The organism is Phaeobacter sp. QD34_24 (genome assembly GCF_028890115.1).
Taxonomy (GTDB): domain Bacteria; phylum Pseudomonadota; class Alphaproteobacteria; order Rhodobacterales; family Rhodobacteraceae; genus Phycobacter.
Genome location: NZ_JARCJD010000004.1, coordinates 170,126 through 226,303 on the forward strand (window position 1 = coordinate 170,126; position 56,178 = coordinate 226,303).

Below are 56,178 nucleotides of genomic sequence, written 5' to 3' on the forward strand. Positions count from 1 at the left end.
TGCGCATGATTTTGAAAGTGCGATGCAAATGCGCTTGTAGCTGCCCTTTCCATGCTTTGGCGATCGCAGTCACTCCACCACGCCCACAACCGGCCCCATGGCAAAACCCGCATCCGAGCGTCCCAGCTCAGGCGCGTGCAGGCGGGAGATGTTGCCATCGAAATACAGCGCATTGGGCAGCTTCAGGTGGTCCCGGAACAGGCTGCCGAACTGGTGAAACGTCACCGCATTGCGCGAGATGACAAAGACCGCGCGCTGCCCGTCCGCCGAGGTGCCCACCCCGTTGCGCACGTAATAAGACGTGGAGCCAGGCAAAAAGCGCGGGTGCAGTTCCCCGTCGATCACCAGCATCGGCCCCGATTGGGTGGCATCGCGGCAGGTGGTGCCCAGGTCGCGGAACTTGAGCGTTTCGATCACATCGGCGCGGCTGTCGTTGATGCAGAAGACGCCATTCGGCAGCAGGCCGAAATTGCCAGGGCCTGCGTTGGGTATCAGCCGCATCTCCTGCTGGCCATCCTCCACGTAAAGCCCCACCGGAGAGCGGTCCGCGTGGTACATCCCGGCATTGGTGGCGAAGGCAAGGCTTTTGCCCGCCTTGGCCAGTTCCGCCTCGATGGGGGTGAAATGGCCGTAGGGTTTGCCGTTCTCGGCGCGCAGGAACAGGCGCAACTCTTCGCGGCCCGCGTCTACCTCGCAGATGGTGTAGCGGTTGCCGTCATAAGATGCGTTGCGACATTCGACAGCGGCGGCGCTGCTGGCCCAGAAGCCCGCCAAAAGGGCAGCGCAGATGGACGCCGCCCGAAAGATCACTCTTCGATGTCGCGGCGCACCGCGTCCTGGTTCAGCATCCGGCGGGTGTCATCCATCTGATCAAAGGTCTGATCCAGCTGGAAGCGCAGATCGGGGGTGAACTTGAGCCCCAGCTTCTTGCCCACCGCGCGGCGCAGCTCGCTCTTGTTGCGGGCGAGCAGCTTCAGCACATCCTCCTGCCCCTTGCCGCCCAGCGGCAGCACATAGGCGGTGGCGATCTTCAGATCCGGAGAGGTGCGCACCTCTCCGACCGTGATCGACATGCGGTTCAGCTCGGGGTCGTGGATGTCGCCGCGCGCCAGCACCTCGGACAGGGTGCGGCGGATCAGCTCGCCGACGCGCAGCTGACGTTGAGAGGGGCCGGGGCCATCATGGAATTTGTTCTTTGCCATGGGTTCGATCTATGCCGAAAGCAGCCCTTTGCCAAGACACGTCCAAAAGGGTAGGACAAAAGCCGCAAGAAACGAAGCGCCAGCTTGGGATAAAGGATCAGGCCAATGACTCATAAACCGGGTATCGTGATTACCGGAGCTTCCGGTCGCATGGGGCAGATGCTGATCAAGACCGTGCTGGACAGCGACAAGGCCACCCTGGTCGGCGCAGTCGAACGCAGCGGCCACGATTGGGTCGGTCGTGACGTGGGTGAGGCGATGGGCGGTGCGCCGGTTGGTGTCACCGTCACCGATGACGCGCTGGAGGCCTTTTCCAAGGCACAGGCGGTGATTGATTTCACCGCGCCCGAGGCGACGCTGGAATTTGCCGCGCTTGCAGCGCAGGCCCGCGCCGTTCATGTGATCGGCACCACCGGCATGACCGATGAGCAGATCGCCCGGCTCGAACCTGCCTCGCGCCATGCCGTGATCGTGCGGGCGGGCAACATGTCTCTGGGCGTGAACCTTCTGGTTCAACTGACCAAAAAGGTCGCCGCCGCGCTGGACGAGGATTTCGATATCGAGGTGATCGAGGCGCACCATCATCATAAAGTAGATGCCCCTTCGGGCACCGCGCTGATGCTGGGTGAAGCCGCCGCCGAGGGGCGCGGCGTGAAACTCGCGGATGTTTCGGACCGGGGGCGTGACGGCATCACCGGCGCACGCAAACGCGGCGATATAGGTTTCAGCGCCATTCGCGGCGGCGACATCGTGGGCGAACATGACGTGCTGTTCGCCGCTGCCGGAGAGCGCATCGTTCTGCGCCACATGGCCACCGACCGCGCGATCTTCGCCCGTGGCGCGCTGAAAGCGGCGCTGTGGGGGCAGGACAAATCCCCGGGCGAATACGACATGATCGATGTCTTGGGGCTGTAAGCCCCACGGCTCAAGGGGTCGGAGTTTCCGCGAAGCCTTCAAACCCTTCGGTTGTCTCGGCGATTGAGGCTTCGAAGTGTTCGATCATCGGCATGACGATCGGCTCCACGTCCTTTTCCCAGACGGGGCCGTCATAGAAGGCCGCCTTGATCCGCTCGCGCGCCTCCATTGATGGAAAGGCGCGCAGCCAATGCACCACGTCGGGATCCTCAAGATCGCGCATGGGCCCAAAAACCAGCATGCCAGCCGCGCGCAGGGCCGGGCGGTTCACGGTCTCGAAAAATCGGATAAACTCTTCGCGCTTGCCGGGTTTCAGGCGGTAGCGGCGGATTTCAAAGATCATTTGGGACCTCCGGGGCTGATGAACGTCGGGTTCAGCCATCAGAAATCGATGGCGATGCCCTTTTTCTCCCAGTCGCCATAGCGCGCGGGATCGGGGCCATCGCGGCCGCCCAACTCCTTGGGCAGCGGGGTCTCGGCCTCGGCGGCCTTGCGGCGTTCCTCGGCCTCGGCCAGGGCGCGCTGGGCGGCGGGGGGCAGGTCTTTGGGCGCAGGGGCCTTCGGTGTGGTCTCGTCGCTCATCGCGGGTTCCTTTATACTCAGCCCATGATATACGCCCCTGTCCGGCGGGAACAAGTCACCGCCGGTGGTCCCCAAGTCGCCAGAGAAAGCCAGAACCCCGATGTCCGACAAAACCCCCGATCCGCTTCAGGCCCGCAAATCCGCGATCTACCTTCTGGATCAGGTGCTGGGCGAGGGGCGGCTCTTGGCGGAATGCTATGCCGCGGGGGCGCTGGAGAGGCTTGCCCCCGAAGAGCGTGCACGGGCGCAGCGATTGGCGGTCGAGACCCTGCGCAGCTTGGAGCGGGCAGACCGGGTGTTGCAGAAACACCTGAAGAAGACGCCGCCGCTGACGGTGATGAATGCGCTGCGCCTTGGCACGGTCGAACTGTGTTCGGGTGGCGCGGCGCATGGGGTGGTGAACGCGATGGTGACGATCGTCTCGAAGCATCGCCGCCATGGGCAATTGAAGGGCATGGTCAACGCGGTCTTGCGCAGGGTGGCCGAGAAGGGACCGGCGGAATGGGCAAAGCTGCGCACGCCGCGCCTGCCGAACTGGCTGCGCAAACCGCTGGTGCAGGCCTGGGGCGCCGAGGCGATGTTGGGGATCGAGGCCGCGCATTTTGCAGGTGCGCCGCTGGATATCACCGGCAAACCCGGCGCGGATCTCTCGGCCCTGGGCGGTGAGATGCTGCCAACCGGATCGGTGCGGTTGACGGAGGCCGGTCAGGTCTCGGCCCTGCCGGGCTATGCGACCGGGGATTGGTGGGTGCAGGACGCGGCGGCAGCCCTGCCTGCGCGGATGATCAACGCGCAACAGGGCGAGCGGGTGCTTGATCTTTGTGCAGCGCCCGGTGGCAAGACCATGCAGATGGCGGCAGCGGGCGCGCAGGTCACCGCAGTGGATGCCTCGGCGGGGCGGATGGAGCGGCTGCAGGAGAACCTGTCGCGCACCGGCCTCAGCGCCGATCTGATCGTCGGCGATGCACTGGAACAGACCGGCCAGTTCGACGCGGTGCTGCTGGATGCGCCCTGCTCGGCCACCGGCACCATCCGTCGCCACCCGGATCTGCCCCATGCCAAGGACGGCAGTGAATTCGGCGCCTTGATAGAATTGCAGGCGCAGATGCTGGCCCATGCCTGGACCTTGGTCAAACCCGGCGGGCGCATGGTCTTTTGCACCTGTTCGCTGCTGCCGGACGAAGGCGAATGCCAGGTTGAGGAGGCGCTGGATATGTTCCCCGAGATGACAGCGGATCGCACCTGTTTCGAGGGGCTTGGTGTCGATCCTGCCTGGATCACCGAAGAGGGCGGCCTGCGCCTGCGTCCCGACTATTGGGCGGATCGCGGCGGCATGGATGGCTTCTATATGGCGCTTTTGCGCAAGGCCGCCTGATCAATTCTCGCCCATGGGGCGCAGCCGGGCTATTCTTCGGTGACTTGGACAATGGGCCGGGTTATGCTGCGACCAAAACGCCAATGGCGTGAGGCGGAAAGAGCATGTCCAGATACGACCGACTGGCGGGGCGCGGAACCCGCCTGATGAACCGGATATATGCCTGGCGGGCGCGCAAGCAGCCTGCGGCCACCGGATTTGTATCCCAGCCCGAACCCCGTACCATCGGCAGCTTTGCCCGCGGGCGGCAGCTGGTTGCAGGCAATCTCTTGCTGGCGGGCTACCTCGTCGAATCGACCACCACCGGCCTCTGGGAGGTTGCCGCCCCCGATGCCGCCTTTGATGCGGAGCGTCACGGGTTTGCCTGGCTCGACGATCTGGCCGCCGTGGGGGACATCAAGGCCCGCGTCAAGGCGCAGAACTGGGTCTGGGGCTGGATCAGGGCGCATGGGCGCGGCACCGGTCCCGGCTGGTCGCCGGATCTGACCGGGCGCCGGGTCATTCGCTGGATCAACCACGCGCTGTTTCTGCTCAGCGGCAAGGAGCGAGAGGAGACCGAAGCCTTCTACCGCTCCCTGTCGCAGCAGACCTGGTTCCTGGCGCATCGGTGGCAGGGGGCGACGCCCGGCCTGCCCCGGTTCGAGGCGCTGGCGGGGCTGATCTACGCGGGCCTGGCCCTGCAGGGAAAAGAGGAACTGGCCGATCCGGCGATTCGCGCCCTCAGCGAGGAATGCGCGCGCCAGATCGACGATCAGGGCGGGTTGCCGACCCGCAATCCCGAAGAACTTTTGGAGGTCTTCACCCTTCTGACCTGGACCGCCGCCGCCCTGCACGAGGCGGGCCGGACAGTTCCCGCGCCGCAGACCGCCGCGATCGAGCGTATCGCGCCCACCTTGCGCGCCCTGCGCCACAGCGATGGCGGGCTGGCGCGGTTTCATGGCGGCGGGCGTGGCCTTGAGGGCTGGCTGGATCATGCTTTGGCGGCCAGTCATGTGGCTGCACGTCCGCTCGACGGGCTGGCGATGGGCTATGCGCGGCTGTCGGCGCGCCGTACCTCGGTCGTGGTGGATGCCGCCCTGCCGCCGCAGGGACGGGCCTCGGGCAATGGTCATGCCTCGACCCTGGCGTTCGAGCTGACCTCGGGGCGGCGGCCACTGATCGTCAACTGCGGCTCGGGAGAGACATTTGGCCTGGAGTGGCGCCGTGCCGGGCGGGCAACGCCTTCGCATTCCACCCTCTGCCTTGAGGGCCATTCCAGTGCCCGCCTTGCGCCGCCGAACCGGAGCAGCGGTCAGGAAGAGCTGACAGGTGGGCCACGGGACGTGCAGGTGCAGCTGGAGCAGTTGAGCGATGGCAGCCGGTTTCAGGGCGGTCACGATGGATATGTCCGTGAATTCGGCCTGACCCATGCGCGCACGCTGGACCTGTCCTTTGATGGGCGCGCGCTGGCCGGAGAGGACATGCTGGTGGCGCTGGACGAGGCGGCTGAGAAGCGCTGCTCGGCGGCACTGGATGGCCATGCAGATGGGGGGATCGGCTTTGATATTCGCCTGCATTTGCACCCGGAAGTGGATGCGGCCCTTGACTTGGGCGGCTCGGCGGTATCCATGGCGCTCAAGAGCGGGGAAATCTGGGTTTTCCGTCATGACGGCACCTGCGAGTTGAAGCTGGAGCCGGGTGTCTACCTGGAGAAGACCCGCTTGAAGCCGCGTGCGTCAAAACAGATCGTTTTATCCGGCCGGGTGATCGACTATGCCACCCGCGTCCGGTGGACGCTGAGCAAGGCGCAGGAAACTGCCGATGCCGTGCGCGACCTGAACCGGGATGACCCCGAGAGTATTGACTGAGCCTGCAAAGGACCGCCCTGCCATGACCGACCTTCACCCCGTACGCCGTGCGCTGCTTTCCGTATCCGACAAGACCGGCCTCATTGAGCTGGGCAAGTCCCTCGCCCAGCGTGGCGTCGAGCTGCTCTCGACCGGCGGCACCGCCAAGGCGCTGCGCGATGCGGGGCTTGAGGTGAAAGACGTCTCGGATGTGACCGGTTTCCCGGAAATGATGGATGGCCGGGTGAAGACGCTGCACCCGATGGTGCATGGCGGGCTGCTGGCCCTGCGCGACAATGACGCCCATGTGGCGGCGATGAATGAGCACGGCATTGGTGCCATCGATCTTCTGGTGGTGAACCTCTACCCGTTCGAGGCAGCCCTGGCGCGCGGCGCCGATTATGACGAGATGATCGAGAATATCGACATCGGCGGCCCGGCGATGATCCGCGCGGCCTCCAAGAACCACCTGTTCGTCAACGTGGTCACCGATGTGGAAGACTACGACACCCTGCTGGCAGAACTGGATGCGAACGAGGGCCAGACCTCTTATGTGTTCCGTCAGCGCCTGGCCCAGACCGCCTATGCCCGCACCGCCGCCTATGATGCGGCCGTCTCCAACTGGATGGCGGGCGCTCTGGAACTGGAAGCGCCGCGCCGCCGTGCCTTTGCCGGAGAGCTGAAGCAGACCCTGCGCTATGGCGAGAACAGCCACCAGACCGCAGCCTTCTACACTGACGGTTCCAACCGTCCGGGTGTCGCCACCGCCGTGCAGTTGCAGGGCAAGGAGCTGTCCTACAACAATATCAACGACACGGATGCCGCCTATGAACTGGTGGCCGAGTTCGACCCGAGCGAAACCGCTGCCGTTGCCATCATCAAGCACGCCAACCCCTGCGGTGTGGCGCGGGGTGCCACCCTGGTCGAGGCCTATCAGAAGGCGTTCGACTGCGATCGCACCTCGGCCTTTGGCGGGATCGTGGCGCTGAACCAGCCGCTGGACGCCGAAACCGCCGCCAAGATCACCGAGATCTTCACCGAGGTGGTGATCGCGCCCGGTGCTTCGGAGGAGGCCAAGGAGATCTTTGCCGCCAAGAAGAACCTGCGCCTGCTGCTGACCGACGCGCTGCCCGATCCGCGCAAGGCGATCACCGCCTACAAACAGGTCGCAGGCGGCATGCTGGTGCAGGATAAGGATGTTGGCTACATCGGCATGGAGGACCTGAAGGTCGTCACCGAAAAGGCCCCGACGGATGAACAGATGCAGGATCTGCTGTTCGCCTGGAAGGTCGCCAAACACGTGAAATCCAACGCCATCGTCTATGTGAAAGGCGATGCCACCGTGGGCGTGGGCGCCGGCCAGATGAGCCGTCTGGACAGCGCCAATGTCGCTGCTGCCAAGGCGCAGCGCATGGCGGATGAGCTGGGCCTCGATGAAAGCCTCGCCAAGGGATCGGCGGTGGCCTCGGATGCCTTCTTCCCCTTCCCCGACGGTCTGCTTGAAGCGGCGGCTGCAGGTGCCACCTGCGTCATCCAGCCGGGTGGCTCGATGCGCGACGACGAGGTGATCAAGGCAGCCAACGAGGCCGGTCTGGCGATGGTCTTTACCGGCATGCGCCACTTCCGTCACTGATCTGCGAACGACCAGGGATATGGCAGCACGTATGATGTTCTGGGGCGCCTTCTGGGCCTTCTTGTTGGATCAGGTCAGCAAGTATCTGGTGATTCACGGAATGGATCTGTCGCAGCGCCAGGCCATCGACGTGCTGCCGCCCCTGCTGAACTTTCGCTATGGTGAGAATACCGGCATCAATTTCGGCCTGTTCGGCGGCGGGGACGAGGCGTCCCGCTGGATCCTGATCGCCCTGTCCTTGGTGATCTGCACCGCATTGGTCATCTGGATCAGCCGCTCCCACGCGCACGGGCGGATGATGGCCCTGGCCGCCGGTCTGGTGATCGGCGGTGCGCTGGGCAATGTGGCGGATCGGCTGCTATTCGGTTATGTGCTCGACTTTCTGAACATGTCCTGCTGCGGCATCAACAATCCATTCGTGTTCAATATCGCCGATGTCTTTATCTTTGCCGGTGCCGCCGGGTTGATCCTCTTTGACCGGAGCGGCAAAAACCCCGCGTGACCTCGGTTTCATTTTGCGGTAGAAGAGCCGGGAAACTGGCAGGAGTATCTGGGAATGCGGATCCCTTTGAGCATGATTGTTCTGGTGGGTGCAGTGGCCGTTGCGGGCTGCTCGCAAAAGGGGCTGCGTGATATTCGCAAGACCGGCACCGGCCCGGATGAATTCCTGGTGCTGCCAAGCAAGCCACTGTCCGAGCCAGGTGACTACTCAAGCCTGCCGACACCGACACCGGGTGGCACCAATATCACCGATGCAACGCCGCAGGCCGATGCTGTGGCCGCGCTGGGGGGCAAGGAGTCCGCGCTGGTGCCGTCTCAGGGTGTGCCAAGTGCGGATCTGGCGCTGGTCTCTGCCTCCAGCCGCTACGGCGTGTCGCCCGGCGTGCGACAGGAGCTGGCCGAGGAAGATGCCAAGTTCCTCAAGCGCAAGCGGATCACCGGGCGCATCAGGCTATTCCCCGTTGACCGTTACGAGCAGATCTATGCCAAGCAGACGCTCGATCCCTTCGACGTGAATGACCAGTTCCGCCGAGCAGGTGTTGCCACCCCTTCGGCCCCGCCCCCGAGCGGCGAGTAACACCGGAATCGTTGGCCTATCATAAAATCGCCAGTGAACCGCTGCTCTATCACATCTGTGATGGCCAGCCTTGCGCCTTTGCCACTTCGGCTTAGGTTGCGGTTAACCATGATCGCTCCAATATGATGAGGATCCCGCGCGCTCCGATGGCAGCGGTTCTTCCCAGCCTTTCGGAGCTTCGGACGTTTCGGCCAAGGGCGGTTTGTCCCTGGCCAAGAGGATTGGAGAACGCCGCATGATCCGCAAGATCGCTTTGAGTGCCCTTGCCCTGACCGCTCTGCTCACTGCGCCTCTGCGCGCCGGGCAGAAGGCCGATGACATGGTGACGGGTTTTACCCTGGACAATGGAATGGAGGTCGTGGTGGTCGAGGATCACCGCGCGCCCGTGGTGCAGCACATGGTCTGGTATCGTGCCGGATCCGCGGACGAACCTCCCGGCCAGTCGGGAGTGGCCCATTTCCTGGAACATCTCCTGTTCAAGGGAACGGATACTCTTGCGCCGGGCGAACTGTCGGCCACCGTGGCGGCCAATGGCGGGCGCGACAATGCCTTCACCAGCTATGATTACACCGCCTATTTCCAGCGCATCGCCTCGGACCGGCTGGAGCTGATGATGAAGATGGAAAGCGACCGCATGGTCAATATCCGTCTCAGCGAGGAAGAGATCGCGACCGAACGCCAGGTGATCCTGGAAGAGCGCAACCAGCGCACCGACAACGACCCGCGCGCCCTGTTCCGCGAACAGCTGCGCGCGGCGCAGTACCTCAACCATCGCTACGGGCAGCCGGTGATCGGCTGGCGGCATGAAATGGAAACGCTGGACCGCGAGGATGCGCTGTCCTTCTACGAGACATACTATGCACCCAACAACGCCATCCTGGTGGTGTCGGGCGATGTGACACCGGAAGAAGTGCGCACCCTGGCAGAGAAGTATTACGGCGTGATCCCGGCCAATCCCGATCTGCCCGAACGATTCCGCAGCCAGGATCCGCCTCAGACAGCGGCGCGGCGCATGACCTATCGCGATCCCCGCGTGGCGCAGCCCTATGTCCAGCGCAGCTACCTGGCGCCCGAACGCGATAGCGGCGCCCAGGAAAAGGCGGCAGCGCTTTATCTTCTGTCCGAACTGCTGGGCGGCGGCAGCACCTCTTACCTTGCCAATGCGCTGCAGTTCGATCAGCAGCTCGCGGTCTATACCGGCGCCTTCTACTCCGGAGTGTCCCTGGACAAGACCAGCTTCACCCTGCTGATCGTCCCGGCCGAGGGGGTGGATCTGCAGCAGGCTGAAGACGCCCTGGACGCAACGGTGGCGCGGTTCCTGGAAGACGGCGTCGATGCGGCGCAGCTTGAGCGGATCAAGCTGCAGCTGCGCGCCTCTGAGATTTACGCGCGCGACAATGTGGACGGGATCGCCAATCGCTATGGCCGGGCGCTGACCTCGGGGTTGACGGTTCAGGACGTGCAGGACTGGCCCAACATCCTGCAATCCATCACCGCCGACGAAATCATCGCCGTCGCCAAAGAGGTCCTGCAGCCAGAGGTTTCTGTCACCGGTTGGATGATGCGCCCCGAGGAGGTCACCCAATGAACGCCATGACCACGATCCGCGCGGCCCTGTTTGCCTGCCTTTCGCTCCTGCTGTCGGCCTTGCCCGCAACGGCGGAGATCGACATCAAGGAGGTCACCTCGCCGGGTGGTATCACCGCCTGGCTGGTGGAGGATCACTCGATCCCCTTTGCCGCGCTGGAGCTCAGGTTCCGGGGCGGTACATCGCTGGATGCGCCGGGCAAACGCGGGGCCATCAACCTGATGACGGGCCTTCTGGAAGAAGGTTCCGGTGATATGCGCGCGCAGGAATACGCAAGGGCGCTGGAAAGCCTGGCCGCCAGTTTTTCCTATGATGTCGACAAGGAGGCCGTTTCCATTTCGGCCCGCTTCCTGAGCGAAAACCGGGACGCGGCCATCGCGCTGTTGCAGCAAACCCTGCTGGAGCCGCGGTTCGATCAGGACGCTTTGGACCGGGTGCGGGCGCAGGTGCTGTCCGGGCTGCGCTCGGATGAGAAGGATCCCAACACACTTGCAGGCCGCGCCTTTGGCAGAATGGCCTATGGCGATCACCCCTATGGCAGCGACGGTCAGGGGACGATTGAAACAGTCTCCGACCTGAATCGCCAGGACATGTTCGATGCCCATGCCGCGGTTCTGGCGCGCGATCGCCTTTATGTCAGCGCCGTCGGGGACATCACCGCAGAGGAGCTGGGCGCGCTGCTGGACCGCCTGCTTGGCGACTTGCCCGAGGCCGGTGCGCCGCAGCCCGAACCGGCAGAGGTGACCATTCCGGGCGGCACCACGGTGATCGATTTCGACACGCCGCAATCCGTTGCCCTGTTCGGCCATATTGGCATCGACCGGCACGATCCGCGCTTTTTCGCAGCCTATATCATGAACCAGATCCTGGGCGGTGGCGCCTTCGACAGCCGCCTGATGAGCGAGGTGCGTGAGAAACGTGGCCTCACCTATGGGGTCTATTCCTACCTGGTGCCGCGAGATTTGGGATCGGTCTACATGGGCTCCTTCGCCTCGGCCAATGGCAAGATGGCCGAAGCGGTCGAGGTTGTGCGCGCCGAATGGAGCCGGATGGCCGCCGAGGGCGTCACCGAGAAAGAGCTGCAGGACGCCAAGACCTATCTGACCGGGGCCTATCCGCTGCGGTTCGATGGCAATGGGCAGATCGCCTCGATCCTGGTGGGCATGCAGATGGATGCGCTGCCGATCGACTATGTCGCGACCCGCAATGGCAAGATCAACGCCGTTACGCTGGAGGAGATCAAACAGGTGGCGTCCGAAGTGCTGCTGCCCGAGAATCTGCATTTCGTGGTGGTTGGACGGCCCGAAGGTCTGAAGACGGGCGGCTGATCCCAGCCACATCGCGAAAAACGAAAGCGGGCCGAAGAGTGATCTCCGGCCCGTTTGTTTTGCTTGGATTTGGCGTTACTCCCCGTAGGGCACCCAGATGTTCTTGACCTCTGTTGCGGCCTCCAGGAACCGGCGGCTGTGGTCGGTGTGCCAGTCGAGTGCGGCCCCGTTGTTGACCCAGCTCCGCTTGAGGTTGCTGGCAGAGGCTTTCTCGATCTCGCCCGACAGGTCGGTGGAGGAGAAGCTCCAGACCGCGTCCACATTCATATGCGAGGCCAGCGGTGCGGCCAGATCGGCGTGGCTGCCGGTCAGGATGTTGACCACGCCTGCGGGCACATCCGAAGTATCGAGCACCTGGTAGAAATCGGTGGCCGCCAGCGGGAAGGGATCAGAGGCCGCCAGCACCACCCGGTTGCCCATCGCAATGGCGGGCGCCATCACCGAGACCAGCCCCAACAGCGGCGCCTCATCCGCGCAAAGCGCGCCAATCACGCCGACCGGTTCCTTCATCGCGAGCGCCACGCCCCGGATCGGCACGCCATGCACCTGCCCGTCGTATTTGTCGGCCCAGGCGGCAGCGGTGAACAGACGCTGGATCGACGCATCGACTTCCTTGGCACCGGTGCGCCGCCCGGTCATGTGGTCGATGCGATGGGCAAACTCATCCGCCCGCGCGGAAAGGGTTTCGCCAATGTAATAGAGGATCTGCGCCCGCAGGTGGCCGGTGGTCTTGGCCCAGCCCTTGGCGCCAGCTGCGGCTTCGACCGCGTTGCGCACGTCCTTGCGACTGCCCATGCCTACATGACCCAGGATATGGCCGGACTTGTCATGCACCGCGCGGGAATAGCCGCTGTCGGGGCGGGCCTGCTTGCCGCCGATATACATCTTGGCGGTGCGGTCGATGGGGTCCGTGCCGCTGCCCTGACCGGTGAAAGCTTCAACCTGCGTCAGCGCCTTGGGTTTTGTGCGCGGCTTGGTGTAGGCCGAAAGCCCCTCCCAGCCGCCTTCGCGGCCAAAGCCGCTTTCGCGCACGCCACCAAAGCCGGCGGCGGCGTCGAACATATTGGTGCCGTTCACCCAAACCACGCCGCAGGTGAGTTTCGGCGCGATATCAAGGGCGAGGTTCACATTCTCGCTCCAGACGCTGGCGGCAAGGCCATAGCGGGTGTTGTTCGCCAGCTCCACCGCCTCGGCCGGGGTGCGGAAGGTGCAGGAGACCAGCACGGGGCCAAAGATCTCTTCCTGCATCAGCCGGTCGGCGGGGGTAAGCCCTTCGATCAGGGTGGGGGGGTAGAAGCAGCCTTCCCCGGGCAGGTCGACCTTGGCCTGATAGGTCTCGCCCGCGTCATTGGAGGCGACCATATCGGTGATCGTCTTCAGCTGTACGGGATCCACCACGGCGCCCACGTCGATACATTTGTCCAGGGGATCACCGATGCGCAGCTTGTCCATGCGGGCGCGCAGCTTGGCATGGAAACGCTCGGCAATGCCTTCCTGCACCAGAAGGCGCGAACCGGCGCAGCAGACCTGACCCTGGTTGAACCAGATCGCATCCACCAGCCCTTCGACCGCCGAGTCGATGTCGGCGTCGTCAAAGACAATGTAGGGCGACTTGCCGCCCAGTTCGAGCGTCAGCGCCTTGCCGCTGCCTGCGGTGGCCTCGCGGATGCGGCGGCCCACGGCGGTGGAGCCGGTGAAGGCGATCTTGTCCACATCCGTGGCCACGATCATCTCACCCACGGCGCCATCACCGGTGACGATGTTCACAACGCCCTTCGGCAGGCCCGCCTGACGGCAGATATCGGCGAACAGCAGCGCTGTGAGCGAGGTATATTCCGCCGGTTTCAGCACTACGGTGTTGCCCATGGCAATGGCAGGTGCGACCTTCCAGGCCAGCATCAGCAAAGGGAAGTTCCACGGGATGATCTGGCCGCAGACCCCAAGGGCGGCGCGGTCCGGCAGTTCACCTTCCATCAACTGGGCCATGCCAGCGTGATAGTAGAAATGTCGCTGCGCCAGCGGGATATCGATGTCGCGGCTTTCGCGGATCGGCTTGCCGTTGTCCATGGTTTCGAGCACGGCAAACAGGCGGCTGTGTTTCTGCAAGAGACGCGCGATGGCATAAAGGTGCTTGGCGCGGCCCGGTCCGCCCAGCTTTTCCCACTTGGGTTGGGCGCTGCGGGCGGCAGAAACGGCGGCATCCACATCGGCCTGGGTTGCCTGGGTCAGGGTCGCCAGCACCTCCCCGGTGGCGGGGTTCTGGCTGTTGAAGCCATCGCCTGGCTTGGTGAAGCTTCCATTGATGAAATGGCCGAAGCGGTCGCCCTGATCGACCAGCCAGGCGAGCGCCTCGGCAGCGCTTTCGGGGGCGGGGCCGTAACTCATGGTGTCAAAGATCTCTTTGATGGACATTTGCGCACTCCTCAGGCCATCGCGTGGCGGTAGCCGGCGGAATAGGCGCCGGTGACATGGTGTTCGAGCTGGCGTTCGATATCGCCCAGCAGGGACGAGGCCCCAAAGCGGAACAGGTCGGGCTGCAGCCAGCGGTCGCCCAGCTCTTCTTTCATCAGGCTGAGATAGACCAGCGCGTCCTTGGCCTTGGAGATCCCCCCGGCGGGCTTGTAGCCGACGCGGTAGCCGGTGCGCTCATGGTAATCGCGAATGGCACGGATCATCACCAGGCTGACGGGCAGGGTGGCGTTGACGCTTTCCTTGCCGGTGGAGGTCTTGATGAAATCGGCCCCCGCCATCATGCATATCATCGAGGCGCGTGCGACGTTGCGCAAGCTGCCCAGCTCTCCGGTGGCGAGGATGGCCTTCACATGGGCCTCGCCGCAGGCGGCGCGGAAGGCTTTCATCTCATCATAAAGCGCCTGCCAGTTGCCGCTCAGCACGTGGCGGCGCGAGATCACGATGTCGATCTCATGAGCGCCTGCCTTGACGCTTTCCTCGATCTCGGCAACGCGCAGATGGAAGGGGGACAGACCTGCCGGAAACCCGGTGGAAACCGCTGCGACGGGAATGCCCGTGCCCTTCAGCGCCGCGACCGCCGGGGCGATCATGTCGTGATAGACGCAGACCGCGCCGGTGGTGATGCCGGGGGTGCCAAGCGCCTGCAAAATGTCCGCCCGCACCGGTTGACGGGCCTTGGCGCAAAGGCGGCGCACCCGTCCGTCCGTGTCATCGCCGGACAGCGTCGTCAGATCGATGCAGGTGATCGCCTTCAAGAGCCAGGCGGCCTGATAGTCTTTCTTGACGCTGCGCCGACCGGGCAGGGTCGCGCAGCGCCGCTCGATGGCCGAGGTATTGGCCTGCATGCCCAGCGCCCAGTCCAGATCCAGCTCCATGCCGGGATTGCGCGGCTCGCTGACCTGCGGCAGTTGCGCATCGCCAGTGGCCGCGACCTGCGCGTCTTGTTCTGAGAGGTGGCGTTCCATTCTAGGGGGTATCCTCATCAATATCTCGCGGGAAAATCGCACGGGTGCGACATCTTGGCAAGCGAACCGCCCGCTTTCCGTTCAGTAATCCTGCCTTCCCGGTAAATCAGCTCCCCTTTGTTGCGAATAATTCGCATTAGCATTGACACTCTTGCGAGCCGTTCTCATATTTCAATCAATCGACATTCTACGGAGGCGCGGAATGAGTCGTCTGAATACTGCCAAATCCGGGTTTGCCCTGCTTGTGGCGCTGATGCTTGCCTTTGCGCTGCCCGGCGCGCGGGCCATGGCCGAAACGCCGCTCAAGATCGTTGCCACCACCGGCATGATCGCGGATGCGGCGCGTCAGGTCGGCGGTGATGCGGTCGAGGTGCGCGCCCTGATGGGGCCGGGGGTGGACCCGCATGCCTATCGTCAGACCCGATCCGATATCGTTGCGATGACCCGCGCCGATCTTGTGCTTTACCATGGCCTGTACCTCGAGGCGCAGATGGGGACGTTTCTGAAGGACCTGTCGCGCAAGCGGACCGTGGTTGCCGTAGCCGAAGCCCTGCCCAGGGAGGTGCTGCGCGGGCATGACGATTACGAGAACAAGTTTGACCCCCATGTCTGGATGACCCCCGCGCTGTGGAAAGATGTTGTTGCCCGCGTGGCTGAGGTGCTGAGCGAGGCCCGCCCCGATCAGGCCGCGCTGTTTGCCGCCAATGCCAAGGCGCATATGGCCGATCTGGAACGCCTGCTGGCCTATGCCAACGAAACCCTGGCCGCTGTTCCGCAAGACAGCCGGGTTCTGGTCTCTGCCCATGATGCCTTTGGCTACTTCGGGCGCGACTTCGGATTTGAGGTGATGGGTATCCAGGGCATTTCGACCGAATCCGAGGCTGGTCTCAACCGGATCAGCGCGTTGGTCGACCTCTTGGTGCAGCGCCAGATTTCCGCTGTCTTTGTCGAAAGCTCGGTGTCGGATCGCTCGATGCGGGCGCTGATCGAAGGGGCTGCCGCGCAGGGCCATCAGGTCAAGATCGGCGGCGAGCTGTTCTCTGATGCGATGGGGGCAGAGGGCACCTATGAGGGGACCTACCTGGGTATGATCGATCACAATATCACCACCATTGCCGGGGCGCTGGGCGCGGATGTGCCGGAACGCGGCATGGATGGCAAACTTTCGGCGGGGCTTTGATATGGCACATAGGGCTAAGTCTTTGATCGGCACGTGCGATGACACTGGCGCGCAAAATCCGGAGACAAGCCCGCTTTGCGTCCGGGGGTTGACGGTCACCTATGGTGAAAAGCCCGCCGTCTTCAGCGTCGATATGACAGTGGAGCCGGGAAAGATGACCGCGATCATCGGACCCAATGGCGCGGGCAAGTCCACCCTGCTCAAGGCGGCCTTGGGGATCGTGGTGCCGGTGTCCGGCCTCACTCAGGTCTTCGGGCGCCCGCTGGAGGCGATGCGGTCTCGCATTGCCTATGTGCCGCAGCGCGCCAGCATCGACTGGGATTTCCCCACCCGCGTGATCGATGTGGTGATGATGGGGCTATACCGGGAGCTGGGCCTGCTGGGGCGCATTCGGGGGCATCACCGCAAAGTGGCGCGCGACTGTCTGGACCGTGTCGGCATGGGCGATTTTGCGGATCGCCAGATCGGCCAGCTATCGGGCGGTCAGCAGCAGCGGGTGTTTCTGGCCCGCGCCCTGGCGCAGGATGCGGATCTCTACCTGCTGGACGAACCCTTTGCCGGGGTCGATGCGGCGACCGAGAAAGCCATCATCACCGTGCTGAAATCCCTGCGCGAAGCCGGTAAATCCGTGGTGGTGGTCCATCACGATCTGGCCACCGTGACCGAGTATTTCGACAATGTCTTCCTGATCAATACGCGCAAGGTCGCCGAAGGCCCCGTGGCAGAGGCCTTTACGCCTGAAACACTGCAAGCGGCCTATGGCGGACGTCTGGCCACAGCGCAGATTGATCAGTTGGCGGTGGCACAGGGCTGATCCATGCTGTTTGACGCGCTGTTCCTGCAACTGGGATATAACGCCACGCTGGTCTCTCTGGGGGCGGCCCTTCTGGGGGGCGCTGCGGGGATTTCCGGCACCTTCCTGTTCCTGCGCAAACGCGCCCTGGTCAGCGATGCCGTCAGCCACGCCACCCTGCCCGGCGTCGGGCTTGCCTTTCTGGTGATGGTCTTTCTTGGCGGTGACGGGCGCAATCTTGCGGGGCTTCTGCTGGGATCGGCCCTGTCGGCGGGCGTTGGCCTCGTGTGCATGAACTGGCTGACCCGCAACACCCGCCTGGCCGAGGATGCCGCCATCGGCGCGGTGCTGTCGGTCTTCTTCGGCTTCGGCATCGTGCTTCTGACCGTGATCCAGACCCTTGGCATGGGACGGCAGGCGGGGCTTGAGGGGTTTCTGCTCGGTTCCACCGCCGGAATGCTGATGAGCGATGCGATGATCATTGCAGGCGGCAGTGCGCTGGCCCTGTCGGTGATCGTACTGATGCGCCGCCCGATGATGCTGGTGGCCTTTGATCCCGAATATGCCGCGGCGCGGGGCCTGCCGGTGCCGCGCATCGATATGCTGATGATGGGTCTGGTGATGGCGGTCACTGTGGTGGGGCTGAAGATCGTCGGGTTGATCCTGATCGTGGCCCTGCTGATCATCCCCTCGGTCACGGCGCGCTTTTGGACCGACCGGGCCGACCGGGTCGTGGTCTATGCTGGTCTGTCCGGGGCTGTAGCGGCCTATATCGGAGCGGCGATTTCGGCCTCTGCGCCGAACCTGCCGACCGGACCGATCATTGTGCTGGTGAGCTTTGCGCTCTTTGCGCTGTCGCTGCTCTTTGCTCCGAACCGGGGCGTTCTGGCGGCGGTGCTACGCCACCAGCGCTTCCAGCGCCGGGTGCATCTGCGGCAGGGGTTGTTGGCGCTGGCCCAGGGGCATCCGATCTATGAACCGCTGACCCTGCGCCTGTTGCGCCGCGCCGGGCTGGTGCGGCCTGACGGCGTTGCCACGGATATGGGGCGCGCCCGCGCCGCAAAAGCCCTGCGCGATGAAAAACGCTGGGAGCTGGTGCGCAGCGATCTGGCGCATGAGGCCGCCGCTGCGCTTTATGATGGGCTGCGCGAGATCGAGACCGTGCTGACCCCCGACCAGATCCGTGAGATCGACCGCCGCATCGGCGGCCCGCAGGAGGTCCTGGCCTGATGAGCGGCGCTGAATTTGTCCCCCTCTCCCTGACGCCCTTGCTGATTGGCATCCTTGCCGCTGTCGCCTGTGCCCTGCCGGGGAACTTTCTTCTGCTGCGCCGCCAGGCCCTGATCGGCGATGCCATCAGCCATGTGGTGCTGCCGGGGATCGTCGTGGCCTTTCTGCTGACCGGTGCCATCGCCACATGGCCGATGCTCTTGGGCGCGGCTGGCGCGGCCGTCACGGCCGTCATCCTGATCGAGGCGGTCCGCCGACTGGGCCGGATCGAGCCCGGTGCTGCCATGGGCGTGATCTTCACCACCATGTTTGCGGCTGGCGTGTTGCTGTTGGAGCAGACCGATACCTCCGCCGTGCACCTTGATGTGGAACACGCGCTTTACGGAAATCTCGAAAGCCTGATCTGGCTGGATGCAACCGGCTGGTCCTCGCTGTGGGATGTTGAGGCGCTGCGCTACCTGCCGCCCGAGTTGCCGCGCATGGCGCTGACCCTGCTGGGCGTAGCGTCCTTTATTGCCCTGTTCTGGCGGGCGCTGAAGATCTCCACCTTTGACGAAGGCTTTGCCCGTACATTGGGTATCCACACGGGGGGCCTCTCCCTGGCCCTGGTGATCACCGCATCCGTTGCAGCCGTCGCGGCCTTTGATGCGGTGGGGTCGATCATCGTGATCGCCATGTTCATCTGCCCGCCCGCCGCCGCAAGGATGATGACGGATCGGCTGGAGCGTCAGATCGGCTGGAGCGTAGTATTCGCGACCCTGTCGGCGGTTCTGGGCTATGTTCTGGCGGGCTACGGCCCCCTCTGGCTGGGCGCTGCCGATGCGGTGAGCGCGGCCGGCATGATCGCGACGGTTTCGGGCGTGATCCTGGCCGCTGCCGCCCGCTTCGGTCCCTGCCGCCGCCGCGCCGGAGCGCCTGCCGGGGTCTGACACGCGCTTTGCGGGTGGCAGAATCGAAGGGCTCCATGCTAAATTTTGCGGTATGAGCAGCCCAGACCCCAAAATCAGCGATAACCCGCGCCCCATGATCCGCCAGCTGGACGACAGCGCCATCAACCGTATCGCCGCTGGCGAGGTGATCGAGCGCCCGGCTTCGGCGGTCAAGGAACTGGTGGAAAATGCCATTGATGCGGGCGCCACCCGTATCACGGTAGAGATCGCCGATGGCGGCAAGACGCTGATCCGGGTTACCGACGATGGCTGCGGCATGACGGCCGAGGATCTGCCGCTGGCCCTTTCACGCCACGCCACCTCCAAGATCGACGGCTCGGACCTGCTCAATATCCACACCTTCGGCTTTCGCGGCGAGGCGCTGCCCAGCCTTGGTGCCGTGGGACGCCTGACGATCACCAGCCGCGCGGCGGGCAGTGACGCGGCGCAGATCCGGGTTGCGGGCGGCAAGATGGACCCGGTAAAACCGGGGGCCCTGCGCGCGGGCACCGTGGTGGAGCTGCGTGATCTCTTTTACGCGACCCCGGCGCGGCTCAAGTTCATGCGCACCGACCGGGCCGAGGCGCAGGCGATCGGCGACGTGATCAAACGCCTGGCCATGGCAGAACCTTCGGTGGGCTTCACCCTGCGCGATGTGTCAGGCGGCGGCGAGGGGCGCGTGACGTTTCGCGCCGACCCTCTGTCGGGGGATCTCTTTGATGCGCTGCACGGGCGGCTCGCTTCGGTTCTGGGGCGGGAGTTTGCCGAAAACGCGCTGAAGATTGACGCCACCCGCGAAGGCTTGCGGCTATATGGCTATGCGGCCCTGCCGACCTATTCCCGCGGCGCGGCGGTGGCGCAGTTCCTGTTTGTGAACACGCGGCCTGTGAAGGACAAGATGCTGACCGGTGCCCTGCGCGCCGCCTATTTCGATTTCCTGAGCCGCGACCGCCACCCGGCGGCAGCCCTGTTCATCGATTGCGATCCCACTTTGGTCGACGTGAACGTGCATCCCGCGAAATCCGAGGTCCGATTCCGCGATCCCGGCCTTGCGCGCGGGTTGATCGTTTCGTCCCTGCGCCATGCTTTGGCCGAGGCGGGGCATCGTGCCTCGAGCACTGTTGCGGGGGCCACGCTGGGCGCGATGCGACCCGAACAGGCAGGGGGGCAGACGGGCGGGCAGGGCGCGCCACATGTCTACCAGATGGACCGCCCCTCGATGGGCGCGCGCGCCACGGCCTATAGCGCGCAACGACCTGATTATGCGCCGGTTCCACCCTATCAGCCGCCGCAGCAAAGCAGCGGCTTCGCCGAGATGGCCAGCGCCTTCAGCGGACAGGTGATTGACGAGCCATTCACACCCCCGGCAGACCAGGAACAGCCGCCCGAGGCGCTCCCACTGGGGGCCGCGCGCGGGCAGGTGCACGAGAATTACATCATCGCCCAGACCGCCGACGGCATGGTGATCGTCGATCAGCACGCCGCCCACGAACGGCTGGTCTATGAAAAGCTGAAGAAGCAGATGGGCGAAAACGGTGTCGCGGCGCAGGCGCTGCTGATCCCGGAAATCGTGGAACTTTCCGACAATGACTGCGCCCGCCTTCTGGCGGTGGCGGATGAGCTGGCTAAATTCGGCCTCGGGATCGAGGCCTTCGGCGGAAATGCCGTCGCCGTGCGTGAAACCCCCGCGATACTCGGAGAGGTCAACGCAGAGGCCATGGTGAAGGACATTCTGGACGAGCTCGATGACCAGGGCGAAAGCCAGCTGGTGCAGGCCCGGCTTGAGGCGATCCTGAGCCGCGTCGCCTGTCATGGCTCGATCCGGTCGGGGCGGCGGATGCGCGGGGAAGAGATGAACGCGCTTTTGCGGGAAATGGAGGCGACGCCCCATTCCGGCCAGTGCAACCACGGCCGCCCGACTTACGTGGAGCTTAAACTCTCTGATATCGAACGGCTGTTTGGGCGCACGTGATGGAAGGCATGGAAGAGGCCATCGCGAATATGGACCAGACCCAGATGATGATTCTGGTTGCGGGTGGTTTTGCCGTGCTTCTGATCCTCTTGCTGGTGATGTCCCTGCGGGCCTCGGCCCGGGCGGCATCGGCGGTGGCGCCGCTTGCACAGCAGATGGAATACCTGGGCCAGTCGGTGCAGCAGCTGCGTGGGGGCTTGCAGCATGTCTCTGACATGCAGTCCAACGCTCAGGTGCAGATGGTGCAGACGGTGGAGGCGCGGCTTTCGGACGTGCAGCAGCATATGAACGATAGGCTGGCCGACAATGCCCTGCGTCAGGCCCGCGCTATGGCCGAGATGCAGGAACGGATGCAGGAAAGCCTGCATGGCAGCGCCAAACGCACCGTGACCTCGCTGACGCAACTGCAGGAACGGCTCGCGACCATCGACAAGGCGCAGGACAATATCACAAAACTGTCGGGCGATGTGCTGACGCTGCAGGATATCCTGTCGAACAAGCAGACGCGCGGCGCCTTCGGGGAGATCCAGCTCAACGATATCGTCTCCAAAGCACTGCCCGCTGATGCCTACCGGTTTCAGGCAACCCTCAGCAACGGCAAGCGCGCCGACTGCCTGATCGACCTGCCCAATCCGCCGGGGCCGATCGTGATCGACAGCAAGTTCCCGCTGGAACCCTATGAGGCGCTGCGCCGGGCGCAGACGCAGGACGAGTTGGCCTATGCGGCGCGGCAGATGAAGACGGCCCTGCGCGCCCATATCCAGGCGATTGCGCAGAAATACATCATCGAGGGCGAAACCGCGGATGGCGCGATCCTGTTCCTGCCGTCCGAGGCGGTCTATGCCGAGCTGCACGCCAATTTCACCGATCTGGTGCGCGAAGGCTTTGCCGCCAAGGTCTGGATCGTCTCGCCCACCACCTGCATGGCGACGCTCAATACCATGCGCGCGATCCTGAAAGATGCCCGCATGCGCGAACAGGCGGGCGCGATCCGCAACGAGCTGGGCCTGTTGCACCGCGATGTGGAGCGGCTGGGGGATCGGGTCGGCAATCTCGACCGGCATTTCGCCCAGGCGGCCAAGGATGTGGCGGAGATCAAGATCAGCGCCGACAAGGCCGGGCGGCGGGCGCGGCGGCTTGATAATTTCGACTTCGAAGAAATCCAGCAGGGCGCCGGATCTGATCCGACCGGCACCGTGGTGCCGTTGGAGCATCCCGAGCGATGAGGGGCGGACCGGATCGCGACCTGCTGCGGCAGGCAGAGGTCGAGGCCGAACGGGTGGTCTCGCTGCTGCGGATCGGGGTCTCGCTGGGGCTGTTCGTCATTTTCTTTGCCACGGTCTGGGAGAACGTCGAGACGGTCGAGGACTATCTGCGTCGGCAGTGGCTTTTTGCGCTGGCGACGATGTTTTCCTACCTGGCGCTAGGGGTGTTTACCTTGTGGCGTGCCCGTCGGGGAATGTTTCGCAGCTGGATGATCTGGACCGGCGTAACGCTGGACTGTGCTTTCCTGTTGGCCAACGCCTGGGTGGGGCTTGAGAATACATCGCTTCCCGGAGGGGTGACCTTCCTGCTGCCGCCGATCTGGCTGGTGCCGGTGGTGCTGGCTTTTGCGGTCCTGCGCTTCAACCCCTACCTGCAGGCCTATACGGTTGTCCTGATCGTGGCGGGCCTGTCGCTGATGATCCTGTGGCAGCCCGAACAGGTGCCGGTCCAGGCGGCGGAACGGGCGCTGTTTCTCCTGTCGCTGCCGCCCAATGTCATTCGCATTTCCATGATTGCTCTGGCCGGTGTCGTTCTGGTCGTCGCCGCCTACCGGATGCGGGTCCTGCTGCATCGCTCGATCACCGAGGCGCAGGCGCGTACCAATCTGACCCGCTACCTGCCCGCGCAGCTGGCCGGGCGCCTGGCGGATGGCGGGCTGGAAGAGCTGCGCCAGGGGCAACGGCAGCAGGTGGCGGTTCTGTTTATCGATATCTGCGGTTTCACCCGCTGGTCCGAGGGGCGCGATCCGCAAGAGGTCAGCGCCCTGATCACCGAGTTTCGCCGCAGGGTGCAACGGGCGGCGGCGCGCAGCAATGGGCTGATCGACAAATACATCGGCGATGCGGCCATGCTCCTGTTCGAAGGGCAGGATGGCGCCAATCGCGTCCTTGGCTGTGCCGTGGCCCTGGAGGCGGAACTGGCGGAGTGGTCAGACCTGCGCCGCAAAGCCGGAGAGATGCCGGTCACCGCCGGGATCGGCCTGCATTGGGGCGAGGTCTTTTCCGGTGTGGTGGGCAATGCCGAGCGGCTGGAATACAGCGTCTTTGGCGACACGGTGAATATCGCCGCCCGGCTGGAGCAGCTGACGCGCAGTGCCAATGTGCCTATCATCGCTTCGGAAGCCGTGTTCCAGGCCGCCGGAACAGAGCCCGCGCGCGAAGGATGGTCTGCCCTGCCACCGGTGCATTTGCGCGGGCGCAGCAATGGCCTTGCGATCTTCGCACGGGGGCAGATGCAGCCGGACGCGCCGGATATTGCCTCAGATCAAAGACCCGGAGCCCCGGCTGCTGTCTGATGGGCGTGACAGACGCGAACAGCAGGAGAGATGACAGATGTTGGAGATGTCCCCCAGAAAGGTTGCCCAAGTTGCCATGATGGCCCGGGAATTGGAGCGGGCCGAGGGTGAGCTGCGGGCCTTCATCGAGCGGATGGGCGTCGAGGAACAGGCCGAGCTGACGGCGATCATGTGGATCGGACGCGGCAGTTTCGAGGCCGAGGAGCTGGCCGAGGCGATTGCCACCGCGCGCAGCGAAGCCACCACTCCGACGGCCGACTACCTGATCGGAACGCCCCATCTGGCCGATAATATCGAGGCGGGGCTGGAGGCCCTTGGCATTGATGTCGGCGATGTCGAGGAAGATGTGATCGGTCGCTGACCCGGCCTGCCCCGACATGAAAAGACCCGCTTGCGCGGGTCTTTTGGTGTTTTGGACTATTTCGATCAGGCTGTGTGATCGATCACTTCCAGATGCTGGGCCAGGGCGCCGATCTTGCCCATCCAATCTTCGATCAGCTTGGGATCGCTGGGGGCGGCGTGAACGCCTGCGGGGATCTGACGGTTCATCACCGCCTCGATGGCAAAGCTGACCGGGTAGGAGACGAGCCGCGCCATGGCGGTGCCGCGCGCGTCACCCCAGGCGTCCATCACGTAGGTCTTGTGCCAGACGGTCTCGCCATCCTTTTCCGCCTTCAGGCTAACGCAGAGGACAACCCGATCCGGCTCGCCCTCGTCATAGGCGTTTTCATCCCAGAACTGGTCGGACATCTCTTTCAGGCGGGCATCGCCTGCTGCGCCTTCCAGGGTCTCGACTTCCTTGAAGACATCGGCCCAGGCCTCGGACCAGCCATTGAGACGCAGGGTGCCGCGGACGAATTCCTTCACCGGCCAGGCCTCTTCGAACTCATACTGCGCCATGAAGGGCAGCGAGTCACGGTTGGGGTAGACCTCGAAGCTTTCGGGGGTGGGCAGGGGGGCCGCATAGCTGCTGATGGCATCCCAGGGGCGATCGACGCGCAGCTCCGAATAATCCCGCACCGAGCGCGACGGCGAGCGCAGCGCCTTCAGCACGCCCAGGGGCGACCAGCTGAACTTGTAGCGGAAGGGGTTCGCCGTTTTGGGAATGCCACCGCAGTAGGAGATGAAGCTGATGTGGTTATCCGCGTCATAGGCGGCGGAGGCCTTGTAGTCGTGCACCAGCGCATGGGCCATCAGGTGGTCGATGCCGGGATCAAGGCCGACCTCGTTCACCAGGGCCACACCCGCCTCGCGGGCCTTGTCATCCAGCGCCCGCATTTCCGGCGCGATGTAGGAGGAGGAGACGAAATGCGCCCCCTTGGAGATCGCCAGCTCCGCCAGCTCCACATGCCAGTCGCCGGGCAGCATGGAGACGACCACATCCGCCGGGCTCAGCATCTGGGCGAGGTTCGCGATGGAGAAGGCGTGGATGTTGGTGGTGAGATCGCCCACCGCCTCGCGCGCCTTGTCGGGGGTGCGGTTCCACACCGCAACGTCATGGCCCGCCTCCAGAAGGCGGCGCAGGCCGGGGATGGCCGACAGGCCGGTTCCGCACCAGTGAATGGTCATGAGTGACACTCCCTATTATTTGTATTTCAGTTTCGCCGCGACAATGCAGAGGACAATCAGCAAGGCGCAGAAGTTGGCCAGGATCAAAGGCATGTCGCCCACCATAAGCCCGTAGGTGAGCCAGAGCGATACGGTGAGCAGGAACAACAGATTGGCCGCCAGCGAAAGACCCGAGGTGTCCTTCGTGCTCCAGGCGCGCCAGGCCTGGGGGATCCAGCAGATCGTGCCCAGGGCGCCAGCCAGATATCCGATATAAAGCTCCATCAGCCCTTCATATTCTCGTCGAAGGTGGCCTTGGCCCGACCCCAGACGCCTTTGCCCAGATCCCCGAGGGTGAGCAGCGAGGGCAACAGCTGCTCTGCATAGTCGACCGAGCTTTCGGCCGGCAGCATCGAGGGCAGGTTATCGATCGCCATCACGTCCAGCACCGGGTCTTCGGCCACGCGCAGGGCGGGGGCCTCCCAGGTGGTGGCGCGGTCATAGACCGGTACCGGGTTGTAATCGCTGTCCGGATCGCAGGCGACATCGCCGATGGCGGTCAGCTTGCGCGGCGCGGTAAGGGCCGATTGCGGCACGAAGACCGGCGTGCCGGGGCGCGCGAAGATGCAGTTGAGGAACAGGTCGTGGTCCAGGATTTCGGGGAAGGGGCCGCCATGCGCGGTTTCCGCCATGTCCCATTTGGTGACGGTGACGCCCATGGTCTCCAAGAGGTCTGCCGCACCGGTGCCGACACGGCCAAGCGCACCAATCACGATGGCATTGGGCCGCGCGTTCGCCACGTTGTAGAGCTCAGCCGCCAGATCGGCGATCAGCGCATCCTTGTCCTTGTAGACACCCACGGGGCCGCAGATCTCGCCGCGCTGCTGGGCGGCCCAGCATTTCAGAATCACCGCCGCACCCGCATAGCCGGCCCAATACCCAAAGGCGGCAACCCGGCGGCCGTTCTCCTCGACCAGGTATTCCAGATCATAGAGCGTGCCGCCCCCCTGGCGGAAGCGTTCAAGCAGGGCCTTGCCGGAATGCTGACCCTTGAAGGCATGGCCGAACATGATGTGGCGATGGGGCAGGGGGGTGCCATCCTCGGGCAGTTCCTTCAGGCCAAAGATGATCGCGTCCTTGGGCGCATCGGGCCAGCTGTTTTCCGGTGCGATCTCGCAGCCTGCGTCCTGATAGCCCTGCAGGGGCAGAGCGCGGACCGAGCTTTCCTCGACCGTGACCTTGATCCCGGCCTCGATCAGCGCCTTTGCGCCCTCGGCGGTCAGTCCTACCCGTTCCTCGTTCGGGCGCTGCTCGGCCCGTACCCAGAGATGAGTCATCGCTCTTACTTTCCTCTACGCGTCTGTCAAAGCATGGATTTGGCGCGCACGGCCTGAACCGAGGCACGCTGTTCCATCATCGTCATGAAGTTCTGGATCTTGGGGAAATCGGCAAGGGATACCCCGTCTCCTTCAAGCCAGTTGCAGACCACGAAAAGATAGCAGTCCGCAAGGGAGATTTGCTCTCCCAGTACAAATGGCCCTTTCAGCCCGTTTTCGCTGATATAGGCGGCCGAGGCGGCCATGGTCTGCGGTACCTTGGCGGCCATGTCCTCAAACGAGGACTGCTGATCGGCCCAGCGGCTGCCGCGCATCTTGTGGGCGTGGTTCACATGCATGGTGGAGGCAAGGTAGTACATCACCTCGCGCATGCGGGCCTGTTGCAGCGGATCCTGGGGGCGCAGCCCTGCTGCGGGCGCCAGATCGGCGATATAGTCCAGCAGAGCGCCGGTTTCGGTCAGGATGCCGCCCTCGACCACCAGCGCGGGCACACGGCCCTTGGGGTTGATCTGATGGTAGGCGGGCTTGGTCTGCTCGGCGCTGGCGAAATCCACCTTCACCGGTTCATAGGCAAGGCCCGCTTCCTCTAGGGCGATGGCAACGGCAATCGAGATCGTGCCCGGGGCGTAGAAAAGCTGCATGTTCAATCCTCTTGTCCTGAAAGGGTCAAAGATGGGTCTGTGCGAAATGGCGGTCCGGTGTTTCCAGGTGCGGCACCGCGTTGAACAGCACCGGCGACCAGTGCCCCCCGATCGGGAACAGACGGTGCATCGAGGTGTTCATGATGGCAAGCGCCATACGGGCCATGCCACCGATATCCAGCGCCATCGCCTGGCGCATCGCCATGGAGATCAGCCCGCCCGAGGTCACCACCAGCGCAGGACCATCCCCAGCCGCGATGTCACGCAGGGCGGCTTCGGTGCGGGTCTCGAAGTCGCTCCAGCTTTCGGGGGCATCGTCGATCCTGCCCTCGGCCCAGGCGGTGAGAACTTGCGGCAGATGCGCGATGAAACCTTCGCGCTCCTGCGGGATTGAAAGCCCGTGCTGCGCCTCCATCGCCTGCGCCAGCGTGAAATACTCCATCTCGTTGAGGCGGGGATCCTGCACCACCTCTTCGGTGTAGCCCATCCCGGCGGCGGTCTCGATGTGGCGGGTCAGGGTGCCGCAGTAGATGCGCGGGTGGCTGGCGCCGCTGGCGCGCAGGTGTTCCCCCAGCCAGGCGGCCTGCTGAAGCCCCAGCTCGCTCAGCCGGTCGTAATTATGTTCGTCGCGCGCCTCGGTGTTGGCCTGCCCGTGGCGGATCAGCGTGATGTGAGACATCTGGTCCGTTCCTGTGTTCTGTGATCTGACTCTTAGGGGAGCGGCTCAGGACATGGAAGGAAGGTTTCGCTTACGGTGTGTTTTGTGAACGTCTAGGCTTTGGCGCAGAGGAAAAAACGACCCCGAGCGCACGTTAATAAAGGTTAATGGATTGTTAATGTATTTCAAATCGTGAAATATGTACCCGAGGCGCGCCAGAATGGAGACGCCGGAAAATACAGGAGAAACCGGGATGACGATCAATCCTCAGCGGTTCTTGGCGGATCTCCACACGCTGCGGTCTTTCGGGGCATCGGGTGTGGGCAAAGGGGTTGTACGTCCAGCATATTCGGCAGTTGAAATTGCCTCCCGTCGCTGGCTGGCCAGCCGCATGCAGGAGGCAGGGCTGGAGGTGCGCTTTGATGCGCTGGGCAACCTTTTTGGACTGGCCGGGGAAAGGTCGCTGCTGGTCGGCTCGCATAGTGACAGCCAGCCCGAAGGCGGGTGGCTGGATGGGGCGCTGGGCGTGATTGCCGGGCTGGAAATCGCCCGCGCCAGCAAGGAAGCCGGTGGTCCGCCGGTTTCGGTTGTCAGCTTCCAGGATGAAGAGGGTCGCTTCGGAGTGCTAACCGGCTCGGATGTCTGGACCGGGCGGATGGCCCTGGCCGATGCCGACCGGCTGACCGACACCGAGGGGCAGACGCTGCGCTCTGCCCGGCAGCGGATGAAAGAGGGGGGCGGGAAAAGCGTCACGACGGACCTGTTCACCGGTTTCCTGGAAATGCATATCGAACAGGGGCCGGTTCTGGACGAATCCAGTGACCGGATCGGGGTGGTCACCAATATCGTCGGCATCCGCAATGTAAAGGTCACCGTGAAGGGCCGGCAGAACCATGCGGGGACGACGCCGATGCACCTGCGCCGGGATGCTTTTCAGGCGCTTGTCGCGCTCAATGCGCGGCTGAACGAAGAGTTTTCCAAGATCGTCACCCCGGCCACGGTCTGGACCGTCGGTCATGTGGATGTGCATCCCAACGCCTCTTCCGTGGTGCCGGGAAGGGTCAGCTTTTCGCTGCAGTGGCGCGATGCCGACAAGGCACGCTTGCAGGCCATGGAAGAGATCGTGCGCCAGACCTGCACCGAGATCGCACAGGCCTGTGGTGTCGCGGTCGAGATGGAGCCTGTGATGGGGATCGATCCGGTCGCGATGGACGTGAGGGTTCAGGCGGCGCTTGAACAGGCCTCCGAGGCCTTGGCGCCGGGGCAGTGGCGGCAGATGCCCTCGGGCGCCTTGCATGATGCGGCGAATGTGGCGCCGGTCCTGCCCACGGGAATGCTCTTCGTGCCCTCCATCGGCGGCATCAGCCATGCCTTTGACGAGGATACGGATGAGGAAGACCTGGTTCTGGGGCTGGAGGTTCTCGCCCGCGCGGCGGAGGCGCTTTGACCTCTGCGATTTGAGGCCTGGCCGGTCTACTCGGCAGCAATCGCTGCCGGTGTGGCGCGGTCGTAGCCGCGCCGGATCATGCGGTTGCGGTGCCTGTCGGCAGCATCAGAGGCCTCGCGCAGGTTGCCGTAGATATTGATCACACATTGCCCGCCACGCCCTGCGATACCCCATTCCCGCAGGACAGAGACCTCTGAGAACAGGTTCATGGCCAGTTCGATCCGGTAGAAGCGGGAGGGTCGTGCCGAGGTTCGGCGATAGAGTAGGCAGGTCGTCATGCGGTGATTCTAATCAAGGCGATTCGGCCCGACAAGAGCGGAACGGCCAGGCAGGATCTCCCGCCCGTTACCGGGGTTTTGAAAAACCCCGCTGCCCGTTGGGCGTAGCGCCGCTGACGCGGCGCGGCCGCGATCAGGACCGGATCGGTATGGGATGAGGGTCCTATATGGGATGAGGGTCCTATTTGGAGGCTTGTATCGGATCAGGGTGTGCGCCGCGTCAGCGGCGCCGGGCCCAACGGGAGATGCGTCTCGTAGAGGCGCAGGCGACGGGCGGGAGGGCCACCCACGCTGTGAGGCAACCCGGCCCAGTCTCAGCTCCAGCTGACATCCCCCAGGAAGATATAGCCGGCACCGTAGATGGTCTTGATTAACCGCGGATTCTTGGGATCTTCGCGCAGCTTGGTGCGCAGGCGTGAGACGCGCACATCCATGGCCCGGTCAAAGCTGTCGCCAGCGGCACCGCCAAGCGCCTCTTGCATCTGGGCGCGGGAAATCAGCCGCTTGGGACTGTCCAAAAACAGGCGCAGCACCTCGCCTTCGGCATGGGAGAAGGGGGTCTCGGTGCCGTCCTCGTCTTCCAGCACATAGCGGTCGAAATGGGCCGTCCAGCCGGAGAACTGTGCCGAGTTCCCGCTTTGCACCTGGCTGCGTGGGCCGCCACGCAGGCGGGCGCGGATGCGGGCGACCACTTCGGTGGGGTCAAAGGGTTTGGTGATGTAATCATCCGCGCCCAGCTCCAACCCTGTCACCCGGTCCTGCACCTGGGCGCGGCCCGAAATGATGATCACCGCGGCGCCCTGTTCCAGCGCCAGTCGGTGCACGAGGCTCAACCCGTCGGTATCGGGCAGCGACAGGTCCACCAGGCACACATCCGGTGTCACCCGTTTCAGCGAGGCTTCGAATTCGCGGGCACGAGAGAAGCTTTGCGTGCGAAACCCCGCCTCCTCCAGTGTTTCGGTCAGGATCTGACGGATCTCCGGTTCATCGTCCAGAATTGTGACAAGAGGCGCGCTCATGAAGATTTCTCCGGTTTGATCAGTGCCGAAAGCTGCTGGGTGGTGAAGGGTTTCTGCAGCACGGGTCCGCGCTGCAGGGCGGCGCGGTGCAGCCCATCGCCCGGCGGCAGCGAGGTCATCAGGATACAGGGCAGCTGTGATCCGGCCAGCCGGTCGGCAAGGTCGATGCCGGTTGCCTCGCCTTCGAGCCGGATATCGGACAGCACCAGCGCGATGTCGGGAATATCTGCCGTCAGGGCCGAGGCCTCGTCCACGCTGGTCGCCTCGATCACCGAATAGCCAAGGTCGATCAGCATGTCGCGGAAGGTGGCGCGCAGGCTTTCGCTGTCCTCCACCAGAAGCGCGATCCCGCCCGAGGCATCGGGTGCCAGCCGATAGGGCAGGCGCAGGGTGACGCTGGCGCCCGAAACCGTATTGCCGATGCGCATGTCGCCGCCGGTGGATTTCGCCATGTCATAGACCGAGGGCAGACCAAGGCCCGAGCCTTCGCTGCCCTTGGTGGTGAAAAACGGGTTCAGCGCCTGTTTCAGCGCCTCCGGGGAAAAGCCGGGGCCGGTGTCGGTCACCGTGATTTCAAGCCAGGTCTGCCCGACCGCATGGGCGCTGACGGTGATCTGCCCGGTGGTGCCGCAGGCGTCGCGCGCATTGAAGATGAGATTGAGCAGGGCATCCTGCAGCTTGCCGGCATCGAGCAGCAGCAGGACATCCGGCATGTTGTCGAGAATACTGAGGCCGATGCCTTGTGGCAGCGAGGGCGAGGCGAGGATCTGCAATTCGGTCAGCAGCACATGCATGTCGGTGGCCTGCGGGCGCAGGCTGCGCTGGCCGGTCATCTCTCCGATCCGGTTCAGGAGCCGCCCGCCGCGCCGGGCCGCCGACAGGGTACCTTGGATCAGCTCTTCTGCCTCGGGCGGAAGGTCCATCTTGGAAAGCTTTCCCTGCATGCCAAGGATGATGGTCAGGAGGTTGGAAAAGTCATGCGCCAGCCCCGAGGTCATCTGCGCGGCCATCTCGCGGCGGCGGGCCTGTTGCAGCGCGACGCGGGCCTGGGTTTCCTCGGTCACATCCATCGACAGGATGAAGACGCCGCCGCTGTTGTCGGGGGTGAAGGCCACGCGGATGCGGCGGCTGCCGTGCTCTTCGGTGAACTCAAAGACCGGGCTGCTGCCCTTGTAGGCGGCCATCAGGTGCGGCTCGATCCGGGCAAAGGCCCCGGGTCCGAGTGCGGCGGAGATATGCATGCCCAGGATGTCGGAAGGGCGGCTTGGGAAGACCGAGCTCAGACGCCGGTTGGTGTAGGTATAAAAGCCGTCGGCATCCACATGGGCGATATGGGCCGGCATCATCTCGGTGGTCAGGCGCGTGCGGGCCTCGATGTCGGTGAGCTGGCGCTTGGCCTCTTCCAGGGCGCTGTTGGTGGCGGCCAGCTTGCGGTTGGCGGCGGAAAGCTCTTCGGTGTGGGCAATCAGGCGATCCGACATTTCCTCGGAGCGGGCGCGCAGCAGAAGCTCGACCCGCTTGGTGCGGGTGATGTCGGTATAGACCGAGACCCAGCCACCCTGCGGCAGGGGCGCGCCTTCGATCGAGATGACCTGCCCATTGGCGCGGGTGCGTTCCAGGTAATGCGGTACAAAGGCCAGCGCCTGTTCGACGCGGGCCTGTACGAAGTCGTCGATATCCTCGATCGGCCCGTATTCGCCGCTTTCGGCGATATGGCGGATGGTTTCATCGAACCGGGCGCCGGGGGTGACCAACCGGTCGGGAAGCGCGAACATTTCCTTGAAGCGCCGGTTGCAGACGGCGAGGCGTAGATCGTTGTCATAGATCGACAGCGCCTGGGCGATCAGGTTCAGCCCGGCGGTGGTCATGGCGGCGCGTTGTTTGTCTGACTGGTGCATGCGTTCTCCCGCGCCATGGCTATCACTGTGACGCTGCGGGGCAAAGGGCAGGGCCGGTTGCTTTGAAGGCATCCTGGCGGGTCTTGTCAATCTCGGGGCGGGGGTGGCTCCCGCCCATTCGGCATTTTCTGCGAAAACGCCTCATCGGTTGGGCCCGGCGCCGCGCCTTGCGCGGCGCCGGGCCCAAGGTCGCCAAGGGGTCGCAAGACACCTGCGGGCGCGGGAGAGCCATGCTGTTTCTTGCAACCGAACGGCAAGCGATGAGGCCATGTGCAACGCCACAACAGGAAATTGGTCGATCTTGTTACAATTCGTAAGATTTGGGAAAACATCAGGAAAAAGTTGACGCGCTACCCTTTGGCAGGTCCTAATCGGGATCAGAATCGCGATACAGCGATCATCCGGCCGGGGGAGGTCGGAAAGGGAGGATATAGAATTGGCTCAGACGCAGTCGGGCGCCGCAGGACTTCAGTCCCTGTCGGCGCTGCTTGAACGTAACGCCACCGAGTTTGCCGACCAGCCCGCCTATCGGGAGAAGGAATTCGGCATCTGGCAGTGCTGGACCTGGGCGGAAACCGCCAAGGAGATCGAGGCACTGGCTCTTGGCCTGATCAACCTTGGGGTTCAGGAAGGCGATTTCATCGCAATCATCGGACGCAACCGTCCATATCTCTATTGGTCGATGGTGGCCGCCCAGTCCGTGGGCGCGATCCCGGTGCCGGTCTACAATGACTCGGCTGCTGAAGAACTGGCCTATGTGCTGGATCACTGCGGCGCGCGCTATGTGATCGCGGAAGATCAGGAGCAGGTCGACAAGGTGCTGGAGATCCAGGACCAGTTGCACGATCTGAAACACATGATCTACCTGGATCCGCGCGGCATGCGCAAATACGACCATCACACCCTGCACCAGTACAGCCATGTGCAGGAACAGGGTCGTGCGGCCTATGATGAGTGGATCACCGATCTGAAAGAACGCCGCGGCAAGCTGACCTACGACAGCACCTGCGTGATGCTTTACACCTCGGGCACCACCGGCAAGCCCAAGGGCGTGGTCCTGTCGAACCGCAATGTGGTCGAAAGCGCCAAGAACTCGGCCGATTTCGATGGTCTGACCCGCAGCGAAGACATCCTGTCCTACCTGCCGATGGCCTGGGTTGGGGATTTCATCTTCTCGATCGGCCAGGCCTACTGGTGCGGCTTCTGCGTGAACTGCCCGGAAAGCCAGGACACCATGATGACCGACCTACGCGAGATCGGTCCGACCTATTTCTTCGCCCCGCCGCGCGTCTTCGAAGGCCAGCTGACCAGCGTGATGATCCGCATGGAAGATGCAGGCGCGATGAAGCGCAAGATGTTCCACCACTTCCTGGCCCACGCCAAGAAGGTTGGCGGCGACATCCTCGATGGCAAGCCAGTCGGCCTGATGGACCGGCTGAAGTACAAGCTGGGCGACATCCTGGTCTACGGCCCGCTGAAGGATACCCTGGGCTATGGCCGTATCCGTGTGGGCTATACCGCCGGTGAGGCGATCGGCCCCGAGATCTTTGATTTCTACCGTTCGCTGGGGATCAACCTGAAACAGCTTTACGGTCAGACCGAGGCGACGGTGTTCATCACCGTGCAGCCCGATGGCGAAGTGCGCGCTGATACTGTAGGTGTCCCCGCGCCCGACGTTGAGATCCGCATCGATGACAACGGCGAGATCCACTACCGCTCGCCCGGTGTCTTTGTGGAATACTACAAGAACGCCGAATCCACCGCCTCGACCAAGGACGCGGAAGGCTGGGTTGCCACGGGCGATGCGGGCTTCATCGAAAGCGACAGCGGCCATCTGCGTATCATCGACCGTGCCAAGGACGTTGGCAAAATGGCCAGCGGCGCCATGTTCGCCCCCAAATATGTCGAGAACAAGCTGAAGTTCTATCCCGACATCCTTGAGGCGGTGCTGTTCGGCAATGGCAAGGATCGCTGCGTCGCCTTCATCAACATCGACCTCACGGCGGTGGGCAACTGGGCCGAGCGCAACAACATCGCCTATGCGTCCTATCAGGAACTGGCAGGCCATCCCCGGGTTCTGGAAAGCATCCGCCAGCATGTGGAAGAGGTGAACAAATCCGTCGCCGCCGACGAGATGCTGTCGGGCTGCCAGGTGCACCGCTTCGTGGTACTGCACAAGGAACTGGACGCGGATGACGGCGAGATGACCCGTACCCGCAAGGTGCGCCGCCGCATCGTCGAGGAGAAGTTCAACGACATCATCACCGCGTTGTACGACGGCTCCGAGAAGATCTCGACCACGACCGAGGTGACTTATGAGGACGGTCGCAAGGGTGCCATCAGCGCCACGTTGACCATCGTCGATGCGAAGGTCGTTCCTGTGACCACACAGCAGGTGGCAGCCGAATGATGATCCGCGCGACAAAGACAGGCAGCCAGAAAAAGGGGCTGGGCACGTGAAAGATATGGAAGAAGGATACGTCACCGAGGATGGCCGCAAGATTGGCGGCGTGGTGATGGAAATGAAGAACATCACCCTGCGGTTCGGCGGTGTGGTGGCGATCAAGGACATCTCGTTCGACATCCGCCAGGGCGAGATCCGCGCGATCATCGGTCCGAACGGCGCGGGCAAGTCCTCGATGCTGAACGTGATCTCGGGTTTTTACGTCCCGCAGGAAGGTCAGGTCCTCTATCAGGGCAAGCCGCGCCCGCAGATGCGCCCCTATGAGGTCGCGCGTCAGGGTATCGCGCGGACCTTCCAGAACATCGCCCTGTTCGAAGGCATGAGCGTTCTGGACAACGTGATGACCGGTCGGCTCAACTACATGAAGACCGGTCTGTTCAGCCAGGCCCTGTGGAAGGGCAAGGCCGAAAAGGAAGAGACCGAGAACCGCGAAGTGGTCGAGAAGGTCATCGACTTCCTGGAGATCCAGCACATCCGCAAGACCCCGGTGGCACGTCTGCCCTACGGTCTGAAGAAACGGGTGGAACTGGCGCGCGCCCTTGCGGCCGAGCCGAGCCTGCTTTTGCTGGACGAACCCATGGCCGGCATGAACGTCGAGGAAAAAGAGGACATGTCCCGCTTCATCCTTGATGTGAACGATGAATTCGGCACCACCATCGCCTTGATCGAACACGACATGGGCGTGGTGATGGATCTGTCCGACCGGGTGGTCGTGATGGATTACGGCAAGAAGATCGGCGATGGCACGCCGGACGAGGTCCGCAACAACCAGGATGTGATCGACGCCTACCTTGGCGTTGCGCATGACTGACCATCACCGGCTTGAGGGAGGCGAAACATGCCTGAACAACTGATTTTTGCGATGGAAGTCACGCTCAACGGTCTGATGGCCGGCGTGCTCTATGCGCTTGTCGCGCTCGGATTTGTCCTGATTTACAAGGCATCCGGCATCTTCAACTACGCCCAGGGCGTCATGGCGCTGTTCGCGGCGATGACCCTGGTGGGGATCATGAACGGACAGGTGCCCTTTGCGCATCTGATCAACGCGATCTTCGGCGGCCATATCACCCATTTCGGATGGACGATCCCGTCCTTCCTGGCCATCGTCCTGACCGTGGCGGTCATGGTGCTCTTGGCCTGGCTGGTGCAGGTTCTGGTGATGAAGCACCTGGTCGGCCAGGAGCCGATCATCCTGTTCATGGCCACCATCGGTCTGGCCTACTTCCTGGAAGGCGTCGCCGACCTGATGTGGGGCTCCGAGATCAAGACGCTGGATGTGGGCATCCCGCAGGGCATCAACCTGTGGATCGACGAGAAGACCTACAACATCTTCGGTTACGGCTTCTTCATCGACAACCTCGACATCGTGGCCACCGTCGTTGCGGCGCTTCTGGTGACGGGTCTGGTGATCTTTGCCCAATACACCAAGCAGGGCCGCGCCATGCGCGCCGTGGCGGACGATCACCAGGCGGCCCTGTCCGTCGGTATCTCGCTGAACTTCATCTGGGTTCTGGTCTGGTCGGTTGCCGGTTTCGTGGCTCTGGTCGCGGGTATCATGTGGGGCACCAAGTCCGGCGTGCAGTTCTCGCTGTCGCTGATCGCCCTGAAGGCTCTGCCTGTTCTGATGCTCGGGGGCTTTACCTCGATCCCCGGCGCCATCGTCGGCGGGTTGATCATCGGTGTGGGCGAGAAGCTGTTTGAATTCGCCATCGGCCCGATGGTCGGCGGCGCCACCGAGAACTGGTTTGCCTATGTTCTGGCGCTGCTGTTCCTGGTGTTCCGCCCGCAAGGCCTGTTCGGCGAGAAGATCATCGAAAGGGTCTGACGCAGACCCATCATATCAAGGGCGGTTCCGTTCGGGGAGGGATGGGGCCGCACCGCAGGAGACTGAACGCAAACCAAGAAGGGAGGAAGACGCATGAGAAAGCTCGTTGCCATCGTCAATGTGATCGCCTGGTCAGGGTTTTGGGCCTTTGGCTACCTGGCGCTTGCCTCCGGAGACTTTACCGACACGCAGGTCGTGATCTCCGCCCTTCTGGCCGCTGCAGGTCTTTTCACAGGGATCCTCGCCTATCTGCGACTGGCCCGCATGGCCGAGGCCAGCGGATACGCGAAGAAGACAAATCAACTGGACGCAGCGGCCCGCAACCGCGCGCAGGAAAAAGGGAGCATCTGAAGCATGTTCTACCGTGAAGCCGGAGACTTTAAGGTCTCTTACCAGGACGACAGCCAGACGTTTCCGATCAAGTTCGATCGCTATCGTTACTATGCAGTGCTGGCCTTTGCCTTTCTGGTCATCCCCTTTGTCATCAACGACTACTGGGCGAATGCGATCCTGCTGCCGTTCCTGATCTACTCGATCGCCGCCATCGGGCTGAACATCCTGGTCGGCTACTGTGGCCAGGTGAGCCTTGGCACCGGCGGCTTCATGGCGGTGGGTGCCTATGCGGTCTACAAGCTGATGACGGCCTTCCCCGAAGTGAGCATGTTCATCCATGTTCTGCTGGCGGGCGGGATCACCGCGCTGGTCTGTGTGGCCTTCGGCCTGCCGTCCCTGCGGATCAAGGGCTTCTACCTCGCGGTGGCAACCCTGGCGGCGCAGTTCTTCCTGGTCTGGCTGTTCAACCGCGTGCCGTGGTTCTACAACTACTCGGCCTCGGGTCAGATCAACGCGCCCGAGCGTGATGTATTCGGCATCGTGATCACCGGCCCCAACGCGGCGTCCTGGGCGACCTATTTCTTCTGCCTGATCTTCCTGGCCTTCTGCGCCATCGTGGCCCGCAACCTGACGCGCGGCACCACCGGCCGGACCTGGATGGCGATCCGCGACATGGACATCGCCGCCGAGATCATCGGGGTGAACCCGCTGAAGGCGAAACTCACCGCCTTTGCCGTCTCCGGTTTCTTCATCGGCATCTCGGGCGCTCTGTTCTTCGCCGTCTACCTGGGCGCCGTCGAAGTGGGCGAGGCCTTCGGCATCAACAAATCGTTCCTGGTGCTGTTCATGGTGATCATCGGCGGTCTGGGCTCGATCTTCGGCTCCTTTGCCGGTGCCGCCTTCCTGGTGCTGCTGCCGGTGGTTCTGAAGGTGATCGGCGTGGACCTGATGGGCTGGCCGACGGATATCGTGGCGCATTTCCAGCTGGTGATCGTCGGTGCGCTGATCGTCTTCTTCCTGATCGTGGAGCCGCACGGGCTGGCCCAGCTGTGGCGCGTCGCCAAGGAAAAACTGAGACTCTGGCCCTTCCCGCACTGACGCGGGAACGGCAGATCGTCGCGGGGGCAAGAAGAAGGGTCAACCTACGCACCCCGCACATTGAAACTATCGGATAAGACCAATGGGAGGAATGAACCCGATGAAACTGAAATTGACTACTCTGGCGCTGGGTGCGCTGATGGCCGCTGGCCCCGCCATGGCGGACCTGGTGTTCCCGTCGCTCAGCTACCGCACCGGCCCCTATGCGGCAGGCGGCATCCCCTTCGCGGATGGCTATGCCGACTACCTGACCCTGGTGAACGAACGCGATGGCGGCATCGGCGGTGTCAAGACGCGGCTGGTCGAGTGTGAAACCGGCTACAACACCGAAAAAGGTGTGGAATGCTACGAATCCACCAAGGGTGAAGGCGCGCTGGTCTATCAACCGCTGTCCACCGGTATCACCTATCAGCTGATCCCAAAAACCGCAGCTGACGGCATCCCGCTTCACACCATGGGCTATGGCCGGACCTCGGCAGCCAACGGCAATGTGTTCGGCAACGTCTTCAACTACCCGGCAAACTACTGGGATGGCGCCTCGGGCATCATCACCTACCTGCTGGACAGCAACGGCGGTGACATCAAGGGCAAGAAGATCGCCCTTCTGTTCCACAACTCCGCTTACGGCAAAGAGCCGATCCGCACCCTGGAAGAGCTGTCCAAGAAGCACGGTTTCGAGCTGTCGACCCTGCCCGTTGACCACCCCGGTCAGGAGCAGAAGTCCCAGTGGCTGCAGATCCGCCGCGACCGTCCCGACTATGTCGTGATGTGGGGCTGGGGCGTGATGAACCAGGTTGCCATCCAGGAAGCCGCAAACGTCCGCTTCCCGATGGAAAACTTCATCGGCGTCTGGTGGTCCGGTGCCGAGCATGATGTTCTGTCCGCCGGTGCAAAGGCTGACGGCTACAAGGCCGTGACCTTCCACAACGTTGGCCGTGACTTCCCGGTCTTCGACGACATGCAGAAATATGTCGTGGACAAGGGCCTGGCCGCAGGTGCAGGCGATCAGATCGGTAACGTTCTTTACAACCGTGGCATGTACGCGGCGATGCTGGCTGTCGAGGCCGCCAAGACCGCCCAGGAAATCCACGGCGTGAAGGACATCACCCCGCAGATGATGCGCGACGGTATGGAAGCGCTGGAAATGCCCGAAGCCCGCATGTCGGCGCTTGGCATGCCCTACTTCGGCCCCTCCTTCAACGTCTCCTGTGAAAACCACGGTGGCCCCGGCCTGGTCGGCATTACCCAGTGGAATGCAGAGACCAAGACCTGGAGCCTGATCTCGGACTTCCAGAAGACCGACACCGCTGTGATCCAGCCGCTGATCGAAGCCGACTCGGCCTCCTACGCCTCGGAAAACAACATCGAACCGCGTTGTAAGTAAGGCCTGTTCCGCTCCTGCCTTCGGCGGGAGCGGGCACAAAATCCCGGTGCGGCGGCCTGCTGCCGCACCACCTCCGAAGAGACACCGATCCGGGCACTTGCGAATTCATACGCTTCGCCTCCCGCCCCGGACCAGGCCGCAACAGGCCGTGACCGCATGAGGACAAACTTTGATGCTCGACGCAGCAAACACCACCGATGTGCAGGCCGAGACCCTGCTTGAGGTCAACAATATCGAGGTGATCTACAACCACGTGATCCTCGTGCTGAAGGGCGTCAGCCTGAAGGTCCCAAAGGGCGGCATCACCGCGCTTCTGGGCGGCAATGGCGCCGGCAAGACCACCACGCTCAAGGCGGTTTCCAACCTGCTGCATTCCGAACGCGGCGAAGTGACCAAAGGCTCGATCAAGTATCGCGGTCAGCCCATGGACTCGCTTGATCCCGCCGACGTGGTGCGCAAGGGCGTCATCCAGGTGATGGAAGGCCGCCATTGTTTCGAACACCTGACGGTTGAGGAAAACCTGCTGACCGGCGCATATACGCGCGGTGACAGCAAGGGCGACATCCAGCGCGACCTGGAAATGGTCTACAGCTACTTCCCGCGCCTGAAGGAACGCCGCAAATCGCAGGCGGGCTATACCTCGGGCGGTGAGCAGCAGATGGTTGCAATGGGCCGCGCCCTGATGAGCCGTCCTGAAACCATCCTCCTGGACGAACCCTCCATGGGTCTGGCGCCGCAGCTGGTGGAGCAGATCTTTGGCATCGTGAAATCGATCAACGAGAACGAAGGCGTGACCTTCCTCCTGGCCGAACAGAACACCAACGTGGCGCTGCGCTTTGCCCATTATGGCTACATCCTGGAATCGGGCCGCGTGGTGATGGACGGCCCCGCCGCCGAACTGCGCGAGAACCCGGATGTGAAGGAATTCTACCTCGGCATGTCCGACGAAGGCCGCAAGAGCTTCCGCGACGTGCGCTCCTACCGCCGCCGCAAGCGGTGGCTGAGCTGATGCGGGATGGTAACGATATGACCTTTTTTGACACACTCGAAACCCGCTCTGCAGATGAACGCGCCGCTGATCTGGCAAAGGCCCTGCCGGGCCAGATCGCCCGCGCCAAATCGGCGCCCGGCTATGGCGCATCGCTGGCCGATGCGGATCCGGCTGCGATCACCAGCGCGGCTGATCTGGCGGCGCTGCCGGTGCTGCGCAAGTCCGAGCTGAGCCGGGCCCAGGCCGAGAACGCGCCTTTTGGCGGGTTCACGGTGAAGCCCGCCCACGGCTTCGCGCATATCTTCCAGTCTCCCGGACCGATCTACGAGCCGGGCGGCAGCGAACATGACTGGTGGCGCATGGGCCGCTTCCTGCATGCGGCCGGCATCGGCGCTGGCGATGTGGTGCAGAACTGCTTTGGCTATCACCTGACGCCCGCCGGCATGATCTTTGAAAACGGTGCACGTGCCGTTGGGGCTGCGGTTCTTCCCGCAGGCACCGGACAGACCGAACTTCAGGTGACGGCGGCCCGCGATGTGGGCGCCACCGCCTATGCCGGCACTCCGGATTTCCTGAAGGTGATCCTCGACAAAGCCGAGGCCATGGGCGTCACGCTGGGCTACAAGAAGGCGGTCGTGGGTGGCGGGGCGCTGTTCCCCTCGCTACGCCAGGAATATGCGGATCGCGGCATCGCCTGCCTGCAGTCCTATGCCACCGCGGATCTTGGCAATATCGCCTATGAAACCGCAGCGATGGAGGGGATGATCGTCGATGAGAACGTCATCGTCGAGATCGTCACCCCAGGCACCGGCACTCCCGTCGCACCGGGCGAGGTGGGCGAGGTGGTCGTCACCACGCTCAACCCCGACTACCCGCTGATCCGTTTCGCCACCGGCGATCTGTCGGCGGTGCTGCCGGGTGTCTCTCCCTGTGGCCGCACCAATATGCGGATCAAGGGCTGGATGGGCCGCGCCGATCAGACCACCAAGATCAAGGGCATGTTCGTGCGCCCTGAACAGGTGGCCGCATTGGTCGAAAAACACGATGAGATCGTCAAGGCCCGCGTCATCGCTGCCCGTGACGGCGAGATGGACACGATGACCGTGCAGATCGAAGCCAATGGCGGTGATGAAGTCACCTTTGGCAAATCGGTGATCGACGTGCTGAAGCTCAAGGGCAAGATCGAGGTCGTCGCTCCGGGCAGCCTGCCCAAGGATGGTCTGGTGATCGAGGACCAGCGCAGCTACGACTGATTGCTCTTTGCCAGAATGAACAGGACAGCCGGGCTGGCATATGGCCCGGCTGTTTTCCGTTGCAGGTGTGCCTGTTTCCGGGGGGCTATTTCCGCGGGGCCGATTTCCGTTGGGCCTGTTTCCTGCTGGAATTTCCGACATAAATGATCGAAATAGGAAAAGCTCCAAACCGCAAAAGGGTCGCCTGTACCGATGACAGAGGCAAGCCACAGTCCTGACTATGCTCCCAAAGGCACCCGGCGCGGGCGCAAGGGCGGCACTGGCGTCTTTGCGGCGCTTGGATGGCTTGTCGCGCTGGCCTGCGTTCTGCCGATGCTGGCCGTCGCGGTTGCGGCGATGATCGGCGGCACCGAAACGATTGCGCATTTGGCCGAGACCGTCTTGCCGGGCTATCTCGGCACTACCGTTGTTCTGGTCTCGCTGGTGGCTATGGGAACCTTGCTGCTGGGGGTCGGGGCTGCCTGGCTGGTGACTATGACCCGCTTTCCGGGGGTGCGCCTGTTCGAGGTCGCCCTGGTGCTGCCGCTGGCCTTTCCAGCCTATGTGCTGGCCTATGCCTATACCTTTGTCCTGGACCATCCCGGTGTCGTGCAGACAACGCTGCGGCAGGTGATGGGCTGGGGACCGCGCGACTATTGGTTCCCGGAGATCCGCTCCACGGGCGGCGCTGCGATGATGCTGATCCTGGTACTGTACCCCTATGTCTACCTCTTGGCGCGGGCAGCGTTCCTGCAGCAGAGCGCAGGCGCCTTCCTGGCGGCGCGCGCCCTTGGCAAAAGCGCCTGGCAGGCCTTCTGGCGGGTCAGCCTGCCGATGGCACGCCCTGCCATTGCCTCGGGGGTTCTGCTGGCGGTGATGGAGACCATCGCGGATTTCGGGACGGTCTCCTATTTCGGCGTGCAGACCTTTGCGACGGGCATCTACACCAGCTGGTTCGCGCTGGCGGACCGGGCCGGGGCGGCGCAACTGGCGCTGTGTCTCTTGAGTTTTGCGCTGATGCTGGCGGTGGTGGAACGCTCCACCCGTGGCAAGGCGCGCTATCATCAGGCGGGCAAGCAGCACGCGGAAATGCCGCCTGCCGATCTGACGGGGATGCGGGCGGTTGCAGCCTGGATCCTCTGCGCGATCCCGGTCACCCTTGGCTTTCTGTTGCCGGTGGTGATCCTGTTCGACATGGGGCTGCAGTCCGAGCAGGACCTGCTCAGCCGTCGCTATATCGGTTTCATCCGGAATTCGCTGACCCTTGCGGCGGTGGCGGCGCTGGTGACCGTGGTCGCGGCGGTCATCCTCGGGTTTTACCAGCGTTTGCGTCCGGGGCGCGGATCTTCGGCGGCAGCCTATGCATCGCGGCTTGGCTATGCGGTGCCGGGTGGGGTGATCGCGGTGGGGCTGATGGTGCCTTTCGCGGCCTTTGACAATGTGCTGGATGCCTGGATGCGGGCGACATTCGACATTCGCACCGGGCTGTTGATCACCGGGTCGATCTGGCTCCTGGTGGCGGCCTATATGGTGCGGTTCCTGGCGGCGGCCCTTGGCGCCTACGAAAGCGGCCAGTCCACGGTGCATGCCAATATGGATGCGGCGGCGCGCTCATTGGGGCAAAGCCCGCTTGGCATGCTGCGGCGGGTGCATCTGCCGATCCTGACGCCCAGCCTGCTGACAGCGCTGCTGATCGTCTTCGTGGATGTGATGAAGGAGCTGCCCGCAACGCTGATCATGCGCCCGTTCAACTATGACACCCTTGCGGTGCAGGCCTATCGGCTGGCCTCGGATGAACGGTTGGAAGGGGCGGCGGTGCCATCGCTGGTGATCATGGCCGTGGGATTGCTGCCGGTCATCCTGATCTGTCGGCAGGTCGGGCGGCGCAGATAGGGCGCTGCCCGGGCTTTGTGGTCAACCGTTCCACCAGGTTTCGATCTGATCGGCCGAGATCCGCCGGGCCGGGCCAAGCGCCACCAGAACCGTTTCCTCGGCATCGCAATGGCGGGCCTCGATATGGCGGCCGACGATATGAAGCCGATAGGCGCCGCCGGTGGTCAGCACATAGCCTTTCATCCGGTATAGCCCCTCGGGGCGATTGGCGAGCTTTTCACCCAAGGCGCGGCGGTCGAGCACCGTTTTGCTTTGGTGATGCCAGGTGGCATAGGACGGATGGCTGGCAACCGCGCGCCCCTTTGGCAGGGGAACCACGTCAAACAGCAGATCCGACACGGGGGCGCCATTCAGCACCGTGGGCGTGCGGGCCCCCAGCTCCGTGAGGCTGTCGATCAGATCGGTGTCCTGCTCGTCGCATTTGGAGATCAGCACCAGGTCGGCGGCGCGGATCTGTTGAAGGATCTGTGGGGCGAGCTCTTCATCGTCAAGCTGCGCAGGGGCATGTTGCCCATCGACCACGGTAATGATCCCGGCATAGTTCAAGCCGCTTTGCGCCATGACGGTATTGGCGATCGCCACCGGATCGGAAATGCCACTGGCTTCGATGACGAGGTGGTCGGGTCGATCTGGGCGGTTCACGATCTGATGCAGGGACAGGGCCAGATCATCTCCCATGCTGCAGCAGATGCAGCCATTTGTCAGCGTGATGGTATCGCCGTCGGCCTTGGCGATCTGTTCTGCATCGATATTCACGGCGCCGAAGTCGTTGACGATGATGGCCAGGCTGAGACCGTGATCTTCGGACAGCGCGCGGTTGATCAGAGTGGTCTTCCCTGCGCCAAGGTATCCGCTGATGATCGTGACAGGCAGACGGTTCACAGCAGACTTCCCTGTCCTAATAATTCCAAGCGCCTCTGCATGTGTCCAATTCCCCCCTTAAAACCAAATTTTTGAAACCTATAGGGGGCAAGGCGAAACAGGTCCAGAAGCAGCATGAGAAACTTAACCTGATCAGGACTTTAGGCCGAGCATTTGCGCTGCTTTCGCGTAATCTTTGGTCAGGTGGTGCGCATATCGCACCAATTCTGCGGCGGACACGAAAAAAGGCGCAGGAGAGCCTGCGCCTTTGTGGTGATCGATTCGCCTGAGGTCGATTACTTCCAGCCGACGGCGTTGAAGATCTTCTGGGCCTCGGGGAGGTTCTTGGCCACCTCGGACAGGTTCACATCGTCCGGCTTGAAGTGGCCGAGCGCTGCAATGCTGGGGGCAAGGCCGACGCCGGGCACGGCCGGGAATTCGTCATTGCCAGCCGAGAAATACTGCTGCGCCTGATCCGATGCCAGATACTCCAGGAACTTGATGGCGTTGTCGCGGTTCGGAGCATGGGCTGCAACGCCGCCGCCGGACAGATTCATATGCGCGCCTTCGGCATTCTGAGACGGGAAGATCCAGCCGATCATATCGCGGGAATCGGACAGGCCCTTGACGTTCTTGCGGATCGAGCGGGCGAAATAGTAGCTGTTGGAGACCGCAATCTCGCATTCGCCGGAGACGATGCCGCGCAGCTGGTCGGTGTCACCGCCCTGCGGGTCACGCGCCATGTTGGCGACCACGCCTTCGGCCCATTGTGTCGCCACTTCGCTGCCGTGATGGGTCACGATCGAGGCCAGCAGGGTCTGGTTGTAGGTGTTGGTCGAGGAGCGGATGCAGATCAGCCCCTTGTAAGCCGGATCGGCAAGGTCAAGGTAGGTCTGCGGCGGGGTCGCGACATCGGCCTTGTCGTAGAAGATGATGCGCGCACGCTGGGAGAAGCCGAACCACTGGTTGTCTTCATCCTGGAGGTAGCCGGGAACGCGGGCTTCCAGGGTGGCGTTGTCGATGGCTTGCAGCACGCCTGCATCCTTGGCACGGGCCAGGCGCGAGGTGTCCACGGTCAGCAGAACATCCGCAGGGGAGTTCTCGCCCTCGGCCTGCATCCGGGCGATCAGCTCATCAGCCTTGCCTTCGATCCGGTTGATGGTGATTCCGGTTGCCTCTTCAAAATCAGAATAGAGGCGCTCATCGGTGTCGTAGTGGCGCGAGGAATAGAGGTTCAATTCGCCTTCCGCCGCGGCGGAGGTGGCGATGGTGGCTGCCAGCGCACCGGCTAGGATAGTGGACGCTTTATACATGGTTACTCCCATCGAACTGCAATGTCTGTTTCTGACTGAATTAGTCAATTAAATGATTCTGAGATGAATGAAAACAAAAACTGACAGTTTTACTTGGAAAAAGTTCTTCCCTAGTCTGGGCGTCGGTCCAGCTGTTGGGCGCCAGGTGCCCAAACGCAAAAAAACCGCATCCGAGGATGCGGTTTTCGAAATCGACATGGCTGGGAACCAGCCTGGATCTTAGCCCTGGCGTGCCTTGAAGCGGCGCTGGGTCTTGTTGATCACGTATACGCGGCCCTTGCGACGCACAACGCGGCAGTCACGGTGCCGGTTCTTGAGCGAGCGGAGCGAGTTCTTGACCTTCATGGTCCTTCTCCTGTTCTGCGGCGCGAACCAGCGCCTGGGTTAGCGGGTGTTCCGACCTCTGGGCCAGAACAATGAATTCATGGTGGGCGATACAAGGTTCGAACTTGTGACCCCTTCGATGTCAACGAAGTGCTCTACCGCTGAGCTAATCGCCCATGAAACCCTTGCAGCACCTTGCCCCAGAAACAAACGGGGCGCGGGGTGCCGCGCCGGTGAAGGGGTCTATAATAAGAGTCGCGATAGGGTGCAAGAGCTTTTGACCCCAGAAATTTCCACTCTATGCTGTTTCTTAGTTATCAAAGGCCGGAGCCGGGATGTCCGACGCTGCATTTACTGTCATTTCGCCAAAAAATCTTCGTTCTGCCGTGGTTTTCGCGTCGCCACACAGCGGTACCGATTATCCGGCCTCCTTTCTTGAGGCATCGATTCTCGACCCCCAAAAGATTCGCAGCTCCGAAGATGCCTTTGTGGACCAGCTGTTTGCCGCCGCACCCGAGTTCGGAGCGCCCTTGTTGCGTGCCACCAAGCCGCGTGCCTATCTCGATCTCAACCGCTCCCCGGAAGAGCTGGATCCGGCGCTGATCGACGGGGTGGCGCGGCGCGGGCAGAACCCGCGGGTGGCCTCAGGGCTTGGGGTGATCCCGCGCGTTGTTGCCGGCGGGCGCGCCATCTATCGGGGCAAGCTGCCCCTGGACGAGGCCGAGACGCGATTGGACAGGTACTGGCACCCCTATCATGGCGCGCTGCGAGCGCTGTTGAGGCAGGCGCATGATCGCTTCGGACATGCGATTCTGGTCGACTGCCATTCGATGCCTCATGAGGCGCTGGAAACCATGCCGGTGCGTGGCGGAGTGCTGCCAGACGTGGTGCTGGGTGATCGTTTCGGCGCAGCCGCCTCCGGAGAGATCGTCGATCGGGTTGAGGCGGCCTTCACCCGGATCGGTCTTCGGGTGGCGCGCAACGCGCCCTTTGCCGGGGCCTATATCACCCAGACCTATGGTCGCCCGTCGCGCAATCAGCATGCGATCCAGGTGGAAATCGACCGCTCGCTCTATATGGACGAGGCGGCGATCCGGCCCAACGGCAATTTCACCGCCCTGCAGGCGGCCTTGCGCGGGGTCATGGCGGAGATCGCAGGAACCGTTTCAGAGCCATCTTCCCTGGCGGCGGAATAACCGACCACGCCTATCGCAGCGCGCGCCCCTTCAGGATGGCGCCCTTGCCGAACTTCTTGCGGATGGCGTCGCTGGCGCGCTCTGCCTCGGCGCGCTGACTGGCCTGGGGATCCAGCAGGTCGCCGGTGTCGTCGGCCTGATCCGCCGGAACCAGCTCGGAAATCCCGCAGCCAAGCAGCCGGTAGGGGCCTTCATTGCCCACCTGGTCCAACAGGGCGCGTGCGGTGCGGTAGATGGTGTCAGCCATCTGGGTGGGGCTGCGCAGGGCGATGCGGCGGGTCAGCGCCGTGTGATTGGCGCGTTTCAGTTTCAGCGTCACCACCCGCCCGGCCTTTTCCTTGGCCTTGGCCCGGTCCGATACCTGCTCGGCCAGGCGCCACAGATGGCCATCCAGCACCTCGGTGCTGGCGGTATCCTCGAAAAAGGTGGTCTCCTTGGAGATCGACTTAACCGGCGCGTTTGCCGAAACACGCCGCCTGTCTTCGCCCCGTGCCAGGTGCCACAGCCGATCCCCCATGGAGCCAAAGCGCGCATGCAGATCCTGCCGCTCCCAGCGCAACAGGTCGGTGAATGTGCGAATCCCCGCCCGATCAAGCGAGGCCTGCGCCGCAGGGCCAATGCCCCAGATCAGCCGCACGGGTTTGTCGCGCAGGAAATCTGCGGTCTCGGCCTTGCCGATCACCGAAAATCCGCGCGGCTTGTCGAGATCCGATGCCACCTTGGCCAGAAACTTGTTGTGGCTCAGGCCGATGGAGCCGGTGATGCCCAACTCCTCCTTCATGCGTTTGACCAGCCGCGCCAGCATCACCGCAGGCGGCGCGCCGTGCAGTTTTTCGGTGCCGGACAGATCCATGAAGGCCTCGTCCAGCGACAGCGGCTCCACGTCGGGGGTCAGCTCATACATCATGTCGCGGATGGCGCGGCTCACCTCGGTGTAGACCTGCATGCGCGGTTTGATCACCACCGCGTCGGGGCACAGTTTCAGCGCCTGGAACATCGGCATCGCGGATTTCACACCACGAATGCGCGCGACATAGCAGGCGGTCGAGACCACCCCGCGCCGCCCGCCGCCGATGATCACCGGTTTGTCGGCCAGGCTTGGGTCATCCCGCTTTTCCACGCTGGCATAGAAGGCATCGCAATCCATATGGGCAATGCTGAGCGAAAACAGCTCCGGGTGCAGCTTCACGCGCGGGCTGCCGCAGGCGGGGCACCGCAACGGTTTGCGCGTGGGCGCCGGGATCTGGGACAGGCAGTCCCGGCAGAGGGCGACGGGCGGGGCAGGCATTGGCAAACGGGGATCAATCGTCGTTGCGGTGGCAGGGCATCAGTGTACTCTGCGCAAGAGGTATTGTCTTTAGACCATCTGAGGCACATCTATTCATCATGAGCTTTTCCGGTGCAAAACTGGCCCTATTTCTGGGGTCGCAGATCGTGGTGATCCTGCGCGATGACAAGCCGGATATTCCCTATCCCGGTCATTGGGATCTGCCCGGCGGCGGGCGGGAAGGGCGTGAAACCCCCGAAGACTGCGCCTTGCGTGAAACCGAAGAAGAGATTGGCCTGCGGCTGGGTCCCCGGGATCTTTCATGGGCGCGCCATTACCAGCGGCCGCGCGGGCGGGTCTGGTTCTTCGTCTCGCACCAGCCTGTCGCGCTGGCCTCGGCCATACGCCTTGGTTCCGAGGGTCAGCGATGGACGCTGATGGCGCCTCAGGACTATTGCGCACACCCTTTGGCGGTGCCGCATTTCACGACCCAATTGGCCCAGTATCTGGCGGAGTCGGGGGGGCGATCCGGTACGGGCCGGATGATGGCAAGAAAATCCCCCGCACGCGATGGCGGGGGTAGGTGACGAACCTCAGGAAGACCAGCTCGTCTGGGGAGTGTTGAGACCAGAATCACCCATCGGGCGTTTCGGTGCAAATTTTGCGATGTTTCAAAGAGGGCGCTCTGCCGGGGCCTGTGCCCAAAGGGTCACAGGCCTGTGGACCACGGTATGCAGCGTAAATTGGTTTTGTTGTTAAATATTATGCGCTTGCCGTAGGGACAGCCTGTTATCGTAAAAAACAGGCAAAGAGGCGCAGACCTCGGCCATCGTGGTTTCATTTCGCACAAAAAATAGGCATTTGCGGGTGTTTCGTGCCCATGTCGTGCATATCGGAGCCCGGAAAGGCCGATCCGGCAAGGTCAATCCGGCGGGCCGAAAAGGCCGCTCTTAGCCGCGATTGGGCTGGCTGGCCTGCGGGCTGCGCAGCTCGGCAAGGATGGCCTCGGCCGCTTGGCGCGGATCTTCGGCTTTCCAGATCGGGCGGCCGACAACGATATGATCGGCGCCATCGGCAATGGCGGTGGCCGGGGTGGCGACGCGTTTCTGGTCGCCGAGATCAGCGCCCGCCGGGCGCACGCCGGGGGTGACGATCAGCTTGCCGTCCGCTTCGGGCAGGGCGCGGATCAGGGCAGCTTCCTGCGGGCTGGCAATCACGCCGTCGGCGCCTGCGGCAAAGGCATTGCCCGCCCGTTCCTGCACCAGCTCACGGATTTCGCCCGGTTTGATCAGCGCGCTGTCCAGATCGGCACGGTCCAGCGAGGTGAGGATGGTGACGGCCAAGATCTTCATCTCCTTGCCCGCAGCGCCCTGCTTGGCGGCGCGCACCACGTAAGGATCGCCATGCACGGTCAGGAAATCGAGATCGAACTGCGCCAGCCCGCGCACCGCGTTTTCCACCGTGGCGCCGATATCGAACAGCTTCATGTCCAGAAAGATGCGCTTGCCCTGTTCCTGCTTCAGCTCATTCGCCAGCGCCAGTCCGCCGCCCGTCAGCATGCCAAGGCCGATCTTGTAGAAAGAGACCGCATCCCCCAGGGTTTCTGCCAGTTTCAGACCCTCGATTGCATTGGGGACATCCATGGCAACGATCAGGCGGTCATCGGCGAGCGGTTTGGCAGACATGGCGAAACTCCGGGTTTCTTGGCGCAGGAAAGGAAATCGAGCCTTCCTAATCCCTGCGACGCGGTTCGAAAACCCTAAAATGCAAGGCATTTGATGGTGCCGATCATGAGCGCAGCTTGATCAAGGTCAGAGAAATTGAACGGCTTTCAGGGCAGCATGCTCTTGAAGGAAGAGGAAGTCTTCCCAAATTGATCTGTGAGGCCCGGACCGGGGCGTGCCGCCAAGCGGGCGCTGCCAAATTGATCGGGCGCTTATAAAAGGAGAGAGAGATGGACTTGAGCAAGTTCACCGAGCGTGCACGCGGTTTCGTGCAGGCGGCGCAGACCATTGCCCTGCGCGAAGAGCACCAGCGCATGGTGCCAGAACACCTCTTGAAAGCCTTGATGGATGACGAGCAGGGGCTGGCGGCCAACCTGATCACCCGCGCGGGCGGCGATGCCTCCCAGGTTGCGGGTTCCGCGGATGCTGCCGTCTCCAAACTGCCCAAGGTCAGCGGTGATGCGGGCCAGATGTATCTGGACCAGCAAACGGCGCGGGTTCTGGATGAGGCGGTGAAGATCGCCGACAAGGCAGGCGACAGTTTCGTGCCGGTCGAACGCATCCTGATGGCGCTTTGCATGGTCAAATCCAAGGCCAAGGACGCGCTGGAGGCGGGCAATGTCACCGCGCAGAAGCTGAACGAAGCCATCAACGACATTCGCAAGGGCCGCAAGGCCGACAGCGCCACTGCCGAAGAAGGCTATGACGCGCTGAAGAAATATGCCCGCGACCTGACCGAGGCCGCCCGTGAGGGCAAGATCGACCCGATCATTGGCCGGGACGAGGAAATCCGCCGCGCCATGCAGGTGCTGAGCCGTCGCACCAAGAACAACCCGGTGCTGATCGGTGAGCCGGGCGTCGGTAAGACCGCCATCGCCGAGGGTATGGCGCTGCGCATCGTCAACGGAGATGTGCCGGAAAGCCTGCGCGACAAGCAATTGCTGGCGCTGGACATGGGCGCGCTGATCGCCGGTGCGAAATATCGCGGCGAGTTCGAGGAACGCCTGAAGGCCGTCCTGACCGAAGTGACCGAGGCGGCCGGTGAGATCGTTCTCTTCATCGACGAGATGCACACCCTTGTCGGGGCGGGCAAAGGTGATGGCGCCATGGATGCGGCCAACCTGATCAAACCGGCGCTGGCGCGGGGTGAGCTGCACTGCATCGGCGCCACCACGCTCGATGAATACCGCAAATACGTGGAGAAAGACGCGGCCCTTGCCCGCCGGTTCCAGCCCGTGATGGTGACCGAGCCGACGGTGGAGGATACGATCTCGATCCTGCGCGGCATCAAGGAAAAATACGAGCTGCACCACGGTGTGCGCATCGCCGATGCAGCGCTGGTGGCGGCGGCGACCCTGTCGAACCGCTATATCACTGACCGTTTCCTGCCGGACAAGGCCATCGACCTGATGGACGAGGCCGCCAGCCGGTTGCGCATGCAGGTGGACAGCAAGCCCGAAGAGCTGGACGCGCTGGATCGTCAGATCCTGCAGATGCAGATCGAGGAAGAGGCGCTGAAGCTGGAAGATGACACCGCCTCGCGCGATCGTCTGGACAGCCTGCAAAAGGAACTGTCGGACCTGCAGGAGCAGAGCGCCGAACTGACCGCCCAATGGCAGGCCGAGCGCGACAAGCTGGCCGGTGCCCGCGATCTGAAGGAACAGCTCGACAAGGCCCGCGCCGAACTGGACATTGCCAAGCGCGAAGGCAACCTCGCCCGCGCAGGGGAACTGTCCTATGGCGTCATTCCGGGGCTGGAAAAACAGCTGGCCGGGGCTGAGGAGAAGGAACAGCAGGGGCTGATGGTCGAAGAGGCTGTGCGCCCCGAACAGATCGCTGCCGTGGTCGAACGCTGGACCGGGATCCCCACCTCCAAGATGCTGGAAGGTGAGCGCGAGAAGCTCTTGCGCATGGAAGACGACCTGCATGGCCGCGTGATCGGTCAGAACGCGGCCGTGACGGCCGTGGCCAATGCGGTGCGCCGGGCGCGTGCGGGACTTAATGACGAGAACCGTCCGCTGGGCAGCTTCCTGTTCCTCGGGCCGACCGGTGTCGGCAAGACCGAACTCACCAAGGCGGTTGCCGAGTTCCTGTTCGACGACGACAACGCCATGGTGCGTATCGACATGTCCGAGTTCATGGAGAAACACGCGGTTGCCCGTCTGATCGGTGCTCCTCCGGGCTATGTCGGCTACGAGGAGGGCGGTGTCCTGACCGAGGCCGTGCGGCGGCGCCCCTATCAGGTGGTGCTGTTCGACGAAGTCGAAAAGGCGCACCCGGATGTGTTCAACGTGCTGCTCCAGGTGCTCGATGACGGCATGCTGACCGATGGTCAGGGCCGCACCGTGGACTTCAAGCAGACGCTGATCATCCTGACCTCGAACCTCGGCGCGCAGGCGCTGAGCCAGCTGCCCGAAGGGGCAGATGCGGCGGATGCCAAGCGCGACGTGATGGATGCGGTGCGGGCGCACTTCCGGCCCGAGTTCCTGAACCGTCTGGACGAGACGATCATCTTCGACCGTCTGGCCCGCGCGGATATGGACGGGATCGTCAAAATCCAGCTCAAGCGGCTGGAGAAACGCCTGGCGGATCGCAAGATCGCCCTGCAACTGGATGAGGGCGCGATGACCTGGCTGGCCGATGAAGGCTATGATCCGGTCTTCGGTGCGCGTCCCTTGAAGCGGGTGATCCAGCGTGCGCTGCAGAACCCGCTGGCGGAACTGTTGTTGGCGGGCGATATCCGCGATGGTGACACGGTTCCGGTCTCTGCCGGGGCTGAAGGGCTGATCATCGGGGATCGCATCGGCACCAGCGAGCGGCCGAAACCCGACGATGCCGTGGTGCACTAAGGACCATCCCGTGAAAAGAACGAGGCCCGCCAATCAGGCGGGCCTTTTTGTTGCTTGGATCTGTTTGGTTCCGGGCTTGAACCTAGAAATCGTCCCAGCCGTTGGCCACCGCTGGCCGGGCAGGGGCAGCTGCCGCGCGTGGGGCCGGGTCGGACAAAGGTACCACATTGGATGCCGCTCCGGCGCCGAACCCACCGCTGGTGCGGAACTGCGCGACCTGCTGCGATAGTGCCTTGGCGTTGTCGGCCATGGTCTGGCTGGCTTCTGTGGCCTCTTCCACCATGGCGGCATTGCTTTGGGTGACCTCATCCAGCTGCCCCATGCCGGTGTTGATTTCCGACAGGGTTGCGGATTGCTCCTGGGTGCCGCGCGCAATATCGGTGACATGGCCCGAGATGGTGCTGACGCTTTCGATGATGGATTGCAGCTCTCCGCCTGAACGGTCCACGAGGTCGACACCATGCACCACATGGGCCGAGCTTTCGTTGATCAGCTGCTTGATTTCGCTTGCGGCTTCGGTCGAGCGCTTGGACAGGGCGCGGACCTCGGAGGCGACCACGGCAAACCCACGGCCCGCTTCGCCGGCGCGGGCGGCCTCGACCCCGGCGTTGAGCGCCAGCAGACTGGTCTGGAAAGAGATATCGTCGATCACCGTCAGGATGGTCGAGATCTTCTCGGAGGAGGATTTGATCTGACCCATCGCATCGATCGCCTCTTGCACCACGGTGCTGCTGCCTTCGGCGGTGGCCTTGGCGCCGGTAACGATCCGCTCCACATCCTGGGCGCCCTGGGCGGCGGATCTGACGGTCGTGGTCAGCTCTTCGATGGCGGCGGCGGTCTGTTCCAGCGTTGCCGCCTGGGTTTCGGTGCGGGTGGACAATTCGGTCGAGGAGTGGCTGATCCCCTCGGCGGTGTGTTCCACTGTTGCAGAGACCGATTTGACCGTGGAAATGACGCTTTCCAGCTGGGTGACGGCCTCGTTGAAATCCCGTGCGACCGCGCCGAGATCCTTGATGTCGGAGGCCGGAATGCGATGGTCCAGCGCGCCGTTGCGCAGGGCGATCAACCCGTGCGAGATATCCTGGATGGCCTTGCGCCGGTGGGTCACATCGGTGCCCATCAGGATGATCTTGCGGATCTTGCCCTCGGCGTCCTGAACAGGGGCAAAGGTCGCCTGGATCCAGACCTCGGACCCGGATTTGCACTGCATGGGAAACTGGTCGGTGATATGTTCCCCTTGGCCAAGCGCGGACCAGAGGCCCTTGTATTCGGCACCGGCTGCATAGTCGGGCGCCAGGAGGGTCGCGTGTTTCTGGCCTTTGATCTCTTCCGCGCGATAGCCAACGGCCGACAGAAAGTTCTCATTGGCCCGCAGGATGGTGCCGTCCGGGCTGAATTCGATAACGGCCTGTGTTTTCTCTAAGACACCCAGCATGCCAAGCAGGTCTTCCTGTTCTTGTGCACGTTCTGCAGTCTTGGATTTGAAAAACATGGGACCTCTTCTTCCGCAAATGTTGCCCAATGGGCGCGTTGAAAAGGTGATACTTTTTGCGGCGTTAAATTTGCATGAACTATCCGGGGTCTAGCGGAGGAAAGGCGTGAAAGACCCACAATAACGGGCGATGCTGATCCGCACCGCCCGGAATCTCTCAGAGGGTGCCCATGCCGTAATCTGTCCGGAGTGCGGAGGGGCCTTTGCGTCATTCCTCGATGGCTTCGCGCACGATGCCGTCCAGCAGCTCCTGGATCGCCTGCATCTCGCCTTCGGGGAAGGCGCGGTAGCCGATGGTGATCTCTTCCTTGTCGGGGAACTGGGCGACGAAGATGTCGTAGGGGCAGAACATGATGTTCATGGGATCCGCCTCCATCACCTGCCGTGACAGTTTGGCGGAGCAGAAGGAATAGACGTCGGCCTTCTCGAACAGCACGATATCGGAGCCCACATCGGCGCGGGTGCGTTCCAGCATGTCGCCCACATGGCTGATGTGATCCACCAGCAGGCCGCGATCGGTGATTGCGCTTTCCAGACCAAAGGTCACATCGTCAAAGGCCAGGGTTGTGGTATAGCTGACCATATCCTGCGCCTGGGCGGCGACGGTCATCGACAGTGCAGTGACAGAGGCCGCAGCGGCCGCGATCAAGAATTTCATGCTAATCTCCCTTTTGTGAGCAGTGCTCGCTTGTCCGCTGCGCTCTTCGCCCTCAGGTTAGGGCAGGAACGGAGCGGGCTGTGTCATGGGCCGCGCGCCTCTCATGTCGTATATAGACATATAGGAGTTTTTGAATGGATATCGCGGCGAATGCCATAGAATTTCTTGCACTGGCGTTTGTTTTTGCCCTGGGGGCGGCGGGTCTTCTGGTCCTGGTGCTGTTTCTGGCAGACAGATTACAGACCGAGGACGCCATTCGGCGTAACTATCCCGTGATCGGGCGTTTCCGGCATATCTTCAGCACTTTGGGGGAATTCTTCCGGCAGTATTTCTTTGCCATGGACCGCGAGGAGTTGCCGTTCAACCGGGCCCAGCGGGACTGGGTGGGCCGCGCCAGTGAAGGCAAGGGGAACACGGTGGCCTTTGGCTCGACCCGCAATACCTCGGTGCCGGGCACGGCGATTTTCGTCAATGCGCCCTTTCCGCCACTGGATGACCAATATGCCAAATCCGAACCCATGGTGATCGGCGCCGGGGCGCGGGTGCCTTACCAGGCGCCTTCTTTCTTCAATATCTCCGGCATGAGCTATGGTGCCCTGTCGCGCCCTGCGGTGCGCGCCCTTAGCCGTGGTGCGCGCGAGGCGGGCGTCTGGATGAACACCGGCGAGGGGGGGCTCAGCCCGTTTCACCTTGAGGGAGGTTGCGACATCGTCTTCCAGATCGGCACTGCCAAATATGGCGTGCGGGACGAAGCGGGCAACCTGAGCGATGACAAGCTGCGCAAGGTGGCAGAGCACCCATGCGTGCGGATGTTCGAGCT

General features: G+C 63.2%; 51 protein-coding genes and 1 tRNA gene (1 of these 52 running past the window's edge). 30 read left to right on the plus strand and 22 right to left on the minus strand.

Translation table 11 applies throughout. The annotated features are described in order from the left end of the window. Positions 1-69 precede the first annotated feature (69 nt). Both PXK07_RS04715 and rbfA read right to left on the minus strand, forming a co-directional pair. Entirely contained in the window at positions 70-807 is a 738-nt protein-coding gene (locus tag PXK07_RS04715) for a phosphodiester glycosidase family protein (RefSeq protein WP_446728351.1), read from the minus strand. After that, on the minus strand, positions 807-1,202 hold the full coding sequence (rbfA, locus tag PXK07_RS04720) for a 30S ribosome-binding factor RbfA (protein WP_274847041.1): 396 nt from the start codon (positions 1,200-1,202) through the stop codon (positions 807-809). Before rbfA ends, PXK07_RS04715 begins: the two co-directional genes overlap by 1 nt. 105 nt (positions 1,203-1,307) lie before the next feature. Between rbfA and dapB the strand changes: the two genes are divergently transcribed. Continuing rightward, positions 1,308-2,117, plus strand: coding sequence for a 4-hydroxy-tetrahydrodipicolinate reductase (gene dapB / locus PXK07_RS04725; RefSeq protein ID WP_274847042.1), 810 nt, complete (start codon positions 1,308-1,310; stop codon positions 2,115-2,117). A 10-nt stretch (positions 2,118-2,127) separates the two neighbouring features. Here the strand turns inward: dapB and PXK07_RS04730 are convergent, their stop codons facing one another. Beyond that, on the minus strand, positions 2,128-2,460 hold the full coding sequence (locus PXK07_RS04730) for an NIPSNAP family protein (RefSeq protein ID WP_274847043.1): 333 nt from the start codon (positions 2,458-2,460) through the stop codon (positions 2,128-2,130). A 38-nt stretch (positions 2,461-2,498) separates the two neighbouring features. Then, on the minus strand, positions 2,499-2,699 hold the full coding sequence (locus PXK07_RS04735; protein ID WP_274847045.1) for a DUF1674 domain-containing protein: 201 nt from the start codon (positions 2,697-2,699) through the stop codon (positions 2,499-2,501). Positions 2,700-2,799: 100 nt separating this feature from the next. Here PXK07_RS04735 and PXK07_RS04740 point away from each other — a divergent pair, with 100 nt between their 5' ends. The 7 genes from PXK07_RS04740 (at position 2,800) to PXK07_RS04770 (ending at position 11,527) form a co-directional block, all read left to right on the plus strand. After that, the gene (locus tag PXK07_RS04740) at positions 2,800-4,074 is read left to right on the plus strand and encodes an RsmB/NOP family class I SAM-dependent RNA methyltransferase (protein WP_274847046.1); all 1,275 of its coding nucleotides are present in this window, start codon (positions 2,800-2,802) and stop codon (positions 4,072-4,074) included. A 104-nt stretch (positions 4,075-4,178) separates the two neighbouring features. Next, entirely contained in the window at positions 4,179-5,921 is a 1,743-nt protein-coding gene (locus PXK07_RS04745) for a heparinase II/III family protein (protein WP_274847047.1), read from the plus strand. A 22-nt stretch (positions 5,922-5,943) separates the two neighbouring features. Beyond that, positions 5,944-7,533 carry a bifunctional phosphoribosylaminoimidazolecarboxamide formyltransferase/IMP cyclohydrolase gene (purH, locus tag PXK07_RS04750; protein ID WP_274847048.1) on the plus strand — a complete coding sequence of 530 codons (1,590 nt, stop codon included), beginning with the start codon at positions 5,944-5,946 and terminating at the stop codon, positions 7,531-7,533. Between the two features lie 19 nt (positions 7,534-7,552). Next, positions 7,553-8,035 (plus strand): signal peptidase II, encoded by a 483-nt coding sequence (lspA, locus tag PXK07_RS04755; protein WP_274847049.1) that lies wholly within the window; start codon positions 7,553-7,555, stop codon positions 8,033-8,035. Between the two features lie 54 nt (positions 8,036-8,089). Further along, on the plus strand, positions 8,090-8,611 hold the full coding sequence (locus PXK07_RS04760) for a DUF3035 domain-containing protein (protein WP_274847051.1): 522 nt from the start codon (positions 8,090-8,092) through the stop codon (positions 8,609-8,611). Positions 8,612-8,846: 235 nt separating this feature from the next. Then, positions 8,847-10,199 carry a M16 family metallopeptidase gene (locus tag PXK07_RS04765; RefSeq protein WP_274847052.1) on the plus strand — a complete coding sequence of 451 codons (1,353 nt, stop codon included), beginning with the start codon at positions 8,847-8,849 and terminating at the stop codon, positions 10,197-10,199. A 5-nt stretch (positions 10,200-10,204) separates the two neighbouring features. Further along, positions 10,205-11,527: a M16 family metallopeptidase gene (locus PXK07_RS04770; protein WP_446728352.1), complete on the plus strand. Its 1,323-nt coding sequence runs from the start codon at positions 10,205-10,207 to the stop codon at positions 11,525-11,527. Positions 11,528-11,602: 75 nt separating this feature from the next. Here the strand turns inward: PXK07_RS04770 and PXK07_RS04775 are convergent, their stop codons facing one another. Together PXK07_RS04775 and deoC are read right to left on the minus strand one after the other, a co-directional pair. Continuing rightward, positions 11,603-13,939 carry an aldehyde dehydrogenase family protein gene (locus tag PXK07_RS04775; protein WP_274847054.1) on the minus strand — a complete coding sequence of 779 codons (2,337 nt, stop codon included), beginning with the start codon at positions 13,937-13,939 and terminating at the stop codon, positions 11,603-11,605. A gap of 11 nt (positions 13,940-13,950) precedes the next feature. Further along, positions 13,951-14,964, minus strand: a complete 1,014-nt coding sequence (gene deoC, locus PXK07_RS04780; RefSeq protein ID WP_274847055.1) for a deoxyribose-phosphate aldolase — start codon at positions 14,962-14,964, stop codon at positions 13,951-13,953. A 253-nt stretch (positions 14,965-15,217) separates the two neighbouring features. Here deoC and PXK07_RS04785 point away from each other — a divergent pair, with 253 nt between their 5' ends. Genes PXK07_RS04785 through PXK07_RS04820 form a run of 8 tightly spaced genes read left to right on the plus strand, consistent with a single transcriptional unit; the run spans position 15,218 to position 23,989 of the window. After that, a complete protein-coding gene (locus PXK07_RS04785) occupies positions 15,218-16,144 on the plus strand; it encodes a metal ABC transporter solute-binding protein, Zn/Mn family (RefSeq protein WP_274847097.1) in 927 nt (308 codons plus the stop codon). Position 16,145: 1 nt separating this feature from the next. Then, positions 16,146-16,958: a metal ABC transporter ATP-binding protein gene (locus PXK07_RS04790; RefSeq protein WP_274847056.1), complete on the plus strand. Its 813-nt coding sequence runs from the start codon at positions 16,146-16,148 to the stop codon at positions 16,956-16,958. 3 nt (positions 16,959-16,961) lie between these two features. Continuing rightward, positions 16,962-18,167 carry a metal ABC transporter permease gene (locus PXK07_RS04795; protein ID WP_274847057.1) on the plus strand — a complete coding sequence of 402 codons (1,206 nt, stop codon included), beginning with the start codon at positions 16,962-16,964 and terminating at the stop codon, positions 18,165-18,167. Beyond that, entirely contained in the window at positions 18,167-19,096 is a 930-nt protein-coding gene (locus PXK07_RS04800) for a metal ABC transporter permease (RefSeq protein ID WP_274847058.1), read from the plus strand. The genes PXK07_RS04795 and PXK07_RS04800 overlap by 1 nt, the downstream gene beginning before the upstream one ends. Positions 19,097-19,148: 52 nt before the next feature. Further along, entirely contained in the window at positions 19,149-21,068 is a 1,920-nt protein-coding gene (mutL, locus tag PXK07_RS04805; RefSeq protein WP_274847059.1) for a DNA mismatch repair endonuclease MutL, read from the plus strand. After that, positions 21,068-22,294, plus strand: coding sequence for a DNA recombination protein RmuC (locus PXK07_RS04810; RefSeq protein WP_274847060.1), 1,227 nt, complete (start codon positions 21,068-21,070; stop codon positions 22,292-22,294). The genes mutL and PXK07_RS04810 overlap by 1 nt, the downstream gene beginning before the upstream one ends. Next, positions 22,291-23,628, plus strand: a complete 1,338-nt coding sequence (locus tag PXK07_RS04815) for an adenylate/guanylate cyclase domain-containing protein (protein WP_274847061.1) — start codon at positions 22,291-22,293, stop codon at positions 23,626-23,628. The genes PXK07_RS04810 and PXK07_RS04815 overlap by 4 nt, the downstream gene beginning before the upstream one ends. 37 nt (positions 23,629-23,665) lie before the next feature. After that, positions 23,666-23,989, plus strand: a complete 324-nt coding sequence (locus PXK07_RS04820; protein WP_274847062.1) for a DUF3775 domain-containing protein — start codon at positions 23,666-23,668, stop codon at positions 23,987-23,989. 65 nt (positions 23,990-24,054) lie between these two features. On the opposite strand, the gene PXK07_RS04825 is transcribed toward PXK07_RS04820, so the two are convergent. Genes PXK07_RS04825 through PXK07_RS04845 form a run of 5 tightly spaced genes read right to left on the minus strand, consistent with a single transcriptional unit; the run spans position 24,055 to position 27,833 of the window. Then, positions 24,055-25,197, minus strand: a complete 1,143-nt coding sequence (locus tag PXK07_RS04825) for a saccharopine dehydrogenase family protein (RefSeq protein WP_274847063.1) — start codon at positions 25,195-25,197, stop codon at positions 24,055-24,057. 15 nt (positions 25,198-25,212) lie between these two features. Beyond that, positions 25,213-25,461 carry a SemiSWEET family sugar transporter gene (locus PXK07_RS04830; protein ID WP_274847064.1) on the minus strand — a complete coding sequence of 83 codons (249 nt, stop codon included), beginning with the start codon at positions 25,459-25,461 and terminating at the stop codon, positions 25,213-25,215. Beyond that, entirely contained in the window at positions 25,461-26,513 is a 1,053-nt protein-coding gene (locus PXK07_RS04835; protein ID WP_274847065.1) for a saccharopine dehydrogenase, read from the minus strand. The genes PXK07_RS04830 and PXK07_RS04835 overlap by 1 nt, the downstream gene beginning before the upstream one ends. A gap of 26 nt (positions 26,514-26,539) precedes the next feature. After that, the gene (locus PXK07_RS04840; protein ID WP_274847066.1) at positions 26,540-27,154 is read right to left on the minus strand and encodes a glutathione S-transferase family protein; all 615 of its coding nucleotides are present in this window, start codon (positions 27,152-27,154) and stop codon (positions 26,540-26,542) included. Positions 27,155-27,179: 25 nt separating this feature from the next. Continuing rightward, positions 27,180-27,833, minus strand: a complete 654-nt coding sequence (locus tag PXK07_RS04845) for a histidine phosphatase family protein (RefSeq protein WP_274847067.1) — start codon at positions 27,831-27,833, stop codon at positions 27,180-27,182. Between the two features lie 232 nt (positions 27,834-28,065). Here PXK07_RS04845 and PXK07_RS04850 point away from each other — a divergent pair, with 232 nt between their 5' ends. Continuing rightward, positions 28,066-29,259 (plus strand): hydantoinase/carbamoylase family amidase, encoded by a 1,194-nt coding sequence (locus PXK07_RS04850; RefSeq protein WP_274847068.1) that lies wholly within the window; start codon positions 28,066-28,068, stop codon positions 29,257-29,259. 26 nt (positions 29,260-29,285) lie between these two features. Here PXK07_RS04850 and PXK07_RS04855 read toward each other — a convergent pair whose 3' ends face one another. The 3 genes from PXK07_RS04855 to PXK07_RS04865 all read right to left on the minus strand — a co-directional run bounded on the left by PXK07_RS04855 (position 29,286) and on the right by PXK07_RS04865 (position 32,454). Further along, positions 29,286-29,537, minus strand: a complete 252-nt coding sequence (locus PXK07_RS04855) for a WGR domain-containing protein (RefSeq protein ID WP_274847069.1) — start codon at positions 29,535-29,537, stop codon at positions 29,286-29,288. A 314-nt stretch (positions 29,538-29,851) separates the two neighbouring features. Further along, the gene (locus PXK07_RS04860; RefSeq protein ID WP_274847070.1) at positions 29,852-30,556 is read right to left on the minus strand and encodes a response regulator transcription factor; all 705 of its coding nucleotides are present in this window, start codon (positions 30,554-30,556) and stop codon (positions 29,852-29,854) included. Next, positions 30,553-32,454: a hybrid sensor histidine kinase/response regulator gene (locus tag PXK07_RS04865; RefSeq protein ID WP_274847071.1), complete on the minus strand. Its 1,902-nt coding sequence runs from the start codon at positions 32,452-32,454 to the stop codon at positions 30,553-30,555. Before PXK07_RS04865 ends, PXK07_RS04860 begins: the two co-directional genes overlap by 4 nt. A 436-nt stretch (positions 32,455-32,890) precedes the next feature. Here PXK07_RS04865 and PXK07_RS04870 point away from each other — a divergent pair, with 436 nt between their 5' ends. From PXK07_RS04870 to PXK07_RS04910, 9 genes are all read left to right on the plus strand, one after another. Beyond that, positions 32,891-34,864 (plus strand): AMP-binding protein, encoded by a 1,974-nt coding sequence (locus tag PXK07_RS04870; RefSeq protein WP_274847072.1) that lies wholly within the window; start codon positions 32,891-32,893, stop codon positions 34,862-34,864. Between the two features lie 55 nt (positions 34,865-34,919). Then, the gene (locus PXK07_RS04875; RefSeq protein WP_274847098.1) at positions 34,920-35,729 is read left to right on the plus strand and encodes an ABC transporter ATP-binding protein; all 810 of its coding nucleotides are present in this window, start codon (positions 34,920-34,922) and stop codon (positions 35,727-35,729) included. Between the two features lie 27 nt (positions 35,730-35,756). Further along, positions 35,757-36,743 carry a branched-chain amino acid ABC transporter permease gene (locus tag PXK07_RS04880; RefSeq protein ID WP_274847073.1) on the plus strand — a complete coding sequence of 329 codons (987 nt, stop codon included), beginning with the start codon at positions 35,757-35,759 and terminating at the stop codon, positions 36,741-36,743. Between the two features lie 93 nt (positions 36,744-36,836). After that, positions 36,837-37,094, plus strand: coding sequence for a hypothetical protein (locus tag PXK07_RS04885; RefSeq protein WP_274847074.1), 258 nt, complete (start codon positions 36,837-36,839; stop codon positions 37,092-37,094). Between the two features lie 3 nt (positions 37,095-37,097). Next, positions 37,098-38,174: a branched-chain amino acid ABC transporter permease gene (locus PXK07_RS04890; protein ID WP_274847075.1), complete on the plus strand. Its 1,077-nt coding sequence runs from the start codon at positions 37,098-37,100 to the stop codon at positions 38,172-38,174. Between the two features lie 100 nt (positions 38,175-38,274). After that, on the plus strand, positions 38,275-39,558 hold the full coding sequence (locus PXK07_RS04895) for an ABC transporter substrate-binding protein (RefSeq protein WP_274847076.1): 1,284 nt from the start codon (positions 38,275-38,277) through the stop codon (positions 39,556-39,558). Between the two features lie 172 nt (positions 39,559-39,730). After that, positions 39,731-40,567 (plus strand): ABC transporter ATP-binding protein, encoded by an 837-nt coding sequence (locus tag PXK07_RS04900; protein ID WP_274847077.1) that lies wholly within the window; start codon positions 39,731-39,733, stop codon positions 40,565-40,567. A 17-nt stretch (positions 40,568-40,584) separates the two neighbouring features. After that, on the plus strand, positions 40,585-41,802 hold the full coding sequence (locus PXK07_RS04905; RefSeq protein WP_274847078.1) for a phenylacetate--CoA ligase family protein: 1,218 nt from the start codon (positions 40,585-40,587) through the stop codon (positions 41,800-41,802). A 192-nt stretch (positions 41,803-41,994) separates the two neighbouring features. Then, a complete protein-coding gene (locus PXK07_RS04910; protein WP_274847079.1) occupies positions 41,995-43,674 on the plus strand; it encodes an ABC transporter permease in 1,680 nt (559 codons plus the stop codon). Positions 43,675-43,695: 21 nt separating this feature from the next. Here PXK07_RS04910 and PXK07_RS04915 read toward each other — a convergent pair whose 3' ends face one another. The 4 genes from PXK07_RS04915 to PXK07_RS04930 form a co-directional block, all read right to left on the minus strand. Beyond that, the gene (locus PXK07_RS04915; RefSeq protein WP_274847080.1) at positions 43,696-44,556 is read right to left on the minus strand and encodes a CobW family GTP-binding protein; all 861 of its coding nucleotides are present in this window, start codon (positions 44,554-44,556) and stop codon (positions 43,696-43,698) included. A 275-nt stretch (positions 44,557-44,831) separates the two neighbouring features. After that, entirely contained in the window at positions 44,832-45,848 is a 1,017-nt protein-coding gene (locus PXK07_RS04920) for an extracellular solute-binding protein (protein WP_274847081.1), read from the minus strand. A 219-nt stretch (positions 45,849-46,067) separates the two neighbouring features. Beyond that, positions 46,068-46,193 (minus strand): type B 50S ribosomal protein L36, encoded by a 126-nt coding sequence (ykgO, locus tag PXK07_RS04925; RefSeq protein ID WP_008562923.1) that lies wholly within the window; start codon positions 46,191-46,193, stop codon positions 46,068-46,070. 80 nt (positions 46,194-46,273) lie between these two features. Beyond that, positions 46,274-46,348: transfer RNA gene (locus PXK07_RS04930), tRNA-Val, on the minus strand. 159 nt (positions 46,349-46,507) lie between these two features. Here PXK07_RS04930 and PXK07_RS04935 point away from each other — a divergent pair. Then, on the plus strand, positions 46,508-47,368 hold the full coding sequence (locus PXK07_RS04935) for an N-formylglutamate amidohydrolase (protein ID WP_274847082.1): 861 nt from the start codon (positions 46,508-46,510) through the stop codon (positions 47,366-47,368). A 10-nt stretch (positions 47,369-47,378) separates the two neighbouring features. Here the strand turns inward: PXK07_RS04935 and PXK07_RS04940 are convergent, their stop codons facing one another. Beyond that, entirely contained in the window at positions 47,379-48,656 is a 1,278-nt protein-coding gene (locus tag PXK07_RS04940) for a DNA polymerase IV (RefSeq protein WP_274847083.1), read from the minus strand. A 98-nt stretch (positions 48,657-48,754) separates the two neighbouring features. On the opposite strand from PXK07_RS04940, the gene PXK07_RS04945 reads away from it, so the two are divergent. Beyond that, positions 48,755-49,222: an NUDIX hydrolase gene (locus tag PXK07_RS04945; protein WP_274847084.1), complete on the plus strand. Its 468-nt coding sequence runs from the start codon at positions 48,755-48,757 to the stop codon at positions 49,220-49,222. 363 nt (positions 49,223-49,585) lie between these two features. Here the strand turns inward: PXK07_RS04945 and pyrF are convergent, their stop codons facing one another. Next, on the minus strand, positions 49,586-50,320 hold the full coding sequence (gene pyrF, locus PXK07_RS04950) for an orotidine-5'-phosphate decarboxylase (protein WP_274847086.1): 735 nt from the start codon (positions 50,318-50,320) through the stop codon (positions 49,586-49,588). Between the two features lie 269 nt (positions 50,321-50,589). Between pyrF and clpB the strand changes: the two genes are divergently transcribed. After that, entirely contained in the window at positions 50,590-53,208 is a 2,619-nt protein-coding gene (gene clpB / locus PXK07_RS04955; protein ID WP_274847087.1) for an ATP-dependent chaperone ClpB, read from the plus strand. An 82-nt stretch (positions 53,209-53,290) separates the two neighbouring features. Here the strand turns inward: clpB and PXK07_RS04960 are convergent, their stop codons facing one another. After that, entirely contained in the window at positions 53,291-54,700 is a 1,410-nt protein-coding gene (locus PXK07_RS04960; protein ID WP_274847088.1) for a methyl-accepting chemotaxis protein, read from the minus strand. 208 nt (positions 54,701-54,908) lie between these two features. Next, on the minus strand, positions 54,909-55,358 hold the full coding sequence (locus PXK07_RS04965; protein WP_274847089.1) for a DUF302 domain-containing protein: 450 nt from the start codon (positions 55,356-55,358) through the stop codon (positions 54,909-54,911). A gap of 134 nt (positions 55,359-55,492) precedes the next feature. On the opposite strand from PXK07_RS04965, the gene PXK07_RS04970 reads away from it, so the two are divergent. Continuing rightward, positions 55,493-56,178 carry the 5' end (the start) of an FMN-binding glutamate synthase family protein gene (locus tag PXK07_RS04970; protein ID WP_274847090.1) on the plus strand. 805 nt of this gene lie beyond the right edge of the window, so the window shows 686 of its 1,491 coding nt (coding positions 1-686); its start codon is at positions 55,493-55,495; its stop codon lies off the right edge, out of view.

Excerpts from the sequence above, each read along its gene's own strand:
- rbfA (WP_274847041.1), bottom strand. The coding sequence starts at position 1,202 with ATGGCAAAGAACAAATTCCATGATGGCCCCGGCCCCTCTCAACGTCAG.
- dapB (WP_274847042.1), top strand. The coding sequence starts at position 1,308 with ATGACTCATAAACCGGGTATCGTGATTACCGGAGCTTCCGGTCGCATG.
- PXK07_RS04730 (WP_274847043.1), bottom strand. The coding sequence starts at position 2,460 with ATGATCTTTGAAATCCGCCGCTACCGCCTGAAACCCGGCAAGCGCGAA.
- PXK07_RS04735 (WP_274847045.1), bottom strand. The coding sequence starts at position 2,699 with ATGAGCGACGAGACCACACCGAAGGCCCCTGCGCCCAAAGACCTGCCC.
- PXK07_RS04740 (WP_274847046.1), top strand. The coding sequence starts at position 2,800 with ATGTCCGACAAAACCCCCGATCCGCTTCAGGCCCGCAAATCCGCGATC.
- PXK07_RS04745 (WP_274847047.1), top strand. The coding sequence starts at position 4,179 with ATGTCCAGATACGACCGACTGGCGGGGCGCGGAACCCGCCTGATGAAC.
- purH (WP_274847048.1), top strand. The coding sequence starts at position 5,944 with ATGACCGACCTTCACCCCGTACGCCGTGCGCTGCTTTCCGTATCCGAC.
- lspA (WP_274847049.1), top strand. The coding sequence starts at position 7,553 with ATGGCAGCACGTATGATGTTCTGGGGCGCCTTCTGGGCCTTCTTGTTG.
- PXK07_RS04760 (WP_274847051.1), top strand. The coding sequence starts at position 8,090 with ATGCGGATCCCTTTGAGCATGATTGTTCTGGTGGGTGCAGTGGCCGTT.
- PXK07_RS04765 (WP_274847052.1), top strand. The coding sequence starts at position 8,847 with ATGATCCGCAAGATCGCTTTGAGTGCCCTTGCCCTGACCGCTCTGCTC.
- PXK07_RS04770 (WP_446728352.1), top strand. The coding sequence starts at position 10,205 with ATGACCACGATCCGCGCGGCCCTGTTTGCCTGCCTTTCGCTCCTGCTG.
- PXK07_RS04775 (WP_274847054.1), bottom strand. The coding sequence starts at position 13,939 with ATGTCCATCAAAGAGATCTTTGACACCATGAGTTACGGCCCCGCCCCC.
- deoC (WP_274847055.1), bottom strand. The coding sequence starts at position 14,964 with ATGGAACGCCACCTCTCAGAACAAGACGCGCAGGTCGCGGCCACTGGC.
- PXK07_RS04785 (WP_274847097.1), top strand. The coding sequence starts at position 15,218 with ATGCTTGCCTTTGCGCTGCCCGGCGCGCGGGCCATGGCCGAAACGCCG.
- PXK07_RS04790 (WP_274847056.1), top strand. The coding sequence starts at position 16,146 with ATGGCACATAGGGCTAAGTCTTTGATCGGCACGTGCGATGACACTGGC.
- PXK07_RS04795 (WP_274847057.1), top strand. The coding sequence starts at position 16,962 with ATGCTGTTTGACGCGCTGTTCCTGCAACTGGGATATAACGCCACGCTG.
- PXK07_RS04800 (WP_274847058.1), top strand. The coding sequence starts at position 18,167 with ATGAGCGGCGCTGAATTTGTCCCCCTCTCCCTGACGCCCTTGCTGATT.
- mutL (WP_274847059.1), top strand. The coding sequence starts at position 19,149 with ATGAGCAGCCCAGACCCCAAAATCAGCGATAACCCGCGCCCCATGATC.
- PXK07_RS04810 (WP_274847060.1), top strand. The coding sequence starts at position 21,068 with ATGGAAGGCATGGAAGAGGCCATCGCGAATATGGACCAGACCCAGATG.
- PXK07_RS04815 (WP_274847061.1), top strand. The coding sequence starts at position 22,291 with ATGAGGGGCGGACCGGATCGCGACCTGCTGCGGCAGGCAGAGGTCGAG.
- PXK07_RS04820 (WP_274847062.1), top strand. The coding sequence starts at position 23,666 with ATGTTGGAGATGTCCCCCAGAAAGGTTGCCCAAGTTGCCATGATGGCC.
- PXK07_RS04825 (WP_274847063.1), bottom strand. The coding sequence starts at position 25,197 with ATGACCATTCACTGGTGCGGAACCGGCCTGTCGGCCATCCCCGGCCTG.
- PXK07_RS04830 (WP_274847064.1), bottom strand. The coding sequence starts at position 25,461 with ATGGAGCTTTATATCGGATATCTGGCTGGCGCCCTGGGCACGATCTGC.
- PXK07_RS04835 (WP_274847065.1), bottom strand. The coding sequence starts at position 26,513 with ATGACTCATCTCTGGGTACGGGCCGAGCAGCGCCCGAACGAGGAACGG.
- PXK07_RS04840 (WP_274847066.1), bottom strand. The coding sequence starts at position 27,154 with ATGCAGCTTTTCTACGCCCCGGGCACGATCTCGATTGCCGTTGCCATC.
- PXK07_RS04845 (WP_274847067.1), bottom strand. The coding sequence starts at position 27,833 with ATGTCTCACATCACGCTGATCCGCCACGGGCAGGCCAACACCGAGGCG.
- PXK07_RS04850 (WP_274847068.1), top strand. The coding sequence starts at position 28,066 with ATGACGATCAATCCTCAGCGGTTCTTGGCGGATCTCCACACGCTGCGG.
- PXK07_RS04855 (WP_274847069.1), bottom strand. The coding sequence starts at position 29,537 with ATGACGACCTGCCTACTCTATCGCCGAACCTCGGCACGACCCTCCCGC.
- PXK07_RS04860 (WP_274847070.1), bottom strand. The coding sequence starts at position 30,556 with ATGAGCGCGCCTCTTGTCACAATTCTGGACGATGAACCGGAGATCCGT.
- PXK07_RS04865 (WP_274847071.1), bottom strand. The coding sequence starts at position 32,454 with ATGCACCAGTCAGACAAACAACGCGCCGCCATGACCACCGCCGGGCTG.
- PXK07_RS04875 (WP_274847098.1), top strand. The coding sequence starts at position 34,920 with ATGGAAGAAGGATACGTCACCGAGGATGGCCGCAAGATTGGCGGCGTG.
- PXK07_RS04880 (WP_274847073.1), top strand. The coding sequence starts at position 35,757 with ATGCCTGAACAACTGATTTTTGCGATGGAAGTCACGCTCAACGGTCTG.
- PXK07_RS04885 (WP_274847074.1), top strand. The coding sequence starts at position 36,837 with ATGAGAAAGCTCGTTGCCATCGTCAATGTGATCGCCTGGTCAGGGTTT.
- PXK07_RS04890 (WP_274847075.1), top strand. The coding sequence starts at position 37,098 with ATGTTCTACCGTGAAGCCGGAGACTTTAAGGTCTCTTACCAGGACGAC.
- PXK07_RS04895 (WP_274847076.1), top strand. The coding sequence starts at position 38,275 with ATGAAACTGAAATTGACTACTCTGGCGCTGGGTGCGCTGATGGCCGCT.
- PXK07_RS04900 (WP_274847077.1), top strand. The coding sequence starts at position 39,731 with ATGCTCGACGCAGCAAACACCACCGATGTGCAGGCCGAGACCCTGCTT.
- PXK07_RS04905 (WP_274847078.1), top strand. The coding sequence starts at position 40,585 with ATGACCTTTTTTGACACACTCGAAACCCGCTCTGCAGATGAACGCGCC.
- PXK07_RS04910 (WP_274847079.1), top strand. The coding sequence starts at position 41,995 with ATGACAGAGGCAAGCCACAGTCCTGACTATGCTCCCAAAGGCACCCGG.
- PXK07_RS04920 (WP_274847081.1), bottom strand. The coding sequence starts at position 45,848 with ATGTATAAAGCGTCCACTATCCTAGCCGGTGCGCTGGCAGCCACCATC.
- ykgO (WP_008562923.1), bottom strand. The coding sequence starts at position 46,193 with ATGAAGGTCAAGAACTCGCTCCGCTCGCTCAAGAACCGGCACCGTGAC.
- PXK07_RS04935 (WP_274847082.1), top strand. The coding sequence starts at position 46,508 with ATGTCCGACGCTGCATTTACTGTCATTTCGCCAAAAAATCTTCGTTCT.
- PXK07_RS04940 (WP_274847083.1), bottom strand. The coding sequence starts at position 48,656 with ATGCCTGCCCCGCCCGTCGCCCTCTGCCGGGACTGCCTGTCCCAGATC.
- PXK07_RS04945 (WP_274847084.1), top strand. The coding sequence starts at position 48,755 with ATGAGCTTTTCCGGTGCAAAACTGGCCCTATTTCTGGGGTCGCAGATC.
- pyrF (WP_274847086.1), bottom strand. The coding sequence starts at position 50,320 with ATGTCTGCCAAACCGCTCGCCGATGACCGCCTGATCGTTGCCATGGAT.
- clpB (WP_274847087.1), top strand. The coding sequence starts at position 50,590 with ATGGACTTGAGCAAGTTCACCGAGCGTGCACGCGGTTTCGTGCAGGCG.
- PXK07_RS04960 (WP_274847088.1), bottom strand. The coding sequence starts at position 54,700 with ATGTTTTTCAAATCCAAGACTGCAGAACGTGCACAAGAACAGGAAGAC.
- PXK07_RS04965 (WP_274847089.1), bottom strand. The coding sequence starts at position 55,358 with ATGAAATTCTTGATCGCGGCCGCTGCGGCCTCTGTCACTGCACTGTCG.